General features: G+C 61.3%; 51 protein-coding genes (1 of these 51 cut by a window edge). 39 read left to right on the top strand and 12 right to left on the bottom strand.

Features of this window, described 5'->3' with window-relative positions; genetic code table 11:
• The first annotated feature begins 77 nt into the window (after positions 1-77).
• The 11 genes from ACWGKN_RS19230 to ACWGKN_RS19180 all read left to right on the top strand — a co-directional run bounded on the left by ACWGKN_RS19230 (position 78) and on the right by ACWGKN_RS19180 (position 17462).
• A complete protein-coding gene (locus tag ACWGKN_RS19230; protein WP_452095804.1) occupies positions 78-1088 on the top strand; it encodes a hypothetical protein in 1011 nt (336 codons plus the stop codon).
• Positions 1089-1859: 771 nt separating this feature from the next.
• The gene (locus tag ACWGKN_RS19225) at positions 1860-3716 is read left to right on the top strand and encodes an AMP-dependent synthetase/ligase (protein WP_052160159.1); all 1857 of its coding nucleotides are present in this window, start codon (positions 1860-1862) and stop codon (positions 3714-3716) included.
• Positions 3713-6100, top strand: coding sequence for a 3-hydroxyacyl-CoA dehydrogenase/enoyl-CoA hydratase family protein (locus ACWGKN_RS19220; protein ID WP_035231377.1), 2388 nt, complete (start codon positions 3713-3715; stop codon positions 6098-6100). Before ACWGKN_RS19225 ends, ACWGKN_RS19220 begins: the two co-directional genes overlap by 4 nt.
• A gap of 36 nt (positions 6101-6136) precedes the next feature.
• The gene (locus ACWGKN_RS19215; RefSeq protein WP_424255209.1) at positions 6137-7309 is read left to right on the top strand and encodes a thiolase family protein; all 1173 of its coding nucleotides are present in this window, start codon (positions 6137-6139) and stop codon (positions 7307-7309) included.
• Between the two features lie 25 nt (positions 7310-7334).
• A complete protein-coding gene (locus ACWGKN_RS19210) occupies positions 7335-9113 on the top strand; it encodes an acyl-CoA dehydrogenase family protein (RefSeq protein ID WP_035231373.1) in 1779 nt (592 codons plus the stop codon).
• A 174-nt stretch (positions 9114-9287) separates the two neighbouring features.
• Positions 9288-10232, top strand: a complete 945-nt coding sequence (locus ACWGKN_RS19205; protein ID WP_035231370.1) for an MBL fold metallo-hydrolase — start codon at positions 9288-9290, stop codon at positions 10230-10232.
• A gap of 10 nt (positions 10233-10242) precedes the next feature.
• Positions 10243-12240, top strand: a complete 1998-nt coding sequence (locus ACWGKN_RS19200) for an oxidoreductase (protein WP_452095803.1) — start codon at positions 10243-10245, stop codon at positions 12238-12240.
• Positions 12240-12758, top strand: coding sequence for a DUF4442 domain-containing protein (locus ACWGKN_RS19195; RefSeq protein ID WP_035228830.1), 519 nt, complete (start codon positions 12240-12242; stop codon positions 12756-12758). Before ACWGKN_RS19200 ends, ACWGKN_RS19195 begins: the two co-directional genes overlap by 1 nt.
• A 57-nt stretch (positions 12759-12815) precedes the next feature.
• Positions 12816-14525 carry an acyl-CoA dehydrogenase gene (locus tag ACWGKN_RS19190; RefSeq protein WP_452095802.1) on the top strand — a complete coding sequence of 570 codons (1710 nt, stop codon included), beginning with the start codon at positions 12816-12818 and terminating at the stop codon, positions 14523-14525.
• Between the two features lie 22 nt (positions 14526-14547).
• Positions 14548-15726 (top strand): 4Fe-4S dicluster-binding protein, encoded by a 1179-nt coding sequence (locus ACWGKN_RS19185; protein WP_035228832.1) that lies wholly within the window; start codon positions 14548-14550, stop codon positions 15724-15726.
• Positions 15727-15809: 83 nt separating this feature from the next.
• Entirely contained in the window at positions 15810-17462 is a 1653-nt protein-coding gene (locus ACWGKN_RS19180; protein ID WP_424252681.1) for a fatty acid--CoA ligase, read from the top strand.
• Positions 17463-17528: 66 nt separating this feature from the next.
• Here ACWGKN_RS19180 and ACWGKN_RS19175 read toward each other — a convergent pair whose 3' ends face one another.
• On the bottom strand, positions 17529-17927 hold the full coding sequence (locus ACWGKN_RS19175; protein WP_035228833.1) for a helix-turn-helix domain-containing protein: 399 nt from the start codon (positions 17925-17927) through the stop codon (positions 17529-17531).
• Between the two features lie 476 nt (positions 17928-18403).
• Between ACWGKN_RS19175 and ACWGKN_RS19170 the strand changes: the two genes are divergently transcribed.
• From ACWGKN_RS19170 to ACWGKN_RS19145, 6 genes are all read left to right on the top strand, one after another.
• Positions 18404-20389 (top strand): heterodisulfide reductase-related iron-sulfur binding cluster, encoded by a 1986-nt coding sequence (locus ACWGKN_RS19170; RefSeq protein WP_452095801.1) that lies wholly within the window; start codon positions 18404-18406, stop codon positions 20387-20389.
• A 65-nt stretch (positions 20390-20454) separates the two neighbouring features.
• Positions 20455-21228 carry an electron transfer flavoprotein subunit beta/FixA family protein gene (locus ACWGKN_RS19165; protein WP_035227045.1) on the top strand — a complete coding sequence of 258 codons (774 nt, stop codon included), beginning with the start codon at positions 20455-20457 and terminating at the stop codon, positions 21226-21228.
• Positions 21229-21237: 9 nt separating this feature from the next.
• The gene (locus tag ACWGKN_RS19160) at positions 21238-22155 is read left to right on the top strand and encodes an electron transfer flavoprotein subunit alpha/FixB family protein (RefSeq protein WP_452095800.1); all 918 of its coding nucleotides are present in this window, start codon (positions 21238-21240) and stop codon (positions 22153-22155) included.
• A gap of 11 nt (positions 22156-22166) precedes the next feature.
• Positions 22167-22478, top strand: a complete 312-nt coding sequence (locus ACWGKN_RS19155) for a hypothetical protein (protein WP_035227047.1) — start codon at positions 22167-22169, stop codon at positions 22476-22478.
• Positions 22479-22543: 65 nt separating this feature from the next.
• A complete protein-coding gene (locus ACWGKN_RS19150) occupies positions 22544-22957 on the top strand; it encodes an acyl-CoA thioesterase (protein ID WP_035227048.1) in 414 nt (137 codons plus the stop codon).
• Between the two features lie 289 nt (positions 22958-23246).
• Positions 23247-24461, top strand: a complete 1215-nt coding sequence (locus ACWGKN_RS19145) for an OmpP1/FadL family transporter (protein ID WP_452095799.1) — start codon at positions 23247-23249, stop codon at positions 24459-24461.
• A gap of 76 nt (positions 24462-24537) precedes the next feature.
• On the opposite strand, the gene ACWGKN_RS19140 is transcribed toward ACWGKN_RS19145, so the two are convergent.
• The gene (locus ACWGKN_RS19140; RefSeq protein WP_035227050.1) at positions 24538-25407 is read right to left on the bottom strand and encodes a radical SAM protein; all 870 of its coding nucleotides are present in this window, start codon (positions 25405-25407) and stop codon (positions 24538-24540) included.
• A gap of 103 nt (positions 25408-25510) precedes the next feature.
• Here ACWGKN_RS19140 and ACWGKN_RS19135 point away from each other — a divergent pair, with 103 nt between their 5' ends.
• A complete protein-coding gene (locus tag ACWGKN_RS19135) occupies positions 25511-27535 on the top strand; it encodes an FAD-dependent oxidoreductase (RefSeq protein WP_424252685.1) in 2025 nt (674 codons plus the stop codon).
• 159 nt (positions 27536-27694) lie between these two features.
• Here the strand turns inward: ACWGKN_RS19135 and ACWGKN_RS19130 are convergent, their stop codons facing one another.
• From ACWGKN_RS19130 to ACWGKN_RS19105, 6 genes are all read right to left on the bottom strand, one after another.
• Positions 27695-28192 (bottom strand): hypothetical protein, encoded by a 498-nt coding sequence (locus ACWGKN_RS19130; protein ID WP_035227055.1) that lies wholly within the window; start codon positions 28190-28192, stop codon positions 27695-27697.
• Between the two features lie 57 nt (positions 28193-28249).
• A complete protein-coding gene (locus ACWGKN_RS19125; protein ID WP_035227058.1) occupies positions 28250-28729 on the bottom strand; it encodes a hypothetical protein in 480 nt (159 codons plus the stop codon).
• Between the two features lie 109 nt (positions 28730-28838).
• On the bottom strand, positions 28839-29156 hold the full coding sequence (locus ACWGKN_RS19120; protein ID WP_035227060.1) for a hypothetical protein: 318 nt from the start codon (positions 29154-29156) through the stop codon (positions 28839-28841).
• Complete coding sequence (locus ACWGKN_RS19115; protein WP_035227062.1) at positions 29153-29542, bottom strand: HEAT repeat domain-containing protein; 390 nt, start codon at positions 29540-29542, stop codon at positions 29153-29155. The genes ACWGKN_RS19120 and ACWGKN_RS19115 overlap by 4 nt, the downstream gene beginning before the upstream one ends.
• 139 nt (positions 29543-29681) lie before the next feature.
• Entirely contained in the window at positions 29682-31484 is a 1803-nt protein-coding gene (locus ACWGKN_RS19110) for an ABC transporter ATP-binding protein (RefSeq protein WP_052159693.1), read from the bottom strand.
• Positions 31481-33286, bottom strand: coding sequence for an ABC transporter ATP-binding protein (locus ACWGKN_RS19105; RefSeq protein WP_052159694.1), 1806 nt, complete (start codon positions 33284-33286; stop codon positions 31481-31483). Before ACWGKN_RS19105 ends, ACWGKN_RS19110 begins: the two co-directional genes overlap by 4 nt.
• 255 nt (positions 33287-33541) lie before the next feature.
• On the opposite strand from ACWGKN_RS19105, the gene ACWGKN_RS19100 reads away from it, so the two are divergent.
• The 14 genes from ACWGKN_RS19100 to ACWGKN_RS19035 all read left to right on the top strand — a co-directional run bounded on the left by ACWGKN_RS19100 (position 33542) and on the right by ACWGKN_RS19035 (position 45474).
• Positions 33542-34228, top strand: a complete 687-nt coding sequence (locus ACWGKN_RS19100) for an ABC transporter ATP-binding protein (RefSeq protein WP_035227186.1) — start codon at positions 33542-33544, stop codon at positions 34226-34228.
• Positions 34228-36735 (top strand): FtsX-like permease family protein, encoded by a 2508-nt coding sequence (locus ACWGKN_RS19095; protein WP_052159696.1) that lies wholly within the window; start codon positions 34228-34230, stop codon positions 36733-36735. The genes ACWGKN_RS19100 and ACWGKN_RS19095 overlap by 1 nt, the downstream gene beginning before the upstream one ends.
• Positions 36736-36900: 165 nt before the next feature.
• Positions 36901-37284, top strand: a complete 384-nt coding sequence (gene crcB, locus ACWGKN_RS19090) for a fluoride efflux transporter CrcB (protein ID WP_035227065.1) — start codon at positions 36901-36903, stop codon at positions 37282-37284.
• Between the two features lie 14 nt (positions 37285-37298).
• Positions 37299-37616 carry a DUF190 domain-containing protein gene (locus ACWGKN_RS19085; RefSeq protein ID WP_035227067.1) on the top strand — a complete coding sequence of 106 codons (318 nt, stop codon included), beginning with the start codon at positions 37299-37301 and terminating at the stop codon, positions 37614-37616.
• Complete coding sequence (locus tag ACWGKN_RS19080) at positions 37616-38845, top strand: MFS transporter (RefSeq protein WP_452095798.1); 1230 nt, start codon at positions 37616-37618, stop codon at positions 38843-38845. Before ACWGKN_RS19085 ends, ACWGKN_RS19080 begins: the two co-directional genes overlap by 1 nt.
• 5 nt (positions 38846-38850) lie before the next feature.
• Complete coding sequence (locus tag ACWGKN_RS19075; RefSeq protein WP_035227193.1) at positions 38851-39528, top strand: arylesterase; 678 nt, start codon at positions 38851-38853, stop codon at positions 39526-39528.
• A gap of 12 nt (positions 39529-39540) precedes the next feature.
• Positions 39541-40959: a sigma-54 interaction domain-containing protein gene (locus ACWGKN_RS19070; RefSeq protein ID WP_452095797.1), complete on the top strand. Its 1419-nt coding sequence runs from the start codon at positions 39541-39543 to the stop codon at positions 40957-40959.
• 350 nt (positions 40960-41309) lie between these two features.
• Positions 41310-41567, top strand: coding sequence for a hypothetical protein (locus tag ACWGKN_RS19065; protein ID WP_452095796.1), 258 nt, complete (start codon positions 41310-41312; stop codon positions 41565-41567).
• A gap of 413 nt (positions 41568-41980) precedes the next feature.
• Entirely contained in the window at positions 41981-42394 is a 414-nt protein-coding gene (locus ACWGKN_RS19060; protein WP_052159698.1) for a hypothetical protein, read from the top strand.
• Positions 42391-43254, top strand: coding sequence for an ATP-binding protein (locus ACWGKN_RS19055; RefSeq protein ID WP_452095795.1), 864 nt, complete (start codon positions 42391-42393; stop codon positions 43252-43254). The genes ACWGKN_RS19060 and ACWGKN_RS19055 overlap by 4 nt, the downstream gene beginning before the upstream one ends.
• The gene (locus tag ACWGKN_RS19050; RefSeq protein ID WP_452095794.1) at positions 43251-44141 is read left to right on the top strand and encodes a 4Fe-4S binding protein; all 891 of its coding nucleotides are present in this window, start codon (positions 43251-43253) and stop codon (positions 44139-44141) included. Before ACWGKN_RS19055 ends, ACWGKN_RS19050 begins: the two co-directional genes overlap by 4 nt.
• 34 nt (positions 44142-44175) lie before the next feature.
• Positions 44176-44556, top strand: coding sequence for a NifB/NifX family molybdenum-iron cluster-binding protein (locus ACWGKN_RS19045; RefSeq protein WP_035227079.1), 381 nt, complete (start codon positions 44176-44178; stop codon positions 44554-44556).
• A 24-nt stretch (positions 44557-44580) separates the two neighbouring features.
• The gene (locus tag ACWGKN_RS19040) at positions 44581-44940 is read left to right on the top strand and encodes a NifB/NifX family molybdenum-iron cluster-binding protein (protein WP_035227081.1); all 360 of its coding nucleotides are present in this window, start codon (positions 44581-44583) and stop codon (positions 44938-44940) included.
• A gap of 66 nt (positions 44941-45006) precedes the next feature.
• The gene (locus ACWGKN_RS19035; protein ID WP_424252692.1) at positions 45007-45474 is read left to right on the top strand and encodes an iron-sulfur cluster assembly scaffold protein; all 468 of its coding nucleotides are present in this window, start codon (positions 45007-45009) and stop codon (positions 45472-45474) included.
• Positions 45475-45715: 241 nt separating this feature from the next.
• Here ACWGKN_RS19035 and ACWGKN_RS19030 read toward each other — a convergent pair whose 3' ends face one another.
• Positions 45716-46465, bottom strand: a complete 750-nt coding sequence (locus ACWGKN_RS19030) for a YecA/YgfB family protein (protein WP_452095793.1) — start codon at positions 46463-46465, stop codon at positions 45716-45718.
• Positions 46466-46730: 265 nt separating this feature from the next.
• Between ACWGKN_RS19030 and ACWGKN_RS19025 the strand changes: the two genes are divergently transcribed.
• A complete protein-coding gene (locus ACWGKN_RS19025) occupies positions 46731-48155 on the top strand; it encodes a pyridoxal phosphate-dependent decarboxylase family protein (RefSeq protein WP_035227087.1) in 1425 nt (474 codons plus the stop codon).
• Positions 48156-48183: 28 nt separating this feature from the next.
• On the opposite strand, the gene ACWGKN_RS19020 is transcribed toward ACWGKN_RS19025, so the two are convergent.
• Positions 48184-49611 (bottom strand): sigma-54 dependent transcriptional regulator, encoded by a 1428-nt coding sequence (locus ACWGKN_RS19020; RefSeq protein WP_035227089.1) that lies wholly within the window; start codon positions 49609-49611, stop codon positions 48184-48186.
• A 478-nt stretch (positions 49612-50089) separates the two neighbouring features.
• On the opposite strand from ACWGKN_RS19020, the gene ACWGKN_RS19015 reads away from it, so the two are divergent.
• From ACWGKN_RS19015 to ACWGKN_RS19000, 4 genes are all read left to right on the top strand, one after another.
• Positions 50090-51247 carry a citrate/2-methylcitrate synthase gene (locus ACWGKN_RS19015; protein WP_052159699.1) on the top strand — a complete coding sequence of 386 codons (1158 nt, stop codon included), beginning with the start codon at positions 50090-50092 and terminating at the stop codon, positions 51245-51247.
• A gap of 177 nt (positions 51248-51424) precedes the next feature.
• Positions 51425-51901: an SET domain-containing protein-lysine N-methyltransferase gene (locus ACWGKN_RS19010; RefSeq protein WP_052159700.1), complete on the top strand. Its 477-nt coding sequence runs from the start codon at positions 51425-51427 to the stop codon at positions 51899-51901.
• An 8-nt stretch (positions 51902-51909) separates the two neighbouring features.
• Positions 51910-53106 (top strand): diaminopimelate decarboxylase, encoded by a 1197-nt coding sequence (locus tag ACWGKN_RS19005; RefSeq protein WP_035227095.1) that lies wholly within the window; start codon positions 51910-51912, stop codon positions 53104-53106.
• A 266-nt stretch (positions 53107-53372) separates the two neighbouring features.
• Complete coding sequence (locus ACWGKN_RS19000) at positions 53373-53921, top strand: DUF2058 domain-containing protein (protein ID WP_035227096.1); 549 nt, start codon at positions 53373-53375, stop codon at positions 53919-53921.
• Positions 53922-53930: 9 nt separating this feature from the next.
• Here ACWGKN_RS19000 and ACWGKN_RS18995 read toward each other — a convergent pair whose 3' ends face one another.
• Both ACWGKN_RS18995 and ACWGKN_RS18990 read right to left on the bottom strand, forming a co-directional pair.
• The gene (locus ACWGKN_RS18995) at positions 53931-54533 is read right to left on the bottom strand and encodes a hypothetical protein (RefSeq protein WP_424252694.1); all 603 of its coding nucleotides are present in this window, start codon (positions 54531-54533) and stop codon (positions 53931-53933) included.
• Positions 54439-55443 carry a metal-dependent hydrolase gene (locus ACWGKN_RS18990; protein WP_035227101.1) on the bottom strand — a complete coding sequence of 335 codons (1005 nt, stop codon included), beginning with the start codon at positions 55441-55443 and terminating at the stop codon, positions 54439-54441. The genes ACWGKN_RS18995 and ACWGKN_RS18990 overlap by 95 nt, the downstream gene beginning before the upstream one ends.
• A 132-nt stretch (positions 55444-55575) precedes the next feature.
• On the opposite strand from ACWGKN_RS18990, the gene ACWGKN_RS18985 reads away from it, so the two are divergent.
• Positions 55576-56931 (top strand): DEAD/DEAH box helicase, encoded by a 1356-nt coding sequence (locus ACWGKN_RS18985; protein ID WP_035227105.1) that lies wholly within the window; start codon positions 55576-55578, stop codon positions 56929-56931.
• A 221-nt stretch (positions 56932-57152) separates the two neighbouring features.
• A protein-coding gene (gene typA, locus ACWGKN_RS18980) for a translational GTPase TypA (RefSeq protein WP_035227108.1) crosses the window boundary here: on the top strand, positions 57153-57671 show its 5' end (the start). 1284 nt of this gene lie beyond the right edge of the window; the window shows 519 of its 1803 coding nt (coding positions 1-519); its start codon is at positions 57153-57155; the stop codon falls past the right edge of the window.

The following is a 57671-nucleotide window of genomic DNA, read 5'->3' as shown; positions in this document are numbered from 1 at the left end:
CCATTTTCGCCGTTGGTTCCGGCGGCAGGGCGGTGCGGTCCGTCGCCGCACGAAGCGCATCGTGAGGGAGAGGAGGCATGTATCTTGCAAAAATCCGCCAGGGACAGGAGATGCGGTACCTGCTCCGTAAGTCCATCTTCGATCGGGGCCTGGGCCGCTATCTGTTTCGCCAGGTCTATGATCTGGGTCCGCGACCGGGGGACTTCATCCATCACGGCGAGTACCGGCTGCCGTTCTTCGATGAAGGGTTGGAAGAGGCGGTCGCCCGAGCCGTGGGAAACAGCAATGTGGCTGGTCTGCTGGAAGAACTGCTGTGGGAATTTTTGACCAGCGAGGAGCGGGAACAGCTGGCCCGTACTCGCCGGCGCCAGCCTGTCAAGCTGATGCCCTTCACCCCGGAGGACGAGGAGAGACTGCGGCGGGAAATCCATCTGTTCGATCGCCGGCGGCTCTATTATCTCCGTTACGGGGCAGTGGATCAGAGCCGCATTCATCGTCTGCACAAGAAACTGTGCCGTCCATTGTTTGGCCAGTGCCGGGACGAAAGGGAATATTATATCGCGGAGCAGGAAAAGGTCCTTCATCCTGCCGAGTACCGCACCTATGTCTTCGCCATTTTTGACCTCCAGCGGTTCTTCGGCGAGTCCTTCGCCCGATACATGCCGGAGGCCCTGGACCAGGAGCTGATGGCCGACCGCCTGGTCGAGGAGATATGCCGGTTGAATGGCGATGATGGATTCTGGGAGGAGGTTGAGGGGCAGGGAAGTCTTCGTCCGCACCTGCAGCGCTATCTGGTGATGTTCTTTGATTACGGTTATCCGCCAAGGTCGTTCACATATGATTTCACCCGGGATTTCATCAACCGGCACCGGCAGTTCCGCTGGCCCGAGTGGAAGCCGGATGATGCGACGGAAGTCAATGCCATCTTCGGCCGGACCCTCGAGGAGCTGCGGTCGATGTCGAAACGGGAACTGGCCCGCCTCTTCCGCAAGCGGGCCAAGGAGACGCATCCCGATGCGGGCGGTGATCACGAGCGCTTCGTCCGGCTCAACGAGGTGTATGAACGGGTCAAAAAGCGGTTGGGTTAATGAAGTCGCCAGGCGGGTGGGAACAGCAATCCGCGGTCACCATGACAGCGTCCGAATAGAGCGTAAACAGGTCTGAAATCATACTGGAGGCCAGCAGGATATCGGTCTATTCGCGGGCCGGTATCTCATGGCGGATGTTCCGGGTTGGCATATCCGATCCTCGTGGTCCAATGAAAGTCCATGGTCTGAATCGTTGATCGATGCCGGCGTTTGCCTCGACGGAGAAAGTCCGCCGGCTGGGATTGACGTCGGTGCATCAAATGACATTGATTGTGCTGATAGCACCGATATACAATGGAATATTCTAGTTATCCGGTTGGTCGCCACCGTCTGGCGAAGGGATTTTCCGGCCGGACCCACGAGGTCGGCAGCGATGGACATGGCCTGAATCGTGACCGTTCCTGCCGCTTCAGCGCGGGATTCCAGCAATGTCATGGTTTACGTAATACGTTTTGTGGAACTACGGGGCAAATCTTGATGATGAGGTCAAGCAGTGGCGATAATATCCAGACTGTGGTAACCGTTTCATCGTTCTAACACATGCAAATTCCATGATAAAGAATTTTCATAAGGAATTTAAGGGTCCCTGGCGGTTCATCGGGGAAAGAAAAAATTGGAGGAAGAAAATCTGAATATAAGTTGACTTAAACGTAAGGGTAAGATATAGGGAAAAAAATGCGGACGGATTCTTCGGAAAAATGCGGACGGATTCTTCGGCATTGTTGTGAGGGCAGTAGTCTCAGAGCGTCATTTTCTTTATGGGGAAAAGCCATGGACCTTCTCTCGTATCAATCTATTCCCGTGATTCTCAGGGAAAACGCAGTTAAATTCGGCGATAAAACCGCCATCTCCTTCAAGAAGAATGGCGTTTACACCTCTCTGACCTATGCCCAGTTCTACGAACGGGTACTGCTTCTTGCCCGCGGGCTCGGCAAGGCAGGAGTGAAACGGGGCGACAAGGTGGCGATCTTTTCGGAAAACCGCCTCGGCTGGGCCATCTCCGATTTCGGCATCCAGAGCGCCGGGGCGATCACCGTCCCGATCTACGCCACCAACACCGGCAAGCAGGCGGCCTATGTCATCACTCACAGCGAGGCCAAGGTGGTCTTCGTCTCCACCAAGGCGCAATACGAGAAGCTGCTGTCGGTACGGGAGAAGATACCCAACGTCGAATTGATCGTCTCCTACGAGCGGTACATCGGGGACCGCACCTTCCCCGCCTTCACCCAGAATCAGCTGTCCGAGATCGAGGCGCCGCTGACCCGGGCAGAGCGGGATCGGATCGAACAGCAGATCGATGCCATCCGTCAGGACGACATCATCACCATCATCTACACCTCGGGGACGACCGGGGTTCCGAAGGGGGTTCTCCTGACCCAACGGAATTTTCTGTGTGACTGCGACTACGGGATGCGCCAACTCGGTGGTCTGGGCAGCAATGAGACCTTCCTCAGCTTCCTGCCCCTCAGCCATGTCCTGGAACGGACCGCCGGCTATTACGCCGCCCTGTTGAGCGGTAACCATATTGCCTTTGCCGAGGACGTCAAAAAGGTCATGGAGAACATGGTGGAGATCCGGCCGACGGCGATGGTCAGCGTCCCACGCCTGTTCGAAAAGATCCACTCGCGCATCTACGACAGCGTCCACCAGGCGAGTCCGTTCAAACGCAACCTCTTCCACTACGCGATGAAGATCGGCAGCCGGTATGTCCAAACCAGATATATCGAGAAAAAACCGGTCGGCTTTCTCGGGCTGCAGTACCGCTTTTTCGACCGTCTGGTGTTCAGCAAGATCCGAGACCGGTTCGGCGGTCGCCTGCGGTTCTTTATCAGCGGCGGGGCCCCGCTCGACAAGTCGATCAATGAATTCATGTGGATCCTTGGCATGCCGATCTTTCAAGGCTACGGCCTGACTGAGACCAGCCCGGCGGTCACTCTCTGTTCCATGGATCACATCCGTTTCGATTCGGTCGGCAAGCCGCTCCACCAGGTCGAACTCAAACTGGCCGAGGACGGCGAGCTGCTGATCAAGGGGCCGATGGTCATGCAGGGCTATTACAAGAACGACGAGGCGACGAAGGAAACCTTCGAGGACGGCTGGCTGAAAACCGGTGATATCGCCACGATCGACGCCGACGGATTCGTCTATATCGTCGATCGCAAAAAGGAGCTGATCGTCACCGCCGGCGGCAAGAACATCGCCCCCCAGCCGATCGAGAACGATCTGCGGCTCGACAAGTACATCTCCCAGGCCATCGTCTTCGGCGATCGCCGGCCATATGTGGTGGCAGTCCTGACCCCCGATATCGAGCGGCTTCTCGATTTCGCCAAGGAGAAGAAGATCCAGTATCTCGATATCGATGAACTGGTCAACAACGACAAGGTCAAGCAGCTCTTCAGCGCCCGGGTCGAGGCGATCAACAAGCAGTATCCGCCGTATAAGACGATCAAGCACTTCGCCCTGGTCGCCCGGGACTTCTCGATCGAAGGCGGGGAACTGACGCCGACGTTGAAGCTCAAGCGCAAGGAGATCTTGAAAAAATACGCGGACATTGTTGAGGAACTGTACGCAAAGAATGAGAATGTTCTCGTTTTTCACCCGAAATCAACACATGGAGAAGAACAATGAGGCAGATAAATAGAGCAGCGGTGCTGGGCGCCGGCGTCATGGGCGCCACCATTGCCGCCCATCTGGCCAATGCGGGAGTCGAGGTCCTGATGCTCGACATCGTCCCCAGGGAACTGAACGAGCAGGAGGCGGCCAAAGGGCTGACCCTGGAGAGCCCGGCGGTCCGCAACCGCATCGCCGAGGGCGGCCTCCAGGGATTGATCAAGATGAAACCGGCGCCGTTCTACCTGCCGGAATACATCAACCTGATCCAGGTCGGCAACCTCGAGGATGACCTGGCCAAGTTGGCGACCTGCGACTGGATCGTCGAGGTGGTGGTCGAGTACATGCCGATCAAGCTCGAGCTGCTGAAGAAGATCGCCCCGCACATCTCCGCCACCGCGGTCCTCAGCACCAACACCAGCGGCCTGTCGGTCAACGAGATGGCCCAGGTCCTGCCCGATGACCTCAAACGGCGTTTCCTGGTCACCCATTTCTTCAATCCGCCGCGCTATATGCGGCTGATGGAGATTGTGCCCTGCCGGGAGACCGACCCCGAGGTGGTCAAGGACATGGCCGAATTCCTCAGCAACCGGACCGGCAAGGGCATTGTCTACGGCAAGGATACGGTCAACTTCATCGCCAACCGCATCGGGGTCTATGCGATTTACAAGGGCATCGAGCACATGATGGATCTCGGCATGACCGTCGAGGAGGTTGATTCGATGGCCGGCCCGGTCACTGCCCGGCCGAAGAGCGCCGCCTTCCGTACCGCCGACCTGGTCGGACTCGATACCCTGGCCCATGTCGGCACCAATTCCTACAATCTGCTGCCCGACGACGAGGAACGCGAGGTCTTCAAGCTGCCGCCGTTCATGGCCAAGATGATCGAGAACAAACAGCTCGGCAACAAGACCAGGCAGGGCTTCTACACCAAGAAGACCGTCAACGGCCGCAAGGAGATCCTCTATTTCGATTACACCACCGGCGAATACAGGCCGATCACCAAGCCCAAGTATCCCTCGGCCGCGCTGGTCAAGCAGATCGACGATCCGGGCCAGAAGATCAAAGCCGTCCTCGGGGCCAGGGATACCGGGGCCGAATTCGCCTGGCGCAGCATCCGTGACACCCTGATCTACGCGGTCAACCGGATTCCCGAAATCGCCGATGATGTGGTCAACGTCGACAACGCGATGAAATGGGGTTTCAACTGGGAGATCGGGCCGTTCGAGATGTTCGACGCCATCGGCGTCAAATCGTTCGTCAAGCGGGCCGAGGCCGACGGCGTCAATGTCCCGGAGAAGCTGAAGAAGGTCGAGTCGTTCTATCGCTATGGCGAATCGGGGCGCAGGGAATTCTATGACTTTGCCGCCGAGGGCTATCTGCCGGTGCCGGTAAAACCGGGCCAGATCCGTCTGGAAATCCTCAGGAAGGCCGGCAGGGTGGTCGAGAAGACCGCCAGCTGCTCGGTCCTCGATCTCGGCGACGGCGTCTTCGGCTTCGAGTTCCACTCGAAGATGAACGCCATCACCGGCGACATCCTGGCCATGACCCACAAGGCGATCGGACGGGCCGAACAGGAGGGGGTCGGCCTGGTCATCGCCAACCATGGCGCCAACTTCTCGGTCGGGGCCAACCTGATGATGCTGGCCGTCGCCATTGCTGAAGGGGCCTACGACGACATCAACATGACCATTCGCTCCTTCCAGAAGGCGACGATGGCGGTCAAGTACGCCAAGGTGCCGGTGGTCGCGGCACCGTTCAACATGGCCCTGGGCGGCGGCTGCGAGTTCTGCCTCCATGCCGATGCCGTCAACGCCTACGCCGAGACCTATATGGGGCTGGTCGAAATCGGTGTCGGTCTGCTGCCGGCCGGCGGCGGCACCAAGGAGATGTGTCTGCGGGCGGTGGAGTTGGGGCAGCAGTTCAAAACCGACCCCCAGCCGTTCATAATCAAATATTTCGAGCAGATCGCGACGGCCAAGGTCTCCATGGGGGCCCCCGAGTTGTTCAATATGGGCTATCTGCGGCGGGGCGACAGCATCACCATGGATATCGACCAGCTGATCGCCGACGCCAAACAGAAGGTCCTGGCCCTGGCGGTCAACTACCGGCCAAAGCGGCCGGTCGAGAATATCCCGGCCCCCGGCCGCGGCATCGCCGCCAGCATCAAGAGCCAGCTGTGGAACATGATGATGGGCAAATTCATCACCGAATACGAGCTGGAGATGGGAACCCTGATCGGCCAGATCATCTGCGGCGGCGACGTCACTGCCGGCACCCTGATCACAGAAGACTACCTGCTGCAACTGGAACGGGAAGGCTTCCTCAAGCTCTGCGGCAACAAGAAGACCGTCGAACGGATCCAGCACATGCTGAAGAAGGGCAAGGCCCTCAGGAACTGATTGAGCCGATAACGCATTCCCATAGAGAGGATCAACATGAAGAAAGCATATATTCTGGCAAGTTACCGGACTCCTGGCTGCCGCGCCAACAAAGGCAAATTCAAGGACATGCGGCCTGACGATCTCGCCGCGCTGGCAATCAAGGGGCTGGTCGACCGGACCGGCATTGATCCGGCCACCGTGGATGATGTGTACATCGGTTGTGCCTTCCCCGAGGCCGAGCAGGGAATGAACCTCGGCCGGATCGCGGCGATGAAGGCCGGCCTGCCGGTCGAAGTGCCGGGGCAGACCATCAACCGCTTCTGCTCCTCCGGGCTGCAGACCATCGCCATGGCGGCGGAGCGGGTCATGCTCGGCTTTGCCGACTGCATCATCGCCGGCGGCGCCGAATCGATGTCCAGCGTCCCGATGGGCGGCTTGAAATACGCCGCCAATCCGGGGATGATGGTCGATTGGCCCGAGTCGTATTCATCGATGGGGGTGACCGCTGAACTGGTGGCCGAACAGTATGGCATCGACCGGGCGATGATGGACACCTTCGCTGCCGCCAGCCACCGCAAGGCCGCCGCGGCCATTGCCGAGGGTCGGTTCACCGACGAGATCATCCCGGTGGAGATCGAAAAAGAGTCCCTGGTCGGGGGGAAGATGAAGCGGGTCAAGGAACTGGTCTCCGTCGACGACGGTGTCCGCCCCGGCACCACGGTCGAGACCCTGGCCAAACTGCGGCCGGTGTTCAAGATCGACGGTCCGGTGACTGCCGGTAACTCGTCGCAGACCACCGACGGCGCGGCCTTTACGCTGGTGGTGTCGGAGGAGTATCTGCAACGGATCGGCAGGGATCCGATGGCCCGTTTTATCGCCTTTGCAGTCAAGGGCGTGCCGCCCGAAGTCATGGGCATCGGCCCGATCGCCGCCATTCCGGCAGCGCTGAAGCTGGCCGGCATGAAGCTGGAGGATATCGGCCTGTTCGAGCTCAACGAGGCCTTTGCCGCCCAGGCCCTGGCCTGCATCAATACATTGGGTATCAATACCGAGATCACCAACGTCAACGGCGGGGCCATCGCCTTGGGTCACCCCTTGGGCTGCACCGGCGCCAAATTGACGGCGACCCTGCTGCATGAGATGGGACGGCGCAAGGCCCAATACGGAATAGTTTCGATGTGTATCGGCGGCGGCATGGGTGCGGCCGGAATCTTCGAGAGATTATAAAACCATTTTTACAGGAGTTACCACCATGGCGGCAAATATAGCAAAAGGCGGCGAATACCTGATCGCCGAAACGGACTGCACCGAGGTCTTCACCCCCGAGGATTTCACCGACGAGCAGCGCTCGATGGCTGAGACGACTGAGCAGTTCGTGGCCAACGAGATCATGCCCAACATCGATGAGATCGAGCACCAGAACTTCGATCTCGTCGTCGAGAAGATGAAAAAATGCGGCGAACTCGGCCTGCTGATGATGGATGCGCCGGAAGAGTTCGGCGGGCTCGAGCTCGATAAGGCCTCGACCATGCTTGTCGCTGAAAAAATCTCCTATGCCGGCTCGTTTTCGGTCGCCTTTTCAGCCCATACCGGTATCGGCACCCTGCCGCTGATCTACTACGGCACTCCGGCCCAGAAGGAAAAATACCTGAACAAGATTATCAGCGGCGAGTGGTGCGCCGCCTACTGTCTGACCGAACCGGGTTCGGGCAGCGACGCCCTCGGCGCCCAGGCCACCGCGGTCCTGTCGGCGGACGGCAAACATTATATCCTCAACGGCACCAAGCAGTTCATCACCAACGGCGGCTTCGCCAACCTGTACACGATCTTCGCCAAGATCGACAAGGAGCACTTCACCGCCTTCCTGGTGGAGAAGAGCTTCCCCGGCCTGGTCGTCGGGGCGGAAGAGAAGAAGCTGGGCATCAAGGGATCGTCGACCACCCAGATTATCCTCGACAACTGCCAGGTGCCGGTGGAAAACCTGCTCGGCGAGATCGGCAAGGGCCATAAGATCGCCTTCAACGTCCTCAACGTCGGCCGCTTCAAACTTGGCGCCGCAGTCACCGGTGCGGCCAAGATGGCCCTTGGGGTCGGCATCAAGTATGCCAACGAGCGGACCCAGTTCAAGCGCCGGATCAGCAGCTTCGGCGCCATCGCCGAGAAGATCGCCGATCTCAACGTCGACATCTTTGCCGCCGAATCATTGGTCTATCGCCTGGCCGGACTGCTCGACCGGAAGCTCGAGACCATCGAGAAGGGGGGAGCGAACTATTACGACGAGTACCAGAAGGGCATCGAGGAGTATGCCTCCGAGTGCGGCATCGCCAAGGTCTTCTGCAGCGAGGTCCTGGCCAAGACCGTCGACGAGGTCGTGCAGATCCACGGCGGCTATGGTTTCGTCAGCGACTACCCGGCCGAGCGCTTCTACCGCGACGAGCGGATCAACCGGATCTTCGAGGGCACCAACGAGATCAACCGGCTGCTGATCCCCGGCATGATCCTGCGCAAGGCGATGAAGGGTGAGCTGCCGCTGCAGGCCCATGCGATGAAGGCCTTCGAGTCGCTGATGACCCCGAGTTTCGAGGAGATCGACGAGGACCAGCTTTTCGCCCGGGAAAAGGCGCTGCTGAACAATCTCAAAACCCTGTTCCTGATCCTGTCCGGCATCGGGGTCCAGAAGTATATGGACAAGATCGCCGACGAGCAGGAGATCCTGATCGCCGCCGCCGACATCGCGATCCAGATCTTCGCCCTCGAGAGCGCGGTCCTGCGGGCCGAGAAGATTTATGCCGCATCGACCGGCCGCAAGCAGGAGCTGCTGCAGGCGGCGGTCAAGGCCTTCGCCTTCCAGGCCACCGAAGTGGTGGGCACGGCAGCGAAGAAGGGCGCCTTCTACATCGAAGAGGGCGACACCCTGACCATGGTTCTCTCCGGCATCCGGCGGTTTGCCAAGTATGACGCCACCGGGCTGCTCGCCGCCAAACGGACCTTGGCCAAGGCCGCCTGTGAGGACGAAAAGTACCTTTTCTAGTTTTTGAAAATATGCTCGTCATGGTATTCATCAAGCATCTTTCGTAAAATGGGCTTGTCCCGCTTGTCGGGACAAGCCCCTGCAAGCAGCCCGGGTACCGGTTACTCCTCCACGCGCCGGTCCCGGGCTGTCTTCAGGAATCAGCTCGTACCGCAGTTTCAGCAGCAGGCATCGATGCAGATCATCCAGCACACCATCAACACGCCCTATATGGTCGGGCCGGTCCATTGCTATACCGCGGTACTGGGTGGCGAGCTGGTTCTGTTTGATACCGGCCCTCCCACCGAGGAGGGCCGGCGCTATCTCCAGATGCATATCGACCTCGATCGCCTGCGGCACGTCATCGTCACCCACTGCCACATCGATCACTACGGCCAGTCGTTCTGGCTCTCGGAACAGACCAAGGCGACGATCTATCTGCCCTATCGCGACAGCCTGAAGGTCAGCCACGACAAGCGGCGGATGGAGCGGATGAACGATCTGCTTATGGAAAAGGGCTTCAGTGCGGATTATATCGAGTCGTTGCGGCAATTGTTGCAGCGTAGCGTCCTGTTCCCGCCCTTCCCCGAAAACCATCTGATCGCCGAGCGGGATCTGCCGGAGCATCTCGGCATACAGGTCCTGAGCTGTCCGGGCCATTCGCAGAGCGATCTGGTCTATGTCGGCGACGAGTGGGCGGTCACCGGCGATACGTTGCTGCGCGGCATCTTCCAGTCGCCGCTGCTCGACGTCGATCTTCAGGCCGGCGGTCGCTTCCGAAACTACGAGGCCTACTGCGCAACGCTGCTGAAGCTGGCCGACCTCCGGGGCAAGCGGATCCTGCCGGGGCATCGGCACACGGTCGAGAGCGTCGATGCCATCATCCGCTTCTATGTCGTCAAGATGCTGCAGCGGGTCGAGCAACTGCGGCCCTACCGCCGTGAAGACAACATCGCCGAGATCATTCATCGACTTTTCGGGGGGACGATGACCGAGGTGCTCCATATCTACCTCAAGGCCTCGGAAATCGTATTCATGAAGGATTTTCTCGAACAGCCGGATCAGCTGAGGGGATCGCTCGAAGCGATCGGCCTGTTCGATGACGTGGCCGAGCACTTCTGCCGTGCCGTCGGCCTGTAAGGAGAAACACATGTCCGATTCCCTGTTCACGCCGATCGCCATCGGCGGCCTTACCATCAAGAACCGCATCCTCATGCCGGCCATGCATATGAATATGTGCCGGAATTTCCAGGTCAGCGACCGGCTCATCCGCTTCTACCGCGAACGGGCCGAAGGCGGCGCCGGGGCAATTATCGTCGGCTACGCCACTGTTGATGAATATTCGGGGGGGCCGGGCAATATCGGCTGTCACCACGATGACCACATCCCCGGCCTGATGCGGCTGGCGGCGGTAATCAAGGGGGGCGGGGCCCGGGCGGGGATCCAGTTGAACCATGCCGGCCGCTACAACCCCTCCTTCCATCTCGGGGGCAAGCCGGCAGTGGCACCCTCTGCCGTCCCCTCGCGCCTGACCCGGGAGACACCGCGGGAATTGAATGTCGACGAGATCGCCGCGACGATACGTCGCTTTGCCGAGGCCGCCGGCCGGGCCAGGGAGGCGGGATTCGACCTGGTCGAGATCCTGGCCGGGACCGGCTACCTGATCAGTTCCTTCCTCTCGCCGCTGACCAACAGGCGGGAAGATCGCTACGGCGGCAGCCTGGAGAACCGGATGCGTTTCGGTCTCGAGGTGCTCGCGGCGGTCAAGGCGCGACTATCCGGGGAGATACCGGTCATCGTCCGGGTCAACGGCAACGATTTCATGGAAGGCGGGATCGGCCGGCCCGAGCAGCAGGCCTTTGCCGCCGCCCTGGCCGCCGCCGGCGCCGATGCCGTCAGCATCAACGTCGGTTGGCATGAGGCCCAGGTGCCGCAGATCGTGGCTAAGGTGCCGCGCGGGGTCTTTGCCTACATGGCGCGCGAAATCAAGAAACAGGTGGCGGTTCCAGTCATGGCTGGTCATCGGATCAATGACCCGCAGACCGCGCGGCGCCTCATCGACGAAGGGTTCTGCGACCTGGTCGCGGTCGGCCGGGCCCTTATCGCCGATCCTCGTTTTCCCGAGAAGGCGGCGGCCGGTCACGACGACAGGATCGTCCACTGCGTCGCCTGCGGTCAGGGCTGCTTCGACCATATCTTCAAGAACAAGGCGGTGGAATGCCTGTGCAATCCCCGGGCCGGCCATGAGGAAGAGGAGTTGGAGCCGGCCGCCGTACCGCAAAAGGTCATGGTGGTCGGCGGTGGCCCGGCCGGGATGTTTGCCGCCCTTGCCGCCGCCGAACGGGGACATCGGGTGACCCTGCATGAAGGCGGGCTACGGCTGGGCGGCCAGCTGCATCTGGCCGGCCGCCCTCCCGGGCGGAGTGAATTTCTCGTCCTCGCCGATGACTTGGAGCGGCAACTGGCCGTAAGCGGTGTCGAGATCAGGATGAATTCGACCGTCGATCGCCGGCTGCTGGAACTCGAGCGTCCCGAAGTCCTGATCCTGGCTACCGGCGGGGAACCGATCGTACCGCCGATCCCCGGGGTTGATCTGCCCCTGGTGGTCCAGGCCTGGGATATCCTCGCCGGCAACCGGCAGGCGGGCAGAAAAGTGGCGGTGTTGGGCGGCGGGGCAGTCGGGGTCGAGACCGCCCTTTATCTGGCCGAGGAGGGATCCCTCTCCGGCGATGAATTGAAATTCCTGCTGGTGCACGGCGCCGAACAGCCGGGTGAACTTTACCGCCTGGCCACCGAACACGACCGGGAGATTGCCCTGGTTGAGATGACCGGATCGCTCGGCGCCAATTTCGGCAAGACCACCCGCTGGGGGATGCTCCAGGATGTCGAACGCTATGGCATCAAACCGCTGGTCGGGGCCAGGGTCGTCGAGATCACTCCAGCCGGCCTGCGATTCGAGCGCGGGGGGCAGATCATCGACCTGTCGGTCGACACGGTGGTGCTGGCGGTCGGGACCAGGGCTCGCAATCCTCTCCGCCAGGTGGCCGAGGAACTCGGGCTGCGCTGTGTGGCGGCCGGCGATGCTGTGACCCCCGGAACCGTGTTCGAGGCCAGTCATCAGGGGTGGCAGGCCGGGAGGACCATTTGATGAACGGTTTCGCCCTCCTGCCGAAACTGACCGCCCGGGCCAGGACCTCGCAGAGCTGGCTGCGGCTGCTCAATCTGCTGCTCGGCCGGATCATCCCCTTCAACCGGCCGCACGGCTTCGTCATCGAGGAACTGCGGGACAACTATCTGCGCACCACCGCCCCCTATCGCCGCAGCAACCATAACCACCTGCGCGGCATCCACGCCTGCGCCATCGCCACCATCGCCGAGTTTTCCGGCGGCTACCTGCTGCTCAGCCGCCTCGATCCCCGGCAGTACCGGCTGATCATGTCGCGGATCGAGGTCGACTATGTCTACCAGGCCAAGGACCGGATCGTGTCGGAGAGCGACCTGCCCGAGGAGCGGCTGCAGCTCGAGATCATCGAACCGCTGCGCCAGCAGGAGGCGGTCTCCATCCGGATGGAGAGCCGGATCAGCGATGTCCAGGGCAACCGGATCGCCACCGCCGTTACCATCTGGCAGGTCAAGGGCTGGGACCGGGTGCGGACCAGGATCTGAGGCCAACGGGAAACCGGTGTCCATGCGGTTGAATATGCAACCGAAAGGAGAATAGAGATGTTGTTGCTGAACCCGAACAATTACCACCGTGAACACGCCGATGCACAGTCGCGGCAGCTCGTCGAGAAGACCATCGCCTTCTTCGAAAACAAGGGCCTGCGGCGGATCAAGGAGGACGACCAATCGATGGTCTGGTATGAGGATTTCCTCCAATTCATCAAGGAGGAAGGGGTTTTTGCCGATTTGCTGACCCCGGCCGCCTATGGCGAAGGCCGGCCGGGCCGGCGCTGGGACATGTGGCGGATCAGCGAGTTCAACGAAATCCTCGCCTTTTACGGACTCTGTTACTGGTATGCCTGGCAGGTGACGATCCTCGGCCTCGGGCCGATCTGGATGGGCGACAACGAGGAGGCGAAGCGGCGAACGGCACGCCTGCTGGCCAACGGCGGGGTCTTCGCCTTCGGCCTCTCCGAGCGGGCCCACGGCGCCGACCTCTACTCCACCGAGATGACCCTGACCGCGGCCGGCGACGGCAGTTGGCTGGCCAACGGCTCGAAATACTATATCGGCAACGGCAACTGCGCCGCCCTGGTCTCGACCTTCGGCAGGATCGCCGGTACCGGCGAGTATGTGTTCTTCGTCGTCGACCCGCAGGAGCCGCAATACGAATGCGTCAAGAAGATCGACACCTCGGGGGTCCGCCAGGCCTACGTCGCCGAATACGCCCTGCACGACTACCCGGTGAGCGAGACCGATATCCTGTCGCGCGGCGAACTGGCCTGGAACTCGTCGCTCAACACCATCAACGTCGGCAAGTTCGAGCTCGGCTGCGCCTCGATCGGCATCTGCACCCATGCCTTGTACGAGGCCCTCAACCATGCCGCCGGGCGTAACCTCTACGGCCGTGCCGTCACCGATTTTCCCCACGTCCGGCGCCTCTTCGCCGAGGCCTATGCCCGTCTGACGGCGATGAAGCTCTTTGCCATGCGGGCCGCCGATTACATGCGGGCGGCGGGCGACGACGATCGCCGCTATCTCCTCTTCAACCCGGTGGTCAAGATGAAGGTCACCGGCCAGGGCGAGAAGGTCGTCGCCCTGCTGCACGAGGTCATCGCCGCCCGGGGATTCGAGCAGGACACCTACTTCGAGATGGCCCTGCGCGATATCGGCATGCTGCCCAAGCTCGAGGGCACCGAACATGTCAACATGGCGCTGATCATCAAGTTCGTCAAAAACTACTTCTTTGATCCGCAGGACTATCCGTCCGTCCCGCGGCGGGCCGAGGCCGGCGACGACGGCTATCTCTTCCGCCAGAAGACCGGCGGGCTGGCACAGGTCCGCTTCCCCGACTATCGCCTGGCCTATGACGGCATCGAGTCGCCGAACATCGCCGTCTTCCGCGAGCAGGTCGAGCTGTTCCGCCGTCTGCTGCTGAAGGCGCCGCCGAGCCCTGAACAGGTCGGCAATATCGACTACATGCTGGCTGCGGGCCAGCTCTTCACTCTGGTCGTCTATGCCCAGCTGATCCTTGAAAACGCCAGAATTCACCGGCTCGACGTCGATCTCCGCGAACAGATCTTCGCCTTTCTGATCAGCGATTTTTCAACCTTTGCGCTGCAGATGATCCTTAACCATGAAAATACGGCGGAGCAGGAGGCAATCTACTCCTCAATGATGAAAAAACCTGCTATGAATACGGCAGTAACAGCCCGCGTCTGGGCGGATCAGGTATACGTCCTGCGAGACTGCTATACGATGCAGGATTGATTACAACGTGGAGGGATAAGGCGTGGGTCACCATCATGAAGGCAAGAGCAGTATCGTCCCGCTGATCGACCGGCTCAACAGGTATCCGATAGGGCTGCCGGACAGCGAGACCCTGCGCCGGATCCTGGCCATTCTTTTTTCCGCGGACGAGGCCTTCGTCGCCTCCCGTTTTCCCCTCACCGAGGCGACCCTGGCCGAACTGGTGCGCGCTACCGGCTGGGAGCGGCAGCGGCTGCTCCCCCTGCTTGAAGGGATGGCCGACAAGGGCCTGATCATGGACCTGCAGTACGGCAGCCGCACCTATTATCTGCTGATGCCGGGGTTGATCGGCTTTTTCGAGTTCACCTTCATGAAGCAGCGCCAGGACCTGCCGGTCCAGGAACTGGCCCAGCTGATGCACGAGTATCTCTTCGAGGATCCGGACAACCGGATGGGGCGGGAATTCCTGGGCGGGGCCACCCCGTTGACCCGGGCCCTGCCGTACGAAGAGCATATCCCGGTCGAATCGGTGGTCACCACCTGGGAGAGCGCCCGCGAGATTATCCGCCGGGCCGGCTACGGTGCCGTCGGCATGTGCTACTGCCGGCACAAGAAGGAGCATCTCGGCCGGTCCTGCGACAAGGGGGCCCCGACCAGGGAGATCTGCATCTCCCTCGGCAGCGCCGCCCGCTTCATGGTCCGGCGCGATTTCGCCGAGGAGCGCTCGGTCGAGGAACTGCTGGCGGTGATCGATCGGGCCAGGGACCTGCGGCTGACCCACATCACCGACAATATCCGTCACAAACCTTCCTTTATCTGCAACTGCTGTTCCTGCTGCTGCGAGTTGCTGGGCGGGGTGATGCGGGGGTTCCCGCACGGTATCGCCAAGAGCGGCTACACCATCGCCATCGATCAGCAAAGTTGTCTCGGTTGCGGCCTCTGCGCCAAGGCCTGCAACGTCCAGGCGATGGACCTGGTCGACTGCGACAACGGCGCCCGCAGGAAACGGGTGGAGGTCAAGACCGACCACTGCCTTGGCTGCGGCGCCTGTATTTCGGCCTGCCCGACCGTTTCGCTGACGCTGGTGCCGGCCGGCCGGGCACCGGTCCCGGAAAAGAAGAAGGATCTTTTCGTACAGATACTCAAGGAGAAGAGACGATTTGCCCCCTATGTCGTCGGCAGTATCAAGACCAAGCTTGGGCGATTGTTCGGCTTGGGATGATATTCTGCATCGTCGGAGAATAAACGCGGACACGAGAGCTGGTCTCGCGTCTTGAAGACAATATGGATTCAGAAGAGGATATCATGACAGAGAGAACCTACGCCCCCGGTCAGGCTTACAACTACCCGCTCATCATCAAGAAGCTGCTGCAGACGGCGATGGTCAACGCCACCGACCAGGAGATCGTCTACCGGGATCAGCAGCGCTACTCCTATCGGGATCTCTTCAACCGGATTCATCGCCTGGCCGGCGGTCTGACCTCCCTCGGCCTGAAGCCGGGCGAGGTCGCAGCGGTCTTCGATTATGACAGTCCGCGCTATCTCGAGTGTTTTTTCGCCATCCCGATGATGGGTTCAACACTGCAGACCGTCAACTGGCGGCTGTCAACCGAGCAGATCGTCTATACGATCAACCACGCCGAGGCCTCGGTCATCATCTTCAACAGTGATTTTTTGCCGCTGGTTACGGCGATCAGGCCGATGCTGACCACGGTGCGGAAATATGTGCTGATACGGGAGGGAGAAAGCCAGGCGGACGCCTCCTCCTTCGACGGCGAATACGAGGGGCTGCTCCAGGCGGCCGCCGAACGCTTCGATTTTCCCGATCTGGATGAGAATACCCGGGCCACTACCTTCTACACCACCGGCACCACCGGCGACCCGAAGGGGGTTTACTTCTCCCACCGCCAGTTGGTGCTGCACTCGATGTCGCTGGCGATCGCCGCCGGCAGCTACGACAATCAGGGGCGTTTCCGTTCCAACGATGTCTATATGCCGCTCACGCCGATGTTCCATGTCCATGCCTGGGGTGTGCCCTATGTCGCGACAATGCTCGCCACCAAGCAGGTCTACCCCGGCAGATACGAGCCGAAGAAGATCCTCGAGCTGATCAGGACCGAGAAAATCACCTTCTCCCACTGCGTACCGACGATTTTGCAGATGTTGATGACCGATCCGGACTGCCGCCACACCGATCTGTCGAACTGGAAGGTCATCATCGGCGGCTCCAAGCTCTCAAGGGGGCAGGCCAAGGCCGCCCGCGATCTGGGGATGACCGTGTTCACCGGTTACGGCATGTCCGAGACCTGCCCGATCATCTCGCTCTCCCTGCCGAAACCGCATATGCTCGATTGGGATGAGGATCGGATCCTCGACGTCATCACCAAGACCGGCACACCGATTCCGCTGGTCGAGGTCGAGGTCGTCGACGAGGAGGACCGGCCCAAGCCGCACGACGGGGAGACCACCGGCGAGGTGGTGTTCCGCGCCCCGTGGCTGACCGAGGGTTATCACAAGGCGCCGGAAAAGACCAGAGAACTGTGGCGCAACGGCTATCTGCACTCGGGCGATGTCGGTCATATCGATGGCGATGGCTACCTGCAGGTCACCGACCGGATCAAGGACGTCATCAAGAGCGGGGGGGAGTGGGTCAGTTCACTCGATCTCGAGAATATCCTCAGCCGGCACGAGGCGGTGCTCGAGTCGGCAGCCATCGGTATTCAGGACGCCAAGTGGGGGGAGAGGCCGTTGATGCTGGTGGTGCTGAAGGATATGTTCAAGGGCCAGGTGACCGAGGGGGACCTGAAGGTCTACATGAAGCAGGCGGCGGAAGATGGGCGTCTGCCCCGCTATGGCGTCCCGGACACGATCGTTCTGCTCGATGCCCTGCCGAAGACCAGTGTCGGTAAACTCAACAAGAAGCAGATGCGGCTCGATTTCTCCGGCCCCGTCCTTTAACGGGGAAGATTCCAGGGGAGTTCAAGCCGCAGGCCGGCAAGGGGGGTGCGAACTGACCAGCGGCAGTCAGTTCGTATCACCCTTGGCGAGCAGATCGGTGATGCGAATCCGGTATTCGACGATATCCTGACGTAATGACGAAAGACTGGCGATCTTGTCGTCAACCTTGGAGATGTGCTGATCGAGGATCTCGATCAGCTTGGGGGTGATGGTGTTGAAATTCTGGGCGTTGATATCAAAAATATTGGAGAGTTCCTGGATTTCTTTGAGCGAAATGCCCATATCCTTCAACTTGAGGATAAATTTAAGGCGCAGGATGTCGTCTCGGGTATAGGTTCGCGTCCCGCCTATCAGCCGATTCGATTTGCCCAGAACGCCGATTTCTTCGTAGTAGCGGATGGTACGGGTGGTGATCCCGAGTTTTTTTGCCAGTGCACCGATTTGGACTGATTCTTGGGTGTTCATTCTCTATCCTTTCAGGATTCCACGATCCGGCGTCTCCGTAAGGTATCGTGTCAGCATACCTAAAGAGCCTGTCCCTAATGAAGGCTGCTGTTTTATACAAAGTTTTACCTTTACGTAATCTATGGATTTATCATAGCATGCTTTTTCCTGTTATGTCAATTTTTTATTTTTAAAAAAATATCATTATACCAAAGAGATGGTATGGAGGGGCGAAGAATTGAGGGAAAAATCTTGACCCTTACGTAAACTTTATATATATAGGCAAAATAATAAAAAAGATTAAAATTGGTGGCCCACTGTCATGAGAATGGAAGGCTGAAGGTTGAACACACAGAAGAACAGCGGAAGATGCGAGATGCCAGGATCCCCTCGATCCATGAGGAAACAAGTGAGATCCGGCGCGTGGTGATCGGCACGGCCCTGACCAGCTGAAGGCAGCAATGAGAGGAACGAACGGTTCGACGATGGAGACGACGATGGAATTTACGCGTGAGATTTACTGGAATGTCGGGCACGGGGCGAGCACCCTGGTGCCGATGTACCTGCTGGTGATCATCGCCCTGGCGGTGCTGGTGTACGGTTTCCGGCAGCGGATTACGGTGTACCGGCAGGGCCTGCCGCTGGACCGCACCGACCAGTTGGGAGAGCGGGTGGTCGAGATGCTGAAGAACGTCCTGTTGCAGACGAAGGTCACCCGGGTTGTCTGGCCGGGCCTGCTGCACGGCCTGTTCTTCTGGGGGTTCTTCCTGCTGCTGATCGGCACCACCCTGATCGTCATCCAGGCCGATTTCACCGACCTGCTGTTCGACATCAAGTTCCTTACGGGCACCTTCTACAAGATCTTCTCGATCGTCCTCGACCTCGCCGGCCTGGTGGCCATCGTCATGCTCGGCGGGCTGCTGTTCCGGCGCTATGTCCTGAGGCCGGAGGGGCTGATCACCAAGCCCGACGACGCGATCATGCACGGGCTGATGCTGACCATCCTGATCACCGGCTTCGTCATCGAGGGGGCGCGGATGGCGGTCACCGAGACCGGGACGCCGCTGGCCCCGTGGTCGCCGGTCGGCATGGCCTTTGCCGGGCTGCTGTCGGGGGCCGGGGAGGGGACCCTGCTGGCGATCCACAAGCTGACCTGGTGGTTCCATCTGCTGCTGGTCATGGCCTTCATCGGCCTGATCCCGTTCACCAAGTTCCGCCACATCCTGACGACGAGCGCCAACTACCTCTTCGCCGACCGCGGCCCCAAGGGCAAGCTGGTCAGCCTCGACCTCGAGAACGAGGAGTCCGAGACCTTCGGCGCCACCAGCCTCAAGGAGATGACCTGGAAGGACATCTTCGACGCCGACGCCTGCACCCTGTGCAAGCGCTGCCAGGACCGCTGTCCGGCCTGGGCCACCGGCAAGCCGCTGTCGCCGATGACGGTCGTCAACCAGATCGGCGAGGCGGCCTTCACCGCCCCCGACAGCCAGCTGATCGAGCTGATCGGCCGGGATGTGCTGTGGTCCTGCACGACCTGCCGGGCCTGCCAGGAGATCTGTCCGGCGGCGATCGAGCATGTCGGCAAGATCGTCGAGCTCAGGCGGAGCATGGTGCTGATGGAGGGCGAGTTTCCCGGCGACGAGGTCATGGCGGCGATGGAGGCCACCGAGGTCAACGGCAATCCGCTGGGCATCGGCTACGCCACGCGCGGCGACTGGGCCGAGGGCCTGGGGGTGAAGACCGTGGGCGAGGATGGCGATGTCGACATCCTCTACTTCGTCGGCTGCTACGCCAGCTTCGACAAGCGCAATATCGCCGTCGCCAGAGCCTTCATCCAGCTGTGCCAGGCGGCCGGGATCAGGGTCGGGATCCTCGGCAAGGAGGAGAAGTGCTGCGGCGAGCCGATGCGCAAGATGGGCAACGAGTACCTCTACCAGACCCTGGCCCGGGAGAACATCGAGCTGATCAATGCCGCCGGGGTGCAGAAGATCGTCACCACCTGCCCCCACTGCTACAACACCCTGGCCAAGGATTACCGCGATCTGGGGCTGGAGGTGGCGGTCGAGCCCTATACCGTGTTCCTCGAGGAGCTGATCGGCGACGGCCGGCTGCAGATCAAGGCTGACGATCTGGCCTGCACCTACCACGATTCCTGCTATCTCGGCCGCCACAACGATATCTACGACCCGCCGCGGGCCCTGCTCCGGGCGGCCGGCGGCACCATCACCGAGATGGCGAAGAACCGGGCCGAGGCCTTCTGCTGCAGCGCCGGCGGCGGCCGGATCATGGCCGAGGAAAAGATCGGCGAGCGGATCAATATCCGTCGGGTGCGGATGGCGCAGGCCACCGGGGCCGGGGTGCTGGTGTCGAACTGTCCCTTCTGCCTGACGATGTTCGAGGACGGGGTCAAGGGGGCGGGGGTCGAGGAGTCGCTGCGTCCCCGGGATATTGCCGAGATCCTGGCGGAACGGATCGCCAAATAGGTTGTCGGCTGCGGCCGGCGCCATCACAACCGGGAGCTATCCCGCGAAGAACTGGAGGAGATACGATGAAGATACTGGTGTGCATCAAGCAGGTTCCGGATATGGAATCGAAATTCAAGGTGGCGGCGAGCGGGACGTGGTACGACACCGCCGATCTCGCCTGGCGGATGAACGAGTACGACGAGTATGCGGTGGAGCAGGCGGTGCAGGTCAAGGAGCAGGTGGGGGATGCCGACCTGACCGTGCTGTGCATCGGCGGCGATCAGGTCAAGGAGACGATGAAGAAGGCGCTGGCGATGGGCTGCGATCGCGGGGCCCATGTCGCCGACGACAAGGCGGCGGAGAAGGAACCGTTCGAGATCGCCGGGATCATCGCCGAGTTTGCCCGGGACAAGCAGTTCGACCTGATCTTCACCGGGATGCAGTCGCAGGATCGCGGCAGCGCCCAGGTCGGGGTGCTGGTGGCGGAGATGCTGGGGATCCCGAGCATCTCGACGATCGTCCAGTTCGCCTACGCCGACGGGCGGATCGAGACCCGGCGCGAACTCGAAGGCGGGGTCAAGGCGGTGGTGAAGACCACGGTCCCGGCCCTGGTGACCTGCCAGCTCGGCCTCAACACCCCCCGGTATCCGACCCTGCCCAACATCATGAAGGCGAAGAAGAAGGAGCTGCTGTCGCTGCCGGTGGCCGACCTGCTGAAGGTCGATGCCCGCCAGGCGACGGCGAAGATGTACTTCCCGGCGAAAAAGGGCGGCGGCCTGGTGCTGGAGGGGGAGATCGGGCAGCTGGCCGACCAGCTGATCCAGATTCTGAAGGAAAAAACCGGCGTTCTGGCCTAGGAGGGAACGATGAAGATATTGCTTGTAGCGGAATACAGGGATGGCAAGCTGCTGGGCAGCGTCAACGAACTGATCGCCTTCGCGGCGAAGATGGGCGCCGACAGCGCGATGTTTGTGGTCGGCAGCGAGGCGGCACTGCCGGCCTACGCCGGCAAACTCTATCTGGCCGAGGCCTCGGCCTGCGGCGAGTTCAATCCGGATGTCCACAAACAGCTGCTGCTCGATGTGGTGGCGAAGGAGCAGCCGGAGATGATCGCCTTCTGCCATTCGTCCTACGGCTGGGACCTGGCGCCGCGGCTCGCCTTCGCCCTGAAGGCGGCGCAGGTGTCGGAGGTGGTCGAGGTCGAGGACGGGGCGCTGGTGGTGCCGGCGTGCAACGCCAAGCTGCGTCGAGCCGTCGCCCCGAAGACCAAGCAGATTGTCGTGACCCTGCAGGCCGGGGCCTTCGGGCTGGCCGAGGCGCCGTCCGGCAGCCCGACGGTGGAGAAGATCGGCGGCGGCGGTGGCGGCCGGCTGGAGTTCGGCGGCTATGAGGCGGCCGAGGCGGGCGGGGTCGATCTGACCAAGGCCGAGATCATCGTCAGTGCCGGCCGCGGGATCGGCAAGCCGGAGAACGTGGCGTTGATCGCCGCCCTGGCCAAGGCGTTGAAGGGCGAATACGGGGCGAGCCGGCCGGTGGTCGATTCCGGCTGGGTCGAGCACAAGCGCCAGGTCGGCACCACCGGCCAGACGGTGACGCCGAAGCTCTACCTCGCCTGCGGCATCTCCGGGGCGATCCAGCACCTCGCCGGGATGAAGAAATCGGAGTTCATCATCGCCATCAATACCGACAAGGATGCGCCGATCGGCGATGTCGCCGACGTCCTGGTGGTCGCCGATCTCAAGCAGTTCGTGCCGCTGCTGACCGAGAAGATCATGGCGCTGTAAGGGAGGCCGGGATGCTCGAAGAAATATTCAACCGGCTGCCGGAAGCCTTCGTTCCCGGTGCCGTCGACGCTCCGGTCAGCTTCTATTTTACGCTCGGGGAGACGAAGCGGACGGTTCACGTCTCCCCCGATGCCTGCAAGGTCGAGACGGGAAAGACAGTCGACAATGCCGACTGCGTCTGCAAGACCAGCCCGGAATTCTTCCTGCGTATCTGGCAGGACGACTATCGGCCGGGGATGAAGGATTTTTTCTCCGGAACGATCAAGTCCAACAATCCCGGAGCATTGCAGTCTTTTCTGCGCTGTTTCGGTAAAAAAGCCTGAGGCGGCGGCAGGACGGGGATACCGCCTGCCGCTGTCAACGCAAGGAAAACGGAGGGTTCAGCAGGATGGAATATTTGACCGAAATCAAGGTGAGAGGGTATCACGCCGATTTTTACGGCCACGTCAACAACGCCCGTTATCTCGAATTTTTCGAGGAAGATCGCTGGGCGCATCTGGAATCGACGATCGATCTCCTGGAATGGGCGGCCAAGGGCCTGAGCTTTCTCGTCGTCAACATCAATGTTAATTATCGCAAGGCCGTCGGCGTCGGAGAGATTGTCCATGTTTCGACCGAGATCGAGAAGATCGGCCGCAAGAGCGCGGTGCTGCTGCAGAAAATCATCCTCAAGAGGACAGGGGAGGTTGCCGCTGACGCCAAGATTACCTTCGTTATCGCCGACCGTTCCGGTCGGGCGATGACCCTCGAAGGCGAGGTACGCGGACAGATTGAGAGACTGGGAAGGAGCGTTCCCAACTGAGCGCACGAATTGTAACGATGCACGGGCTGAGCAGTTGCCTGACCATTGATCATATTCCGGACGGATATTGCTGCGGCAAGAGCAATTCTTGTTGACAGTGATCCTGTCGGTATATTACACAAACGTAAAGGTAAACTAGAGCAGCGTAATTTCGTATGATTATGAATTTATGAACGAAATTGTCACCGCAAGGTGATGGGCAAGAGCGAGGAGGAGGCAGTATATCGACAGGGGGTGTTCACCGCTGCAGGTGGACACGTAAAATGAACCCGCTCAAGGGGAGAGAAGCATGAAGAAGACAATTTCTGCACTGGCACTGGTCACATTGTTTACCGCGACTTCCGCATTGGCATCGGGCTACCGGATTCCGGAACAGTCGGTTGATTCGACGGCCAAGGCCGGTGCCAACGTGGCCTCCGCCAGCCGTGCCGATGCGGCCTACTACAATCCGGCCAACATGTCATGGCTCAGCGATGGCTGGCAGGCCCAGGCGGACCTGACCTATATCCACCTGACGTCGATCTCGTACGAGGATTATCGCTCACCGTATTTCGATGCCGAATCAGAGGACGAGAACTTCCTCTTGCCAACCGGTTTTCTGGTCTCCCCCTTTTATGGGGATTTCCGTTTCGGTCTGTCGATCACCGCCCCCTATGGTCTGGCCAAACGCTGGAATGATCCGTACCCACGGGCGACTGCCCAGGAATTCTCTATCACCGTCATGGATTTCAACCCGACCGTCTCCTACAAGATCAACGACATGGTCTCGATCTCCGGCGGACCGCGGTTGGTTTACAGCGAGGCCAGGGTGGAGACCGATGCCAGATATGTGGGAACCCCAGCTGTCATGACAGTGGATGGGGATACCACGGAGTGGGGGTATAATCTGGCCGTCGCCGTCAAACCCTCCGAGGAGCTGAATTTCTCCGCCACCTACCGGTCCAATGTCGACCTCGATTTCGAGGGTGATGTCGACCTCTATCTCGGCAGGACCCTGCCGACCAGAGATGGGGAAGTCTCCATTCCGGCCCCGGCGGTCCTGACCCTTGCCGCCGCCTTCGAGCCGGTCGAGGCCCTGACTGTCGAATTGTCCTGGGACCGGACCTTCTGGTCGGAGTACGAGGAGCTCGATTTCGATTTCTTCCCGGCCGTAGGTTCTCCTTTCGAAACTCCCAAGACGAAAGACTGGGACGACAGCAGCGCCTATCGCATCGGCCTCAGCTATCAACTCGACGAGACCTGGACCCTGATGGGCGGTATCGCCTATGACGAAACCCCGGTGCCGAAGGAGACCATCGGGTTTGAACTCCCTGATTCCGACGCCTGGTTGTTCTCGGTTGGAACCCAGTATAAGGTCAACGAGAAGATGGATGTTGGTATGGCCCTCCTCTATGACTACAAGGAAGAACGTGAAGTCACGGTTACCCCGCTTGGCACCGCTTATGGCGAATTTACCGACGCCTCGGCGATTCTGGTGACCGTTGGCCTGAACTACAAGTTCTGATCTTTTTTCAACGGTAACAAAAAAGCCCTTGCCGCTCTGCGTTGCAAGGGCTTTTTTTGTGCAGGAGGGAGAGGTCTCAGAGACCGCGCATATATTCCGGTTTCAGGCCGATGTTGCCCTGGAGGGCCTGGTCGATCAGGTTCAGTGTCCTGGCCTTGTCGTGCGGCAGATGAGCCTTGATCGGCAGATAGTTGGAGGCGTGGTTGGCGTGGAAATAGCCGTCGCTGAGATTGGTCGCCGCCAGCATCCGCCGCAGTTCGGCCAGCATCCCGTCCGGACCGGGGAGGACGAAGCGGCCCTCCCGCCAGTCGGTGTAGAGAGGCGTTCCCGGGGTCAGCATCAGGCTCAGCACCCCGACATATTCGGGGTCGATCGCCGATAATACCCGGCCGGTCGCCTCGGCATGGGCGGCTGACCGTTTTTCCTGGGCGATACCGAGCATCACGGTGATCGACAGCTTGATCCCGGCGGCACGGATCTTCCGGCCGGTCTCAATCATCCGTGCCGAATCCGCCCCCTTGACGATCGCCCGCAGGGTCACGTCGTCTCCCGATTCGAGGCCCAGGTAGGCGATGGCGAGGCCGAGGTCGCGCAACTCCTCGAGCTGCTCGGGGGTCTTGCCCCGGATGCTCCTGGTGTTGGCATAGGTGCCGACCCGGGTCACCCAGGGGAGTTGTTCGCGAATCGCGGTCAACAGGGAGACGAGGCGCTTCTGGGGCAGGATCGGGGCGTCGCCGTCGCAGAGGAACAGGCGGTTCTGGCGACGGCAGTAGGTCCGGGCGAACTCGATATCGCTCTCGATGGTCGCCTCGTCCTTCAGCGTAAAACGGGTCCCCTTGTACAGGTTGCAGAAGGTGCACTTGTTGTGCGAGCAGCCCCTCGTGACCTGCAGCAGGATGGAATTCGCCTCGCTCGGGGGGCGGAAGATGTTGCCTTGATAGTCCATGTCTGTTCCTCGATGTTGCCCGGAGATCGATGTTCTGCCCGCCCGGCCTGCCGGGTGGCGTGTTGCCGGTGATGGTAGTTTTACAATTGACGGAGACGAGCATATGCATACCACAGATTCAGCATTTCCTCACCTGTTTCGACCTCTTGACCTTGGCTTCATCACCATCCGCAACAGGGTCCTGATGGGATCGATGCATACCGGACTGGAAGAGGAGCCTGACGGCTTCAGGCGGATGGCCGCCTATTTCGGTCTGCGGGCCGAGGGCGGGGCCGGGCTGATCGTCACCGGCGGCGTCGCCCCCAACCGCTCCGGCTGGGTCGCGCCCTTTTCGCTCCGGCTGGCGTCAGCGTCACAGCTCGACGGTCATGAACTCATTACCGAGGCGGTACATGATCAGGGCGGGGCGATCTGCATGCAGATCCTCCATGCCGGCCGCTATGGCTACCATCCGCTCTGTGTCGCACCGTCGAAGCTCAAGGCGCCGATCAATCGCTTTTCGCCCTGGGCCTTGAGCCGGCGCGGGATCAGGAAAACCATCGACGATTTCATCCGCTGCGCGGTCCTGGCGCGCCAGGCCGGCTACGACGGGGTCGAGATCATGGGCTCGGAGGGCTACCTGATCAACGAGTTCATCGCCGCCAGGACCAACAAGCGCAGCGACGAGTGGGGCGGCTCCTTCGCCAACCGCATCCGGTTGCCGGTGGCGATCGTCCACGGTATCCGGGAGAAGGTGGGGGAACGGTTCATCATCATCTACCGCCTGTCGATGCTCGATCTGGTCGACAACGGCAGTTCCTGGGAGGAGGTGGTCGAACTGGCGGCCGCGATCGAGCAGGCCGGGGCCACCATGATCAACACCGGCATCGGCTGGCATGAGGCCCGGGTGCCGACCATTGCGACCATCGTCCCTCGGGCGGCATTCACCTGGGTCACCCGCCGTCTGATGGGGGCGGTCGGGATCCCGCTGATCACCAGCAACCGGATCAACACCCCGGAGGTGGCCGAGCAGGTGCTGGCCGCCGGAGAGGCGGACATGGTCAGCCTGGCCCGACCCTTTCTGGCCGACCCTTTCTGGGTCCGCAAGGCCGGCGACAACCGGGCCGACGAGATCAATACGTGCATTGCCTGCAACCAGGCCTGTCTCGACCATATCTTCACCCGGAAGACGGCCTCGTGCCTCGTCAATCCCCGCGCCTGCCATGAGACGATCAGACCTTTCACCAAGGTCGTTTCATCGAAACGGATCGCCGTGATCGGGGGTGGGCCGGCCGGCCTGTCGTGCGCGGTGACCGCCGCGGCCCGGGGACATCGGGTCACCCTGTTCGAGGCCGCCGGTGAGGTCGGTGGCCAGTTTCTGCTGGCCCGGGCGATACCGGGCAAGGAGGAGTTCGCCGAGACGCTGCGCTATTTCCGGGTGCAACTCGCCAGGTACAATGTTGAAATCCGGTTGTCTTGTCGGGTGACGGTCGACGATGTGCGGGAATACGACGAGATCGTCATCGCCACCGGGGTCAGGCCGCGGCCGGTGGCGATCGAGGGGGCCGACCTGCCCCATGTTCACGGCTATGCCGAGGTGATCGGCGGCCGGGCGACGGTTGGCCGGAGGGTCGCCATCATCGGCGCCGGCGGTATCGGCTTCGATACTGCCGCCTTCCTCCTTGAAAGAGGGGCGGCAGCCTCCGGCATCGATGATTTTCTCGACGCCTGGGGGATCGACCGCCAGTATCGGCAACCAGGGGGGCTGAAAAAGCCGGTGTGGCCCGAGCCGCGCCGGGAAATTCATCTCCTGCAGCGCAAGTCGCGCAAGCCGGGGGAAGGGCTGGGCAAGACCACAGGGTGGATTCACCGCTCGCTGCTGAAGAAGAACGGGGTCAGATTCTGGAGCGGGGTCGAGTACCGGCGCATCGATGGCCAGGGGCTATGGATCCGCCATGCCGGCGAGGAACAGCTGATCGCGGTCGATACGGTGGTGATCTGCGCCGGCCAGGTGTCGGAACGGGGATTGGCCGAGAACATCGCGACCGCCGGCCACAGGTGCCATATCATCGGTGGGGCGCTGGAGGCCGGGGAGCTTGACGCCGAACGGGCGATTCTGCAGGGGATGGAACTGGCCGACCGGCTATAACCCGGATGTGTCGCCACCGCCGGGAGCAGGGCCGTGGCGATGACGATGCGGGGCAGCACCTGAACCCCATGCGATCCCTTCAGCGGCGGCATCGCCGGTGACCGTGCCGAAAGAACGCGGTGCCGGTGCAATCGCCGTTGCGTCGAGGTGGCATAGGTTTCAGAAGTCGACGCTCTCCTGCCGTTCCCGGGCGAGCAGTTGCTGTTCACAGCGTCGGGCATACCGCTTTTCGCCGGCGAGTAGTTCCTGTTCGAGTTCCCGGCACCTCTTTTTCTGGACATCCTTCTTTCGCTTCAGGTCCCTGTCGGGGTCCTTTTCCAGCTCCCGCTTGATTTTTTTCAGTTTCTTCCACTGGTCCCGGTAGTTGTCGTACAGGGCCGACCACCGTTCCTCCTCATCGGCGTCATAGGCAACGACGCCAAGCTGGTCGGCACTATAGGCGACGGAGAGCCTGGTCTCGCAGAACCGGCAGTGCCCTTCCTTGATATAACAGGTATGAGGCTCGTATCGGCCGTCGAAACGCTTTCTGCCGGAAGCGTCGTATTCGAGGCTGTAGGATTTGTCGCAGACGGGACAGAAAAAATAATATGTCGCCATTCCCCAGATCTCGCCTTCGCGTTGTTCGATCGTGTTCCTGCCTTTATCTTTTTTGGCCATGGTGTACCTCCGGGACAGATCCGGTCGGATTGTTGGACGGGAGCACCGCCTCGGGATTCAGAAGGGAATACTGTCCTCCAGTCGACGGGCGGTCATCAGCTGGTGGCATTGTTCGAGATATTGCTCGTTTCTGGTGATCATCTTTATCTCCAGTCGTTCCAGCTTCCGCTTCAGTTTGGACTTCTTCGTCATCAGGTCGACGGTCGGATTTTCCTTGAGCAGCTGTTTGATCTTTTTCATCTGCCGCTGCCGTTTATCATGTCTGGCCGCTAAGCGACGGCGACGTTCCTCGGCCGCTGCATCATAGGCCAGGATACAGAGATGATCGGCATCATAGGCGAGGTAGAGTGCTGTTTCGCAGTACCGGCAGCGCCCTTCCTTGATGAAACAGGTGTATTCGTCGTACTTGCCGTCATAGATCTTTCTGCCGGAGGCATCGTAGCGGATGCGGTACGGTTTGTCGCAGACCGGGCAGGAGAAATGGCAGGTCTCGGGGATGCCGATTTCCTGGTCCAGGTGGGCAGTGTCGTCAATCATCGTGTACCTCCCGGGGTGGTGGATTTGTGGAGTTCTCTATTGTAGCGAAGAAAATGCGCCAAGGTCAATCGGATGTCGGTGGAAAAAACGCTCCCCGGTCGGCATCGGGTCATTGTTTACCGGAGAGATCCCGGTCCGGATCGGCTTCCTCGCTCCGCCCGTCGGTTGCTTGTCCCGGTCTCGTCGGCGGAACCTGATCCTGACCGTCGCGGTCATAGAGTCGGGCCGCGGCGAGGAGCAGGAAGCCAATGGTGAGGATCGGACCAAGGAGGGGTAGGAGACCGCTTATTGCGGGATAACCGGCAGCAACGGCCAGATCGGGGGCGAAATACTTCAGGAAGGCGTAGCTGGCGCCGGCCATCAGCACATAGAACCACCACGGGATCCTGGTGAAGATCGGCGGTCGCCTCCTTGACCGCCCGTTCATAGCTCCTCCAGTACGAGTGCGGCCATCTCCCGGACCTGCGGGCTGGGATCGGTCAGTCTGGCCTGTACCAGCTCGACCGCCTCCGTGGTGCCGATGATGCCGAGGATGCTGACCGCTTCGCCGCGCAGCAGCGGCTCCTCGCTGCGAAGCACCCGGCGCAGGGAAGGGATCGCCTGGGCCAGCCGCTCCGGCTGCAGGCGCTTCAGTTCTTCGAACAGGATCGAGACCCCGAGCCGGACGGCAAAGCGCCGGTCGGCGAGGATCTCGCCGGTCCAGTCGTAGTAGCGCGGATCCCGGCGGAACATGGCGACGATATTGTCGACATGGCCCATGTCGAGGAAATCGGCGATTACCCGCTGCAGTTCTTCATCGCTGACCTGACCCATGCTGCTCCTGCACATTTCTGTTCGTCTCTTCGAGGCCGTTGTCCCCCTCTCCCACTGTGCTGGCAAACATCGGTAAAGGCAAGGGAATTCTGGCGGTTGCGGGCGGCAAGGGGCAAGTGCCCGACGTTTAGGGGCAGCCCTACTCTCCGTTGCCGTTATGGCGGTCCATGGCCACCAGTTCGGCGTAGTAGCCGCCGGCGGCCATCAGTTCCTCGTGGCTGCCCTGTTCGACGATGCGGCCATGCTGCATGGCGACGATATGGTCGGCCCGGCGGATGGTGGAGAGACGGTGGGCGATGACCAGCGAGGTCCGTCCCTTAAAGCTGTCGGCGATCGCCTCCTCGAGGATATTCTCCGATTCGGTGTCGATGGCGGCGGTGGCCTCGTCGAGGACCAGGATGGCGGGGGCGCGACAGAGGACCCGGGCGAAGGCGAGCAGTTGTTTCTCGCCGGAGGACAGCTCATGTCCTCCCTCGCCGATGAGGGTGTCGAGGCCGAGCGGCAGTCGGCCGACAAAGCGTGCCATCCCGGTGCGGGCGAGGATCGCCTCCACCTCCGGCCGGTTGCGGCCGCTGTTCATGACGATGTTGGCGAGCAGGCTGTCCTGCAGGATCAACACGTCCTGGAGGACGACGCCGACGATGGTGCGGAGATCGGCGAGGGCGAAGCGGGCGATGTCGATGCCGTCGATGGTGATCGTCCCGGCCTGCGGTTCATAGAAGCGCAGCAGCAGGTTGACCAGCGTCGTCTTGCCGGAGCCGGTGGTGCCGACAAGGGCGACGGCCTGGCCGGGCCGCAGGGTCAGCGACAGGTCGTGGAGGACGGGCTGGTGCTGGTCGTAGCTGAAGCGGACCTTATCGAAAAGGAGTTCGCCCCGGATAGCCGCCGGTTTGTCGATCGGCCGGTCGGCCTCGGCGATCCGGCTTTCGGTGTCGAGCAGCTGGAAGATCCGTTCGGCCGAGGCCATCGCCGACTGGACAATCGAGTATTTCTGCGACAGCTCCCTGAGCGGCTGGAAAAACAGGCGCATGTAGGAGATGAAGGCCACCAGCTCGCCGAGGGTGAGGCGGGAGCGGAGGATCTCGCCGCCGCCGTACCACAGGATCAGGGCGGTGGCGAGGCTGCTCAAGAACTCGGTGATCGGCATGAAGGTGCCGAAGAGGCGGATCTGGCTCAGGGTCCGCTCGAGATAGCCGTGGCTCAGATCCTCGAATTCCCGGCGGCTCTTGCCCTCCCGGCCGAACAGCTGCAGGATGCTCATGCCGCTGATCGCCTCCTGGAGGAAGCTGTTGAGCCGGACCAGCTGGCGGCGGATCGCCCGGAAACGGGCGCGGGCCAATCGGGCGAAGAGGACGGTGACGAGGGCCGAGAGCGGGACGAAAATGGTCATCAGCAGGGCCAGTTCGACATTCATCAAAAACAGCAGGACGAGGATGCCGACCAGGCGGACCATTTCGTTGAACAGGGTGACCATCACCGAGGTGAACATCTCGTACATGTTCTGGATATCGTTGGTCAGACGGGTGACCAGACGGCCGGTGGGGTGGTCGTTGAAGAACTGCAGGTCGAGGCGGAGGACGTGGGCGAACAGGTCCTGGCGGATGCGGTGCATGATCGACTGGCCGATCCATTCCAGGACGATGGTCTGGACGAAGGTGGTGCCGAAGACGAGGATCACCAGCAGCCCATACCACAGCGAGGTCGTGGCCAGTCCGGCGAGCCGGACGGCACCGTCGAGGTTGGTCGCGGTGATGAAGCCGTCGATGCCGTGCTGGAGCAGGGCGGGCAGGGCCAGGGTGCCGCCGGTGACGAAGAAGGACAGCAGCACCGCGGCGGCAAGGGCCGGCCAGTGGCGGGTGCTGTACCGGAGGATGCGGCCCCAGATGTTGATGTCGCTCAGCGAGCCGGCCCTGCCGCCTTCATCGTAGCCGAAATCCTTCATCCTGCCGCCCCCTCGCCGGCCTGCGGCCGCATCTGTTTGTCGTACATCGAGCGGTAGAGGGAACTGGCGGCGAGGAGCTCGTCGTGGCCGCCGGCGCAGACGATCCGGCCCTCGTCGAGGACGACGATCCGGTCGGTGAGGGACAGCATCTTGATCCGGTTGGAGACGATCAGCACGGTCTTGCCGGCGAACCGCTGCCGCAGGCCGGCGAAGACCTCATGCTCGGTGGCGACGTCGACCGCCGACAGACCGTCGTCGATCACCAGCACCGGCCGGTTGCAGAGCAGGGCGCGGGCCAGGGCCAGGCGCTGGCGCTGGCCGCCGGAGAGCTTGACGCCGCGCTCGCCGATGAGGGTGGCGTAGCCGTCGGGCAACTCGCGGATCTCGTCATCGATCGCGGCGGAGCGGGCCGCCTCGATGATCTCCTCCTGGCTCGCCTCGGGCCGGCCGAGGGCGATATTGGCGGCGACGGTGTCCGAGAACAGGACCGGTTCCTGGCCGACATAGGCGATATGGGAGCGGATGAAGGCCAGCGGCAGGCTGTTGACATCGCGGCCGCCGAACAGGATCCGCCCGTCCGGCACGGGATAGAGGCGGGCCAGGAGGCGACAGAGGGTCGACTTGCCGCTGCCGGTGCGACCGGTGATGCCATGGATGCCGGGACCGATCTCGAGATCGATGTCGCCTAAGGCCGGCGGCATGTCGGGGGCGTACCTGAAGGTCAGGCCCCGCAGAATGAAGGACGGTTGGGCGAGCGGCGGTTCGCCGCTGTCGGCGATATCGGGCAGGGCCGCCTGGCTGGTGAGCAGGTGGTGGATGCGGTTGAGCGAGGTCAGGCCGCGCTGGACGATATTGGCCACCCAGCCGATGGCCATCATCGGCCAGACCAGCATCGCCAGGTAGGAGATGAAGGCGACGAAGTCGCCCATGGTCAGGACCTCGGCGATGACCAGCCGGCCGCCGACAAGGAGGATGATCAGCATGCCGAGGTTGCCCGCCAGGGTAGCGATCGGGCTGATCAGGCCCTGGATGAAGGCGACGGCGATGTTGCTCTTCACATACTTGCGGCCGAGGCGGTCCAGCTGTGCGGCCTGGAATTTCTCCATCGTATAGGCCTTGATCAGGCGGATCGAGACGACGGTGGAGCGGGAGAATTCGGTGAGCAGGGAAAACTGCTCCTGCACCGTGGTGAAGCGATGGTGCAGCCGGCCGGCCAGGCTGCGGGTGAACCAGGCGAGAAAGGGCATCGGCAGCAGGGCCAGGAGGGTGAGCTGGACGTGGATATGGAGCATGAAGACGATGGTCGCCACCGACATCACCAGGGCGTCGGCCGCCGCCACCATGCCCATGCCGCAGGCCATCTGGACGGCGGCGAGGTCGTTGCTCGAGTGGGCCATCAGGTCGCCCGGGGTATGGCGCTCGAAAAATGGGGCGTCCATCCTCAGCAGATGCGAGAAGATCCGGTTGCGCAGCGCCTCCTCGAGCAGGCGGGAAAAGCCGATGATCAGGTAGCGCCAGACAAAGCGGAGGCCGGCGACGGCGATGGCGATCAGGATGACCAGGGCCGCCAGCAGCAGCAGGTCGGTGCGGCTGATGGTGCGCGCGGCGAGGCCGTCGACCCCGTGCTTGATGATCCGCGGGATGACCAGTTGGAGAAAATCGACCACGATCAGGGCGGTGAGGCCGGCCGTCAGGCGCAGCCGGTGCCGGGTGAAGGAGGGCCGGAGCAGCTCGAGAAGCTGGGCGAGGCCGGCCGGATTCGGGCGAGCCGGCTCGGGCCTGTCTGGAGAAGTCGTTTCCACGGAGAACTCCGGGCACCAGGTAGCGGGAGAGGCGGAAAGAATCGAAGGAGACCGTCTCGATGATTCAGCGGGCCATCTCCTCAGCTATAACAGACAATGGTCTGAAACCCAAGGAGAAAGCGCCGCGGCGGGTGGGGGTGTTCGGCAAATGGCCCTTCGCGGCGGCGATGGGGTCGTTTTTTTCGATCAGGATGATTATGCTTTTCAGCACGCGGCGACAGGCGCTGTCAACATCCCGGAAAAGCAGGAGCGGCAATGGCGGAGTTCATCATCGAGACCAGGGAGCTGGAGAAAATATACACTATCGGCGAGCGGCGGGAACATATCCTCAAGGGGGTCAGCCTGCAGATCGAGGCCGGGGCGTTCATCGTCGTCGCCGGTTCGTCCGGCAGCGGCAAGACGACCCTGCTCAGCCTCCTCTCGGGCCTGGATCGGCCGACTTCGGGGACGATCCTGCTGTCCGGCCGCGATATCACCGGGCTGAGCGAGGACGAACTGGCGCCGATCCGCAATGTCGAGACCGGCTTCGTCTTCCAGGCCTTCCATCTCGTGCCGTCGCTGACCGCCATCGAGAATGTCATGTTCCCGGCGGAACTGCGCGGCGACCGGCAGGCCCCGGCCAAGGCCGAGACGCTGTTGCGGCGGGTCGGCCTGTGGGAGCGGCGGGACAATTATCCGCAGCAGCTGTCCGGCGGCGAGAAGCAGCGGGTGGCGATCTGCCGGGCCCTGATCAACCGGCCGAAGATCGTCTTTGCCGACGAGCCCACCGGCAATCTCGATTCCGACAACAGCCGCGGCATCGTCGATCTGCTGGCCGGGCTGCACCGGGAGGAAAACACCACCCTCGTCCTCGCCACCCACAGCCCGGAGATTGCAGCCCGTGCCGACCGGGTCATCGTCCTGCGCGACGGCCGGATCGTCGAGGGTCGGGAGGGGAGCTGATGCTGCATCGCCGCTTCCTCCTCCGCGAGATCTGGCAGGGCCGGAGACAGGCCCTGATCTTCATCTTCTGCGTCGCCCTGTCGCTGGCCACGACCGTCGCCCTGAACGGCTTCCGCCGCGACATCGATCGCAGCATCACCGGTGATGCCCGCGCCCTGCACGGCGGCGACGTCATCCTCCATTCCCACTACGAGCTGTCGCCGGGCCTGCGGCAGGCGCTCGACCGCCTGCAACGGCAAGGGAAGATCGCGGCCGCCGTCGATACCTATGGCTTCTATTCGCTGATCCGCAGTTCCCGGGGCGAGCGGACCCAGTTTGCCAATCTCAAGGTGGTGGGCGAGGGCTACCCGTTCTACGGCCGGGTCAGCCTGCAGTCGGGGCGGCGGCTCGACCAGGTCCTCAAGGCGGGGGAGATCGTCGTCGCCCCCGAGGTCCTCGACCGGCTGCAGGTGCGGATCGGCGACCGGATCCACATCGGCGAGGCCCTGCTGCGGGTAGCCGATGTGGTGACATTTGAGGCGGCACGGCCGGTCGACCTGTTCAGTTTCGGGCCGCGGGTCTTCGTCGCCGCGGCCGACCTGACGGTACTCGATCTGATCAAAAAGGGCAGTCGGGTCAACTACGAAACCCTGGTCAAGGCCAGCCGGGACAGCGAGGTCGAGCCGCTGGCGGCTGAGCTGCGGGCCGGCTCGATCGCCGGTCAGGAGCGGGTCGAGACCTTTCGTACCGCCGGGTCCCGGATCAAGCGCTTCTTCGACAACCTCCTGTTCTTTCTCTCGCTGATCTCGCTCTTCACCCTGCTCCTCGCCGGGATCGGGATGCAGAGTTCGCTCGCCGCCCTGCTGCGGGAAAAGGAGACGACCCTGGCCATCGTCAAGGCCCTGGGGGCGACCACAGGGTTTCTCTACCGCCATTACCTTGTCCTGGCCCTGCTCCTCGGGATCATCGGCAGCCTCGCCGGCAGCGTTGCCGGGATGGTGCTCGAAGGCTTTCTGCCGCGGCTCTTCACCGGCCTGCTGCCCCCCGGCAGCCAGGTCGAGGTCTCCATCCTCGACCTGGTGCAGGGAATGGCGCTCGGTCTCGCAGTCGTCTTCTTCTTCACCTTTCTGCCGCTGTCGCGCCTGAACCGGGTTAAACCGACGGCGATCCTTCGGCGGGAGGAGAACGACGGCAACCGGCGGGTCCTCTATTACCTCACCCGGGCCGTCGGTCTGGTTTTCCTCACGACCCTGGTCGTCCTGCAGCTCCGCGATCTCGAGGTCGGCCTGTGGTTCGTCGGCGGCAGCCTGGCGCTGATCCTGGTGGTGTCATTGCTCACCCGGCTCGTCCTCCGGCTGAGCCGGCGGCTGTCGCCCCGGCCGCTCGCCCTGCGGCTGGCGGTCCGCAGCCTGGTCCGGCCGGGCAACGCCACCCGCGCCATCGTCGTCACCTTGTCCTCGTCGCTGGCGATCCTGCTGGCCATTTTCCTGCTGGAGCGCAACCTGCGCCAGACCTTCATCGACTCCTATCCGGCCGCGGCCCCCAACCTCTTCTGTCTCGATATCCAGAAAGAACAGCGCGACGGCTTCCGCTCCCTGGTCGGCGGCGATGTCGAGCTGTTTCCGGTGGTGCGCGCCCGCCTGACTTCGATCAACGGCCAGCCGGTGGTCCGGGAGAAGGACGAGACGCCGCGCGGCGACAGCCTGACCCGGGAGTTCAACCTGACCTATCGCGACGATCTGCTGCCCGACGAGGAACTGCGGCGCGGGCGCAGCCTCTTCCGCGCCGCCAAGGACGGGCGTATCGGCCTGCAGGTGTCGATTCTCGACACCGTCGCCGAGATGGGCGACATGGAGATCGGCGACGTCCTGCGGTTCAGCATCCAGGGGGTACCGCTGGAGGCCGAGGTGACGAGCATCAGGACCAGGACCAGGTCCAAGCTCTACCCCTTCTTTTACTTCGTCTTCCCGCCGCCGTATCTCGAAAAGGCGCCGCAGACCTATTTCGCCGCCCTCCACCGGGCCAAGACGGAGATCCCCGGGCTGGAGAACCGCATCGTCACCGCCTTCCCCAATGTCAGCGTCATCAACATGGCCGCCAGTGCCGCCGAGCTCGGCGGCCTGATGCACCGGCTGGCCGGCATCATCACCTTTTTCGCCGCCTTCTCCCTGCTGGCCGGGGCCCTGATCCTGGTGAGCTCGATCCTGGCGACGCGGCTGGCCCGGGTGCGGGAGGCGGTGTATTACAAGATCCTCGGCGGCCGCTCCTCCTTCGTCCTGGCGGTGTTTTTTTACGAAAACCTGCTGCTTGGGCTGACCAGCGCCGTTTTTGCCGTCGTCCTCGCCCAGGCGATCAACTGGGCCGTCTGCCGCTTTGTCCTCGAGATCGCCGTCCGGGCCGATTGGATGGCAACGCTGGCGGTGATGACCGGGACAGTCGTGCTGGTGATCCTGCTCGGCGTGCTCAGTTCGGTCTTCATCCTGCGTCAGAAACCCGCCGATTTCCTGCGGCAACAGGGAGGAGAATAGCGGCGATGGGTCCCGGCGGCGACCACGGCCTGCCGGGGAGGCCGCCCTTGATTTCAGCTCGTGCTGCTGCTACAGTCGAAGGGTACCGGACCGGGTTCGGTCCCTCCCCCGGCTCGGTCTTCATTCGGCCGACCGCAACGACCGCAACGAATTTTGAGGACAGCCATGCTCCATCCCATCCTCGCCATCAGCATCGGTGCTTCCGCCGGAGCGGTGCTGCGCTGGCTGCTCGGCCTGACCCTCAATGCCGTGTTCCCGGCCATCCCGCTCGGAACGCTGGCCGCCAACCTGGTCGGCGGCTACCTGATCGGCCTGGCGATGACGGTGTTCGCCAATCTGCCCGGTCTGGCGCCGGAATGGCGGCTCCTGATCATCACCGGTTTTCTCGGCGGGCTGACCACCTTTTCCACCTTCTCCGCCGAGGTCACCGTCCTGCTCCAGCAAGGTCGTTATCTCTGGGCCGGGGTGGCGGTATCGATCCATGTCGCCGGTTCGCTGCTGATGACGATGCTCGGCATCGCCACCGTCGTGCTGGTACAACGTCTTTGATGAGGAGAGAGTGTATGCTTGGATTCCAACTCACCTTCTTTACCCAGCAGGACCGCAGGCACCATGGCGTTTCCCTCGGCCAGTGGCTGCTCGAGGTGGCGCAGGGGCTCGGCATCAACGGGGCGACGCTGATCACGGCGGCGGAAGGATTCGGTCATGACCGCAAGATCCGATCGGCGCATTTCTTCGAACTGACCGAGCAGCCGATCGAGGTGACGATGGCGGTCAGCGGCGAGGAGGCGGATCGTCTGTTTGTCCGGTTGAAGGACGAAGAGATCAATATCTTCTTCATCAAGACCCCGATCGAGTTCGGCATGACCGGAGAACTCTGATGTTCGACATGGTGCGTCGACTGCCCCAGGCGGTGTGGCTTATTGGCCTGATCAGCCTGGTCAACGATGCCGCTTCGGATATGCTGTACCCCTTGATTCCCCTGTATCTCGCCTCGGTGCTGATGGCCGGGCCGCGGACGCTGGGCATCATCGAGGGCATAGCCGAGGCGACCGCCAGCATCCTCAAGCTGTTTTCCGGCGTGATCGTCGATTATACCAGCCGGACCAAGGCCTGGATCGTATTCGGCTATGCCCTGGCCGGCTTCGGCCGACCGTTGATCGCCTTCATCTCCAGTTGGCCGTTTCTGCTCGCCATCCGCTTTGCCGATCGAGTCGGCAAGGGGTTGCGGACCTCCCCGCGCGATGCCCTGCTGGCGGCCAGCGCCGGCCCGGACATGCGCGGCCTGGCCTTCGGCCTGCACCGGGCGATGGATAACGCCGGGGCGGTCCTCGGTCCTGTGGTGGCCTCCCTGCTGCTGGGATTCGGGATGTCGCTTAAGGACATCTTCCTGTGGTCGATTGTCCCGGCAGTCCTCTGCCTGGTCCTGGCCCTGAAAATTCGTGAACCCGACAGGATCATCCGGGGCCCGGCAGTGAAGATATCCTGGCGGCTGCACGACATGCCGCCCGCCTTCCGCCGTTATCTCGTGATCGTCGCGATCTTTACCCTGGGAAATTCGTCGAACATGTTTCTCCTCCTCCGGGCCCAGGAACTCGGGGTGCCGCAGGCCCGGGTACCGCTGTTGTGGGCCGCCGTCTCCGCCGTGGCGATGCTGTTCTCGACGCCGCTGTCGGCGCTGTCGGACCGATGGGGCCGGGTCCGTCTGCTGCTTGTCGGCTACCTGACCTACGGGGTATTTTATCTCGCGATGGGGCTGATGCGCGGCAATGGCCTCGGCCTGTATGCCCTTTTCGGCTTTTACGGTCTGTTCATGGCTGCCACCGAGGGGGTGGAAAAAGCGATGGTGGCCGATCTCGCCCCCGAGGGCCGGAGGGGCACCGCCTTCGGCTGGTTCAACCTGACCGCCGGCCTCATGCTGCTGCCGGCCTCGATCCTGTTCGGCTGGCTGTACGAGCGATTCTCGTCGCTGCCGGCCTTTACCTTCTCCGGCGCCTGCTCGATCATCGCCGCCCTGCTGCTGGTTACATGGTTTCGCCCCGGGAGGCAAGGGAAGCGGGGGGAAGGGCGTGCCCGCAACACGGACGCCGGCACCGGCAAGGGAGGGTAATGCGTATGAAGATGGAGATTTGGCCGATACTGATCGTGGTTCTGGGGGTCCTTGTCGCATCGTGCCGCGACGACCCGGAGCCGCCGGCGGCGCCGGCGGAGCCGGACAAATCCTCCCTGACCATCGTCGCGGTCGGCGACAGCCTGACCGCCGGCTACGGCATTGAGGAAGGCGAGGCCTATCCGGCCTTGGTGGAAAAGGCGCTGCGGGCCGAAGGGATGAAGGTGCAGGTGGTCAACGCCGGGGTGAGCGGCGAGACGTCGAGCGGCACCCTGGCCCGGCTCGACTGGGTGCTGACCCTCGACCCCGACATCGTCATCCTCGAAACCGGTGCCAATGACGGCCTGCGCGGGCTCGACACCGCCATGGTGCGGGACAACCTGGAGCAGATCATCGACCTCCTGCAGCAGAGAGATATCGTCGTCATCCTGGCCGGGATGAAGATGGTGTGGAATCTCGGTCCGGCCTATACCGGCGAGTTCAATCGCATTTTTCCCGACCTGGCGGCGAAAAAGGGGCTGATCTTCATGCCGTTTTTCCTTCAAGGGGTGGCCACCGACCCGGCCCTTAATCGCGATGACGGTATCCACCCCAACCCGGCCGGGCACCGGATCATCGCCGACAATATCCTCCCCTTCGTCAGGGAGGCGATCACCGTCCTCGGCAGCAAGGCATCCAGGTAACGTACCGTGGCCATGAGCAAATCGAAAACACCGGACGACATCACCAGCATCGCCACCGAGGTGATTCTCGAGAGCATATCGGACGGGGTTTTCACCGTCGATCATCAGTGGCGGATCACCTCGTTCAACCGGGCGGCCGAGGAGATAACCGGCGTGCCGCGCGATGAGGCTGTCGGCCGGTACTGCTGGGAGGTCTTCCGGTCGAACATGTGCGAAGGCGACTGTGCCCTCAAACGGACGATGAAGGAGGGTAAGTCCTTTGTCAACTCGTCGACCTATATCATCAACAGCGACAAGCGGCGGATCCCGATTTCGGTTTCGACGTCGCTGCTCAAAAGCGCCGACCGGAATGTGCTCGGCGGGGCCGAGACCTTCCGTGATCTCAGTGTGGTCGAGGAACTGCGGCGGGAACTGAGCGGTTGCGTCCAGCTCGGGGACATGGTCAGCCGCAACCGGACAATGAAGAATATCTTCTCGATCCTCGAGCAGGTTGCCCGCAGTGACAGCACGGTGCTGATCGAAGGGGAGACCGGCACCGGCAAGGAATTGCTGGCCCGGGCCATCCACAATCTCTCGAGCCGCGGCACCAGGCCTTTCGTCGCCATCAACTGCGGCGCCCTGCCCGATACCCTGCTCGAGTCCGAACTGTTCGGCTACAAGGCCGGGGCCTTTACCGGGGCCGATCGGGACAAGCCGGGGCTGTTTGTGGCGGCGGAGGGCGGGACGATCCTGCTCGACGAGATGGGCGATACCAGCCCGGCCTTCCAGGTCAAGCTCCTGCGCGTGCTCGAGGAGCGGGAGTTCCATCCCCTCGGCGGGATTGCCAACGTGCGGACCGATGTCCGGGTCATCGCCGCCACCAACCGCGATCTGTCGCAGATGGCGGGGGACGGCATTTTCCGGCGCGACCTGTTCTATCGTATCAATATCATTCATCTGCACTTGCCGCCGCTGAGGGAACGGCGCGAGGATATCCCCCTGTTGATCGAACGCGTCATCCCCCGGATGAACCGCCTCAAGGGCAAGGCGGTCAGCGGCATCGACAAGGAGGCCCTGGCGCTGCTCATGTCGCATGATTATCCCGGGAATATCCGGGAACTGGAGAATATCATCGAACATGCCTTTGTCCTCTGCGCCGACGGGACGATCGGCGTCCGCCACCTCCCCGCCGGTGTGGTGGCGGTGGGGACCACCCGGAGGGGTGATCGCCCGGCGGTGACCACCGGGGAGATTCCGAGGCTGGCTGAGGCGATTCGCTCGACCGAGGCCGAAATCATCCTCGAGGCCCTGAAGCGCAACGACTACAACCGCCGGGCGACGGCCGAGGAGTTGGGGATGCACAAGACCACCCTGTATCGTCGTCTCCGGAGTCTGGGTATCAGGCTCCCCGACCGTGATGGCCGATCGGTCCGCCAACATCTCGGCATATAGTTGCATACACGCATTCATATGCAACGATATGCATCTACAAGGATTGCATTTCCGCTATTATTTTACCCCGCTGTTTTTCTGTAAATCCACTCCTGCTCCCTATCTAACTCACCATATTTAATCAGAATAATTGTGAATCGAGGTTGGTTTCCGGTTCTGGCACGCCTATTGCTGTGCATATGTTAATTATCTAACGGAGGGGATCGGCCATGCGTGTTGCCATGACAGTCTGGGGAGACCGGGTTTCGCCGGTGTTGGATTGTGCACGGTCTCTGCTCGTCGTGGAGATGGCGGGAAGCAAGGTCGTAGATAAGGCCATAGAATTCGTTGAGGCAGGATATCTTCCCGGGATGATGCGTATTATCAGGAAACACGGGGTACAGGTCCTGATCTGCGGGGCGGTTTCGCAGGAGCTGGCCAATATCATCGAAACCTGTGACGTCGAGTTGATACCTTTTCTTGCCGGTGATGCGGAGACGATCCTCGAGACCTTCGCCCGGGGGCAATCAATCTCCGCCTTTGCCATGCCGGGGTGTCGATGTGCGGGAGGCTGCAGAAGACGCAATGATTGGAGCGCGCTGAAAACATCGGGAAATCGTTCTCGGTGAAGAGTGAATCATGAACCCAGAGGAGGTCGGAACATGCCGGGAATGAATCGCAAAGGGGGGTGGAACGTGCCGGGAGCCAATTTCGAGGAGCGAGAGGGGACAAGACCGATGACCGGCGGCGGGCGCGGAATCTGTCGGAGAAGCGGCGATGCTGCAGCGCAGGGGCGAGGAATGAACCAGGGCGGAAACCGGGGGCAGGGAATCTGCCGGGGCCAGGGAGGTGGTCGGGGGCTCGGGCGGAGTGGCATGATCGGCGGTGCGGCACCTGGTACGGCAGGCTTTACCCCGGGAGGGAATGCGGCCGAAGGTCGACAGCCGTCGGGACAGGGCGCGGCGGGCCAACGGGCACTTGAGGCAATAATGGACGCCGTTCGACAACTGGAAGAAAAAAACCGGAAAAGGGAAGGGTAAGAGTGAAGACGATGCGGCGCGTTGTGCTGGCCAGCTACGAACATGAAGGTTTGGCGAGATTGGTGGCAGGTCTGGCGCAGAACGGGGATGTAGAGATCATTGGGGTCGATACCGCTGCCGCTGCCCTTGATGCCGTGCAAAGAAAAGCGGTGCATCTGGTGGTGGTGGGAGAAGAACTTGCGGATACGGATCCTGTCGATTGTGTCAACAGGCTCATTCGTCTCAATCCGATGATCAATTGCGCGATGGTCAGCGCCTTGGCTGCGGAGGACTTTCATGAGGCGACGGAGGGGCTTGGGGTGTTGATGCAGTTGCCGCCCAATCCTTCCGGCGCCGATGCCGCCGTTCTGATGTCGAAGGTGGAGGCGCTCAGTGCCCTGCTCGACGCGGATACCGTACAGGGGGCGCGGACATGATCATCAGTGTGGCGAGCGGCAAGGGCGGCACCGGCAAGACGACGGTGGCCACCAATATGGCGCTCAGCATGGAAGGTGGGTGCACGCTCCTCGACTGTGATGTCGAAGAGCCCAATGTCCATCTCTTCCTCCACCCGGTCATCGAGCGCCGCGAGACGGTGACGACGTTTATCCCTGCGGTGGACGACAGCCGGTGCACCTGGTGCCGCAAATGCGCCGACATCTGCCGCTTCCGAGCTATTGCGGTGGTAGGGCAAAAAGTCCTTGTCTTCCCGGAGCTCTGTCACAGTTGCGGCGGCTGTCAGGTGATCTGCCCGGAACAGGCGATAGGTGAAGGCTTGCGGGAACTGGGTGTCGTCGAATGGGGAGAAGGCGCGGGGGTGCCGGTGGTCCAAGGCCGGATCAGGGTCGGCGAGGCGATGGCGCCGCCCTTGATCAGGAAAGTACGTGCGGCGGCAAAGAGCGATGGGACCGTCATCATTGACGCCCCCCCGGGGACCTCCTGTCCGGTCATGGCGGCGATGCGCGGAGTCGATTTTGTCCTGCTGGTGACCGAACCGACCCCCTTCGGGCTCCATGATCTCGAACTCGCGGTCGGGGCGGTGCGGCTGCTGGATATTCCCTGCGGCCTGGTCATCAACCGGGCCGACATGGGGGACGATCGGGTTCGGCAGTACGCCCGCCGCGAGCAGCTGCCGGTCCTGCTCGAAATTCCATTTGATCGCCGCATCGCCGAGACTTATTCCCGTGGCCGCATGATTGTCGAGGAACTGCCTGAGTGGAAAGAAAAATTCAGGGATTTGTTTCGGCGGATCGAGGAACGGGTCGAGGCGGCGCCAAAGGGGAGGACGGAGCAATGAAAGAGCTGGTTATCGTCAGCGGCAAGGGCGGCACCGGCAAGACCAGCCTGACCGCCGCTTTTTCCAGCCTGGCCGGCCGCCATATCCTCTGCGACGCCGACGTCGATGCGGCCGACCTGCATCTGCTGCTGGCGCCCGAGGTCAGTGAGCGGCACGAATTCATGGGCGGCGGCAAGGCGGTCATTGACCCCGAACGCTGCAGTCGTTGCGGCCAGTGCCGCGACCTCTGCCGCTTTGCGGCCATAGAAGGGGAGTTCTCCGTCGATCCCATTGCCTGTGAAGGCTGCGGCGTCTGCGTTGATCTCTGTCCGGCCGGGGCCATTGATTTTCCGATCCAGAAATGCGGCGAGTGGTTTGTCTCGGATACCCGCAATGGGTCAATGGTCCATGCCCGGCTCGGGATCGCCGAGGAGAACTCCGGCAAGCTGGTCAGCTGTGTCCGCCGCGAGGCCCGGCGCTTGGCGGAGGAACAGGATCTGGAGATCATCATCACCGATGGCCCCCCCGGCATCGGCTGTCCGGTCATTGCCGCTATCGGCGGCGCAACCGCCCTGGTGCTGGTCGTCGAGCCGACGGTTTCCGGATTGCACGACATGTCCCGGCTGGTCGATCTTGCCCGGCATTTCCGGGTTCCCTGTCTCCTCTGTATCAACAAGTTCGACCTCAACCTGGAGATGACCCGGAGACTGGAAGATGAGGCCAGGGAGCGGAAGATGCAACTCGTCGGCCGCGTCCCGTTCGATCCGCTGTTCACCGAAGCGATGATCGCAGCCCGGACCGTCATTGAATACCAGCAGGATTCCCGGATTGCCGTGGCGGTCCGGGAAATATGGCACGCTATCGTCGCTTCGCCGGCGATGAACAGTTACGGCATACGGACGATGTAATCACATCAACACAACAACAAGGAGAAACAGCAACATGGCACGGGTACGTATAGCAATTCCATCTGAGGGCGAGGGTGGCCTCGACGGCATGCGGTCGGGACATTTCGGACATTGCGATGTCTTCACCTTCGTCGACCTCGAAGACGGGATCATCAAGGAGGTGTCGACCATCCCCAACGTTGATCATACCCAGGGCGGCTGCATGGTTCCGGTCAGCCTGCTGGCCCGGCACAAGGTCAACGCCCTGGTGGTCGGAGGCATCGGCATGCGGCCGCTGATGGGTTTCCGGCAGGTCGGTATCACGGTCTTTCATGAGGACCAGCGGGCGGCGATCAGGCCGGTCGTCGAGGATCTGATCGCCGGCAAGCTCATGGTGATCGAGGACAATCAGGTCTGCGGCGGCGGCAATCGTTAAGCGGACGGGCATGAGGAGAAAGACATGAAAATCGCGGTGACATCGATGGGCCGGGATCTTGCCTCGGCGGTAGATCCCCGCTTTGGTCGCGCTGCCTACATCCTGATTGTCGACACAGACACGAAGGATTGCAAGGTCATTGACAATACGGTCAATGTCAGTGCCTTCAAGGGGGCGGGCATCCAGGCGGCGACGATGATTGCGGAGGAGGGGGCGGAGGTGTTGTTGACCGGATATTGCGGACCGAATGCCTTCCGGATCCTGGAGGCTGCCGGCATCAAGGTCGGCAGCGACATAAGCGGAACGGTGGCGGATGTGGTCGTCGCCTTTGTCGAAGGAAAGATCAACTACATTGAAACTGCCAACGCCGAGGGGCATTGGTAATCTTTGATCCTGCCGGCCTGGCTCGGAGCGCGATGGGGCCGGGCCGGGCAGGGGTGGTGAGTGAACATGGCTATGAACGATGATGAGTTCGAGGCGGCAGTAGCAAAGATTCAGCAGGAGGTCTTGAGCGACGTCCGTCGCGCCTTCGGCGACGTCGGATTCGAGCGCTGGCGCAAGACCCGGTATCACGGCCGGATGAATGATGCCGACAGCTTTGCCCGTATCCGCGGCAGGTGCGGTGATACGATGGAGATCTATTTGAAGTTCAGAGACGGGGTGGTGCAGAAAGCCACCTATTTCACCGACGGTTGCGGATCGAGCGCGCTGTGCGGATCTTTTACGGCAGAGCTGGCCATGGGCAGGAATCCTGATGAGGTCTGCCGCATCACCGGGGCGGATGTGCTGAAAGAACTCGGCACCTTTCCCAAGGATGAGGAGCACTGCGCGGCCCTGGCGGTCGAGACCCTGCAGGAGGCCCTTCATCAATACATGCTCAACGAAACGGGGCAAAGGAGCGAGGGGGCCGCAAAATGACGTTTGGCCCGAAGTCGTTGCGGCTGCTTCCCGGCAGGATCAGCGCTGCCGGTGCCGTTGCAGTTCGCTGATCCTGCTGAAGTCTTCCTCGCCCAAACGGTCGCAATCGACACCGGCACCTGTTCGTCCCCGTGATTTCATCACATCCTGGTGGTTACGCTCGCCGGGTACTGTCAAAAGCCCAAGGTAACGGAGAATGCTGCCGCAGTCTGCCGGCAGGCGGGGAGGGGGCGGTGGCATCCTAGCTGCGCGACCGCGGGAACCGGCCGTGGATGAGCTTGCCCATTGCCGCCGGCGCCGTTGCTTTCCCCTCGGCTGTTCCCGCCTCTTCATTCTTTTTCAATCCCCGCCTCTTCATTTCATTCAGGAAACCGGCATACGTCTGCAGCTGTTCGATCGCCATCGGCAGGGTAAACAGGAGTACAGCCAACTGCCGGTCCGGGGTGTCGCCTTCCGCGGCATCGTCCTCGGTAACGGCCTCCTTCATGATCTCCTGGGGCATACGGTCGAAGACGACGGTCCGGACTTCGGGAGCAAGCAAACCCTCGATCACCATCAGGCTGGAAATGACATCGTGGACCATTGTCTGTGGCAGTGCCGACAATTCTTCCGGTTCCCAGATGTCAGGACGCAGAGATAAAGCCATATCGAAGCCGAAGGTCCAGTCCAGAATTGCATCGAACACTCCATCTCTGGCAGAAAAAATATCGAATGGAAATGCGGGACAGCCGGCATCGAAGGCGGCCTTGATGGTTCTATGGACCTGCCGCAGTCCATCGAACAACTGCCGACCCTGGTCCATTGAGGCGAATTCCGGTGTTTTGCCGGCGAAGATCCGCGGTATCCACTCACTCGGCAGCAGGGTATCCGGGGTAATGGCGAGGCCGTAAAGAAATCCGGTCAACTGGTCATAGGACAAGGTGTTTTCCGGCTCGGGCGCCAGTGCAAGGAATTTCTTGAGTGTTTTCTTCTGCTCCCCAGTGATCATCATGTCTTTTTGCCGATCTTGAGTGAAGGGTATTCAAGCGTCAATACATCATCCGAGCAGGTTTAATGGACAGTGGCGGGAAAGAAAAGGAGAATCCGTCCGGTGTATCCTGGGCGACAGCAGCCTTCACTTGATGGGACGGCGGTGGAAAAGAATTTTCTATCAGCCTCGGCGTTCGGTGAAAAATGCTGGGATTGAGCGGTGGAGGCTGGTAGAATTGCGGTCTTTGCATCCAGCGATGAAGGTATCGCAATCAAGTGAGGTGGCCATGGAAGAGAACGAAGTGTTTTCGCAGCTTCTTGCGATTATTGAACAATATTATAGAGATCAGCGGTCGGGGATTTTCCTTGATTACCATAATCCCGCGGAGCTTGCGGATCTGCTGCAACTCGACGGACCTGAAGGCAGTGAGAATTGGGAGAATCTCTTCGGCTGGGTGGAGAAATACCTCCGCTATGCGGTCAAGACCAACCACCCGGCGTTCGTCAACCGGATGTGGAGCGGCGCGACCCTGCCGACCGTGATCGGCGAGATCGTCACCGCCATTTCCAATACCTCGGCCTGCACCTACGAGAGCGCCCCGGTCTCGACGCTGTTCGAGAACTATATGATCGACCGCCTGCTCGACATCGTTGGTTTTACCGGCGGTCAGGGGCAGATGACCACCGGCTCGAGCAATGCCAACATGATTGCGATGATGTGTGCCCGCAACCTGTACGACCCGGTGATCAAGGAAGAGGGTGTGAGCCGCGGCCGGCTCGTCGCCTTTGTCAGCGCCGATGCCCACTATTCGATGGATCGGGCGGCCAACATCCTCGGCCTCGGGCTGAAACAGCTGGTCCGGGTCCCGGTAGATCGTCGCGGTCGCATGGATGTCGAGATTCTGGCGCAGCGGCTGACTGAGGTCCAGGCCCAGGGGCAACAACCGTTTTTCGTCGCCGCCACCGCCGGGACGACGGTACGGGGGGCCTTCGACCCGATCGAACCGCTCCTCGCATTGCGATCCCGGTTCGGCTTCTGGCTCCATGTCGACGGGGCCTGGGGCGGGGCGACGGTGCTCAGCGAGACTCTGCGCCGCCGGTATCTGCAGGGGTTGGAAAAGGCCGACTCCTTCACCATGGATTTCCACAAGATGCTCGGTTCGTCGCTGATCTGCAATATCCTGATGCTGAACCGGGGGAAGAATACGCTTCGTGCGTCCCTGGCGGCCGGCGATGGCAGCTATCTCTTCAGGGAGGATGGCGAGGACGGGATGTTCGATCTCGGACCTTCGTCGCTGCAGTGCGGTCGCCGGGTCGACAGCCTCAAATGGTTCCTCGATTGGAAGTTTTACGGCCGCGCCGGCCTGGCCGCCCGGGTCGAACGGTTTCTCGAGCTCTGCGGCTATGCCGAACAATGCCTGGGCCGACACCCGGAATTGGAACAGATGGCCCCGCGCGAGTCGTTTAATGTCTGTTTCCGTTACCGCAGGCCCGAGGCCGAGGCCAACCGGTTCAACCTCGCCCTGCGCACCAGGCTGTACCAGCGGGGGATCAGCATGATCGGCTGCGCCTATGTCGAGGGCCGGCTCGTCCTGCGGCTGCTGATCACCAACGTCTCGATCGATGAGGATGATATCGAGAGGTTCTTCGCCGGTATGGTGGACACCGGCCGGGCGCTGGCGACCGAATGGAAGGCGGGGGCGACCGGTTGACGGGCGGTGACCCCGGTGGGGCAGGTATTCAACCGGTTTTTTTCTTGAAGTCCTCCTTGTTCAATCCCAGCCGTCTCATCTTGTTGTAAAGCCCTCGCGGATTCAGTCCGGCGAGTTGGGCAGCCCGGTTGATCCGGCCCTGGCTCTTGGTCAGCACCAACCGGAGATAGAGATCCTCGACCTCATCGGTCACCTCCTGCTGCACCTGGGACAGGGTCTTGCCTTTCCAGTTGCTGGGCGCGGTCTTCTCCCCGTTCGGGTGGGTCAGGGAGAAAAAATCCTCACTGTGAAAGACGCTGGGCAGATCCTGCAACGAGATCTCGTCGGTCTTGCACAGGAGCATCGAGCGCTCGATCACGTTCATCAGCTCGCGGATGTTGCCCGGCCAGTCGTAACGGCACAGGGCCTTCATCGTCGGTTCGGAGATCTGCCGGACGTCCCGGCCGATCTTGTGCTTGTAATGCATCAGAAACCGGCGGGCGAGGGAGGGGATATCCTCCCGGCGGTATCTGAGGGAAGGGATGTGCAGGGTGACCACGGAGAGGCGGTAGAAGAGGTCCTTGCGGAAATTGCCCTTGACGACCTCTTCTTCGAGATCGCGGTTGGTCGCGGCGATGACCCGGACATCGACCCAGGCCGATTTCTCGGCCCCGATCGGTCTGATCTCATAGTCCTGCAAGACCCGCAGCAGCTTGGCCTGCAGATGCAGGGGCATCTCGCCGATCTCGTCGAGGAAGATGGTGCCGCCATGGGCCTGTTCGAAGGCTCCCCGCCGCGAACGGGTGGCGCCGGTGAAGGCCCCCTGTTTGTGGCCGAACAGTTCGCTCTCAAGGAGCTGTTCCGGCAGGGCGGCGGTGTTGACGGCGATGAAGGGGCCGGCAGCCCGCGGGCTTTCGGCGTGGATCACCTTGGCGAGATGTTCCTTGCCGACCCCGGTCTCACCGGTGATCAGGAGCAGGGAATCGCTGGGGGCGACCTGCTGCACCTCGTTCATGAAGATCTGCATGATCTCGCTCTTCGTGTTGAGGTCATTGATCTTCGGTTTGGCCTGGCCCCGGTGATCGAACCGTTCGAGTTGGAAGAACTGGCGCCGGGATTCCAGGGTCGCCTCGATGGCCTCGGTCAGGCTCTTGGGGGAGATGCCGGAGAAGAGCACGGCATCGGCGCCGGCGGCCACCAGCTGGGCCTGTTTTTCGGCCGAGTCGATATCGTGGAGGATCACCGTCGTCGGGTTTTCAGGGAGGTTGTTCAGGGTCGAGATCCCCGACTCGACGGGCTGGGGGATCAGGGCGTCGCTGATGACGATGATATCGCCGCAGCTCTGAACCACCTTCTGCCATGGGTTTTTTTTGTGACCGAAGGATTCGATCTGGACGTCGGCCACCATTGAAATGTTGTTTTCCAGCAGTCTCTGCAATTCGGTGTCCTTCAGGGCAAAAATCAGTCTGGTGAGCATGATATCCTAAAACGGTATTTCAGTTCCTGAAATCGGGAAGTAAACCAGGGTCTCAATAAAAACGGTATGAAGATACCGATAAAATTCGACAGAATCCCTGGCGGAAGGGGGTTTGCATCGCAACAATATTTGTTATTGTATGCTGATGTCGAACCGAAAAAGCCTTTGTATCGTTACGTTGCTGACGCAATCGAGCGTTACAAAATACAGATTATTGGTAAAGAAAACAAGATGGTAAAGTTGAAAAGGAAGCACAGTTCCGAAATTTTTCCGTTGCGAGGCCGGGAGGCTGGGTCTCATGGGATGGAAAAAAGTGAAATCAGGTAGATACGTATGTGTAACGGATCTGGCACCATATATGCTAAAGGCGATCCCGGTGCCAAGATACTATGAACGGGAAAAAGAGAACCCTGGCGGCTGGAAACGATCGCCGGAATGAGTTCCGGCAGGGTGATCAATTGGTTACAGGAATGCTAACATGGCGAAGAACTGCATCAAAGAACCGGAAGTGAGACAGTCGGAAGCGGGGCTTGCCGACGTCGTGGCCTGCCAGTCGGATATCTGTTTTATCGACGGCGACAACTGCCGCCTGGTCTATCGCGGCTATAACGCCCTCGACCTGGCGCTGAACAGCAATTTCGAGGAGGTCGCCTACCTGCTGTGGTACGGCTGCCTGCCGAGGATTACCGAGTACAAGGCCTTCCTTGCCGGTTTCACCGGGTCGATGTCCCTGCCCAGCAATACGGTAATGATCCTGCGGATGTTCCCGAAATCAGTGACGCCGATGGAGGTGCTCCGCACCGCGGTCTCCTCCCTGGGGCATTGGGACCCGGACAGCGGCAATACCGCCCTCGACGCCTGTCTGCGCAAGGCTCAGCGCCTGACCCTGCGCATGCCGCTGCTGATCGCCGCGCACCAGCGCCTTCGCGAGGGCAATGAGCCGATCAACCCGATCCCCGGCCAGGGCATTGCCTACAACTTCCTCTATACCCTGCAGGGCAAGGTTCCTGATCCGAAGATCGTCGAGGCCTTCGATATGGCCCTCATCCTCCATGCCGACCATGAGCTCAATGCCTCCACCTTTGCGGCCCGGGTGACGGCGGCAACCATGGCCGACATCTACTCCTGTGTGACCAGCGCCATCGGGGCCCTGAAGGGACCGCTGCACGGCGGCGCCAACATGGAAGTGATGCAGATGATCGAAGAGATCGGTACGCCGGAGAACGCCGAGCCCTATATTCTCGACAAACTCGAGAACAAGGTGAAGATCCCCGGCTTCGGCCACCGGGTCTACCGTTGCGAGGATCCCCGGGTCACCGTTCTGCGCGACTGCGCCGAATCGATCTCGGAGTTGGCCGGCGAGGGCAAAAATTACGCGATCACCCGGGAGATCGAGCGCGTCGTTCTCGAGAAGACCAAGGTCTATCCCAATGTCGACCTCTATACCGCCTCGCTGTACCATGCGATGGGGATCCCGACGGAGTTGTTCACCCCGATCTTCGCGATCAGCAGGGTGGTCGGCTGGACGTCGCATATCCTCGAACAGTGGTCGAACAACCGTTTGATCAGGCCTCGGGCGGAATATACCGGCCCCCGGGACCTGGTCTACTCGCCGATTGACCAGCGGACGAGGTAGGGCTGGAGTATTGCACGACAGCGATGGGATTGATGGCAGCCGCACCGGGATTGAAAACAATCGGCCAATGAATGTGTGTAGTCAAGCTGCAAGGCCCGGTGGCGTCCACCGGGTTCGAATCGGCAAAGCTGCCTGGCTCTATCCAGGTATTCTCAACAGGGAGAGTAGCGAGAGACAATGTATCCATCGCATTTTGGCAAGAATGTGCTGTTTCCACGCAGTCAGGACTTCGAGGTGGTGGTCAAGGATGAAGTCGTCGGTATGGGGGTCGTTGCCCACAGAGGCTTTACCAAGGGAGAGCTGATTGCCGCCCTGGCCGGCGAACTCATCCATGACATCCGCCAGCACAGCCTGCAGATCAGGCCGGGCGTCCACCTCTACGACATCTATTTTTCCGGATATTTTCTGCACTCCTGTGCGCCGAATGTCTCTCTCGACATGGAGAATCTGGTGGTCCATGCCATCAGGGATATCCGGCCCGGCGATTACCTCTACATGGACTATGCCCAGACCGAGGACGTGCTGTTCAAGCAGTTTCCCTGCAGTTGCGGCTCGGAAAACTGCCGTGGCTGGATTACCGGCAGAAGAGAGCAGATAACCGGGTATATTTCCGATAACCTGACAGATTTCCCTGCCAACAAGATCATCGGGTAAGATTGGCAATGAACGGATGGTGGGAGCGCGATGATCTGCGGTACGCCGATGACCGCCTGATGTTCGCCGGCCGGTCGGCGGCGGATCTGGCGTACCAGTACGGCAGTCCTTCGTTTTTCTACAGTGCCCGCCGGGTGGCGGCGAATCTGACCCGGCTGCACGCGGTTCTCGATACGGCCGGATTCGCCGGTCGGCATCGCCTCAACTATGCGATGAAGGCCAACCGGTTTGCGCCGTTGCTGACCTGGATGAAGACCAGCGGCCTTTGCAGTATCGACGCATGTTCTCCCCAGGAGGTGGAGCATGCCGTCGGTTGCGGCTTTTCACCGGCCGAGATTTCATTCACCGCGACGAGCCTGTCCGACCGGGATTTCGATCGGCTGTCACGGCTCGACGGCCTGGTCATGAACTGCGATTCCCTCCATTCGATCCGGCAATGGGGGGAGCGCCGACCGGGACGGAAGATCGGCATCCGTGTCAATCCGGCAGTCGGCGTCGGCCGGGCCCACAACGAGATGCTGCAGTACAGCGGCGGCCGGACCACCAAATTCGGGATCTACCGGGAACAGTTCGCCGAGGCTGTCGAACTGGCGGCACGGTATGGTCTCACCATCGAGCGAATCCACTTCCATACAGGATGCGGTTATCTGACGCCGCAGTTGAACGCCTGGGAAAGGGTGGTGAAGGAATGCCTGTGGTTCGTCGACCGGATCGACACGGTCACGACCGTCAATGTCGGCGGCGGTCTCGGCGTTCCCCATACCGCCCAGGACCGGCCCCTCGACCTGGCGCAGTGGGCGGCAATCCTGACCCGACATTTCCAGCCGCGCCGGCTGCAGATCGAGGTTGAACCCGGAGATTACCTGGTCAAGGATGGCGGACTGCTGCTCCTCACGGTCAATGCGGTGGAGAAGAAGCAGGACACGGTCTTTGTCGGTGTCGACGCCGGCTTCAACATCGCTGTCGAACCAGCCGTCTATGGCCTCCCTTTCCAGCCGGTGCCGGTGTGTCGCCGGCCGGGCGGGGAGCCGTGCACCCTGGTCGGCAATATCAATGAGGCCCTTGATGTCTGGTACGCCGATGTTCTGTTGCCACCGGTGGCATCAGGGGATTTCCTGGCCCTGATCAACGCCGGGGCCTATTCGGCTTCGATGGCCTCCAATCACTGCATGCGCGGCGAATTCAGGGAATTCCTGCTCCTCTGAGATGCGTCGGCATTGGCCGTGAAGACTCGACGCCTGACGCAAAACGCCGGGCCGATACCGTTGGCCGTTGCCACCCCATGCACAACACCAATACACATCGCCCGAGGCAGGGGCTCGTCTGCAGTCCGGAAATCCGCGTGAGCTGCCTGAATCGTTGCAATTGGTTGATTCTTCACCTAGAATGAATTCCGGAACGGTCGGCGTTGCCCGGGCGCTGTTCCATTGGTAAGATGATGGTCGCAAGGGAATTGAAGGAGATTTGATCGATGGGGAATTCATTTCGGGAACAGTTGCTGAAGCTGGGTCTGGTCGAGAAGAAACAGGTCGATCAGGCGAAGAAGAAGGAATACCTGACCAAGAAGCAGCAGCCGAAGAGCCGGGCCCAGCAAATCGTTGACGAGAACAAGGCCCTGGCCAAGCAGGCCCTGGCGGAGAAGAAGGAAAAGGAGCGGCTGCGCAATCAGCAGCGCGAGGAAGAACTGCGGCGCAAGCAGGAGGCTGAACAGGTCAGGCAATTGATTGCCAGCCACCGCCTGGCCCAGGACAAGCAGGGGACGGCCTTTCGCTTTGCCGACACGGGCAGGATCCAGCGGATCTTCATTGCGGCAGCGATGGTGGATGGCCTCAGCCGGGGGATGCTGGCCATTACCCGCTCCGGTTCCGCCTATGAAGTCATCCCGGCGGCGATCGCCGAAAAAATCGTCCTCCTTGAGCCGGCGGTTATCGTCTTGTGGAACCGGGACCGGAATAACAACGAATCGACCGTCGACGATGCCTACGCCGGCTACGAGATTCCTGACGACCTGATGTGGTAGATCCTTCGCCTATTTCGTGCTGACCTCCGGCAGGAGACTGAACTGCAGCATGTCACGGCGGGCCTCGATATTGACGAACCGCATGGCGATCATCAGTGTCTTGCCGCCGCTTCTGGCGATCAGCGGTTTCATGTCCTGCATCGACACCGGGAACTCCCTGCCGTTGAGGAGCGCCACCAAAGCCTGGCCGAGATCGTCCTGGCCGCCGTTCTGGGTCGCGTTCATCATGTCGACCACGGGCTTGACATAGAGAATCTGGCGTTGCGGATCAAAACGCAGGCGGGCGTTGCAGTTGAAATCGATTTCGACCTCCCCGACCTTGAGATTGATCTGGTGGCCGGCCAGTTCGGAAACGATCCGGAGGTCGCTGCCGGCCACGTGCAGTCGGCAGGAGAGGTACTTGTCGCCGAACTGCAGGTTGTCGATGCCGATGATCCTGATCGTTCCCTGAAGCCCTTCCGATCTGGCGTCGATATCCAGAGGCAGTACCGCTCGGACGGTCCTGGCCATCACGCTTTCAGGGAGATTGAGGGTGATCGTTTCGGTCGTCTGCGCCAGGCTGCTCACCGGGAGGAGAAGGAGGAGAATGATCGCTTTGATCGTCGTCTTCATGAGTGGCGTCCTTTGTCTGGCTGGGGAGGTGAGAATACAACGGTAGTATAATCGTTTGCAATGTCAGAACACAAGCCAGAAAAATTCCCAGCATCGAGGCCGGATCCCTGAACCGGCTGTGCATCCGGTAGTCAGCGACTGCCACATTATCCGGGGAGACGAATCGGCCCCGGATCGAGACTGATCCGGAACTGTCCGGCATCGCTCCCTCCAATCTGATTGTTTCGCCGCTGAAAATGGTGACGGTCGCCGCCGCCCGATCATAGGCGACACGATCGAATTCAATATATTTTCCGGGGCGGGCGGCCTTGTTTTTGAGGGTATGGAGAAAGTGAAAATCGGTTTGTTCGAGAACGTCGAGAAAAAAGAGCGGACCGGTCAGGTAGAGTAAGATACAGATCACAGCGGCGACAATCCGGCCAGGGTTCGTGGTGGCGGCCCAGATCTGCCGGCGCAGGATTGTCGGCCAGGACCACAGGAGAGTGATCAGCCCGGCGATGGTCAGCGGAATCCCGAGGGGATGGTCGATGTCAAACAGGTTAAACTGCCAGGCGGACCAGTCGAACGGGGCCAGAAGATGGACGCCGTTGGCCCATTTGACCTGCGTCGCATCGAGCAGCAGGTGGAGAAGACTGTTGCCGGTGAGGATGGCGAACGTCGCGGCCGGGTGACGGGACAACTGGGCCAGGAAGGCCGAAAAAAGGGCGCAGAAGAGGAGACTGGCCTGGATGGTGGTGTAGAGCCTGACCGTGTATGGCGCCGCCAGATCGAGGGCAAGTGACGTCCGGAGCAGGATCCAGGGGATATCCGGGATGATGCAGCCGGCCACGACCCACGGCAGGACCTTGTCCGAGAATGCGGCCCTGTGCGCCGGCATCTGCAGGGCGATATGGCAGAGTGTGTTTGGCAAGCCTTTGTCCTTCGGGTAAGATGAGCCGATAGCGGCAGCCGCTCTTCCGCGCCGGTACTGGCCGCCAGGTGATAGTAGCCAATTCATCGACGGAGCACAAGCCACCCTTCATCGATCATCGACACCCACTCCATGAACGCGCCGATCCTCACCGTATCTGCTGATTGCCTTCTGACTGGAATCGACGGCGGCGTCGAGCAGGAACTCAAACGACAGCTGACCATCGACAACCCCCGGTATATCGCGGCCAAACGCTATGGTCGGTGGATCGGCAAACGGCTCAAGCCGACACTGGAATACTTTGTCCCGGTTGGGGATGGTCTCCGGTTTCCGCGCGGATTTTCAAACCAGGCGATATTGCTGTGCCGGGAATTGATGGGTCGTTCGCCGGAGATAGTCGACCGCAGGCGCCTGCTGACGGAGATCGATTTCAAATTTACCGGCAGTCTGCGTCCCTATCAGCAGCAGGCGGTTGAGATCGCCCGGAAACGATCCTTTGGCGTCATCGAGGCCGGAACCGGCAGCGGCAAGACGATCATGGCCCTGGCCCTGATCGCCGGAAGAAGGCAGCCGGCCCTGGTGATCGTCCATACCCGGGAACTGCTTTACCAGTGGCGGGATCGGGCTGTGGAATTTCTCGGCTGTCCGGTCGGGCTGGTGGGCGACGGTCATTTCGTCGTCGAGCCGTTCACGGTGGCCATTGTCAATTCGGCGCGTAAACATGTACAGGAACTTGTCCCTCATTTCGGCCACCTCGTGGTCGATGAGTGCCACCGGGTGCCGGCGACACTGTTCACCGATGTCGTCTCGCATTTTGACAGCCATTACCTCCTTGGCCTCTCGGCCACCGCCTTTCGCAGCGATGACGGCCTTACCAGGCTCATCTACTATTTCATGGGCGACAGGATTCACAAGGTCGACCAGGGGGAGTTGGAGGCAACCGGGGCCGTTCTCAAGCCGCGATTGATACAGCGGGAAACAGCGTTCACCTTCAGCTATCGCGGCGACTACCAGGCCCTGATCAGGACCCTGACCAGCCACGAGGGGCGAAATCTCCAGATTATCGAGGACATCTGCAAAACGGTCGAGGAGCCGGATGCCGGGACGGCGCTGGTCGTCTCCGATCGCATCGGCCACTGTGAAATCTTTGCCGATGAACTCCGGCGCCGTGGGATCAGGGTCGAACTGCTGACCGGGCAGATTTCCCAGGAGCGGCGTCATACCGTTGTCGCGGCTGTCCAGAATGGGGATGTCCAGGTCCTGGTTGCTACCCTGCAGCTGATCGGCGAGGGCTTCGATTGTCCCGGTCTCAGCAGCCTGTTCCTGACCACCCCGATCACCTTTGAAGGACGACTGCTGCAGGTCATCGGCCGGATCATGCGTCCAGCCGCCAACAAGGAGGCGAGGGTCTACGATTATGTCGATGGATCAGTCCCGGTGCTGCGACGATCGGCCGTTTCCCGTCGCAACGTCCTGAATCGATTGTAGGCGGACGGAATGGGCGCGCCGATTCAGTATTCATTCGGCTTTTACTTGCCATTGGACAACCATTGGTGTATAATATTTATTTTTTATCAGAAAATCCGATTTGACGGATTTCAATGCCGGCACTCCTGTCCAGGTGAGTGCTTTTTTTGTTGTATCATCTCCGAATACGACCTCGCCGCCGCAGGATGCAGCGGCCTTCGCAACTTCTTCAGGACAGAGAAATGGAACAGGCAAAGATACGCAACGTGGCGATCATCGCCCATGTTGATCATGGAAAAACGACGTTGGTTGACCAATTATTTAAACATTCAGGAATGTTCCGTGACAACCAGCAGGTTTCGGAACGGTTGATGGACTCGATGGATCTCGAGCGGGAGCGCGGGATCACGATCACCGCCAAGAACGGCTCCTACCACTACAAGGATTACTGGATCAACATCATCGATACCCCCGGCCATGCCGATTTCGGCGGTCAGGTCGAGCGGGTGCTGCAGATGGCCGACGGGGCCCTGCTGCTGGTCGATGCCCAGGAGGGGCCGATGCCGCAGACCTATTTCGTCCTCAAGAAGGCGCTGCAGAACCATCTGCCGGTCATCGTCGTCATCAACAAGATCGACAAGCCGGCGGCCCGCTGCAATTGGGTCGTCGACCAGGTCTTCGATCTCTTCGTCAAACTCAACGCCCCCGACCATATTCTCGATTTCGCGGTGGTCTACGCCTCGGCCAAGGGGGGATATTCG

The organism is Desulfoprunum sp. (genome assembly GCF_053613775.1).
Note: the sequence above shows the minus strand (reverse complement) of the source record. Positions and strands in the feature narration are given on the sequence as shown.

Excerpts from the sequence above, each read along its gene's own strand:
- ACWGKN_RS19140 (WP_035227050.1), bottom strand. The coding sequence starts at position 25,407 with ATGGACTATCAAGGCAACATCTTCCGCCCCCCGAGCGAGGCGAATTCC.
- ACWGKN_RS19205 (WP_035231370.1), top strand. The coding sequence starts at position 9,288 with ATGCAGATCATCCAGCACACCATCAACACGCCCTATATGGTCGGGCCG.
- ACWGKN_RS19075 (WP_035227193.1), top strand. The coding sequence starts at position 38,851 with ATGAAGATGGAGATTTGGCCGATACTGATCGTGGTTCTGGGGGTCCTT.
- ACWGKN_RS19115 (WP_035227062.1), bottom strand. The coding sequence starts at position 29,542 with ATGGGTCAGGTCAGCGATGAAGAACTGCAGCGGGTAATCGCCGATTTC.
- ACWGKN_RS19150 (WP_035227048.1), top strand. The coding sequence starts at position 22,544 with ATGGAATATTTGACCGAAATCAAGGTGAGAGGGTATCACGCCGATTTT.
- ACWGKN_RS19230 (WP_452095804.1), top strand. The coding sequence starts at position 78 with ATGTATCTTGCAAAAATCCGCCAGGGACAGGAGATGCGGTACCTGCTC.
- ACWGKN_RS19170 (WP_452095801.1), top strand. The coding sequence starts at position 18,404 with ATGGAATTTACGCGTGAGATTTACTGGAATGTCGGGCACGGGGCGAGC.
- ACWGKN_RS19215 (WP_424255209.1), top strand. The coding sequence starts at position 6,137 with ATGAAGAAAGCATATATTCTGGCAAGTTACCGGACTCCTGGCTGCCGC.
- ACWGKN_RS19085 (WP_035227067.1), top strand. The coding sequence starts at position 37,299 with ATGCTTGGATTCCAACTCACCTTCTTTACCCAGCAGGACCGCAGGCAC.
- ACWGKN_RS19055 (WP_452095795.1), top strand. The coding sequence starts at position 42,391 with ATGATCATCAGTGTGGCGAGCGGCAAGGGCGGCACCGGCAAGACGACG.
- ACWGKN_RS19225 (WP_052160159.1), top strand. The coding sequence starts at position 1,860 with ATGGACCTTCTCTCGTATCAATCTATTCCCGTGATTCTCAGGGAAAAC.
- ACWGKN_RS19080 (WP_452095798.1), top strand. The coding sequence starts at position 37,616 with ATGTTCGACATGGTGCGTCGACTGCCCCAGGCGGTGTGGCTTATTGGC.
- ACWGKN_RS19065 (WP_452095796.1), top strand. The coding sequence starts at position 41,310 with ATGATGCGTATTATCAGGAAACACGGGGTACAGGTCCTGATCTGCGGG.
- ACWGKN_RS19100 (WP_035227186.1), top strand. The coding sequence starts at position 33,542 with ATGGCGGAGTTCATCATCGAGACCAGGGAGCTGGAGAAAATATACACT.
- ACWGKN_RS19155 (WP_035227047.1), top strand. The coding sequence starts at position 22,167 with ATGCTCGAAGAAATATTCAACCGGCTGCCGGAAGCCTTCGTTCCCGGT.
- ACWGKN_RS19070 (WP_452095797.1), top strand. The coding sequence starts at position 39,541 with ATGAGCAAATCGAAAACACCGGACGACATCACCAGCATCGCCACCGAG.
- ACWGKN_RS19120 (WP_035227060.1), bottom strand. The coding sequence starts at position 29,156 with ATGAACGGGCGGTCAAGGAGGCGACCGCCGATCTTCACCAGGATCCCG.
- ACWGKN_RS19000 (WP_035227096.1), top strand. The coding sequence starts at position 53,373 with ATGGGGAATTCATTTCGGGAACAGTTGCTGAAGCTGGGTCTGGTCGAG.
- ACWGKN_RS19135 (WP_424252685.1), top strand. The coding sequence starts at position 25,511 with ATGCATACCACAGATTCAGCATTTCCTCACCTGTTTCGACCTCTTGAC.
- ACWGKN_RS18995 (WP_424252694.1), bottom strand. The coding sequence starts at position 54,533 with ATGAAGACGACGATCAAAGCGATCATTCTCCTCCTTCTCCTCCCGGTG.
- crcB (WP_035227065.1), top strand. The coding sequence starts at position 36,901 with ATGCTCCATCCCATCCTCGCCATCAGCATCGGTGCTTCCGCCGGAGCG.
- ACWGKN_RS19175 (WP_035228833.1), bottom strand. The coding sequence starts at position 17,927 with ATGAACACCCAAGAATCAGTCCAAATCGGTGCACTGGCAAAAAAACTC.
- ACWGKN_RS19045 (WP_035227079.1), top strand. The coding sequence starts at position 44,176 with ATGGCACGGGTACGTATAGCAATTCCATCTGAGGGCGAGGGTGGCCTC.
- ACWGKN_RS19020 (WP_035227089.1), bottom strand. The coding sequence starts at position 49,611 with ATGCTCACCAGACTGATTTTTGCCCTGAAGGACACCGAATTGCAGAGA.
- ACWGKN_RS19165 (WP_035227045.1), top strand. The coding sequence starts at position 20,455 with ATGAAGATACTGGTGTGCATCAAGCAGGTTCCGGATATGGAATCGAAA.
- ACWGKN_RS19220 (WP_035231377.1), top strand. The coding sequence starts at position 3,713 with ATGAGGCAGATAAATAGAGCAGCGGTGCTGGGCGCCGGCGTCATGGGC.
- ACWGKN_RS19095 (WP_052159696.1), top strand. The coding sequence starts at position 34,228 with ATGCTGCATCGCCGCTTCCTCCTCCGCGAGATCTGGCAGGGCCGGAGA.
- ACWGKN_RS19040 (WP_035227081.1), top strand. The coding sequence starts at position 44,581 with ATGAAAATCGCGGTGACATCGATGGGCCGGGATCTTGCCTCGGCGGTA.
- ACWGKN_RS19110 (WP_052159693.1), bottom strand. The coding sequence starts at position 31,484 with ATGAAGGATTTCGGCTACGATGAAGGCGGCAGGGCCGGCTCGCTGAGC.
- ACWGKN_RS19005 (WP_035227095.1), top strand. The coding sequence starts at position 51,910 with ATGAACGGATGGTGGGAGCGCGATGATCTGCGGTACGCCGATGACCGC.
- ACWGKN_RS19035 (WP_424252692.1), top strand. The coding sequence starts at position 45,007 with ATGGCTATGAACGATGATGAGTTCGAGGCGGCAGTAGCAAAGATTCAG.
- ACWGKN_RS19050 (WP_452095794.1), top strand. The coding sequence starts at position 43,251 with ATGAAAGAGCTGGTTATCGTCAGCGGCAAGGGCGGCACCGGCAAGACC.
- ACWGKN_RS19200 (WP_452095803.1), top strand. The coding sequence starts at position 10,243 with ATGTCCGATTCCCTGTTCACGCCGATCGCCATCGGCGGCCTTACCATC.
- ACWGKN_RS19145 (WP_452095799.1), top strand. The coding sequence starts at position 23,247 with ATGAAGAAGACAATTTCTGCACTGGCACTGGTCACATTGTTTACCGCG.
- ACWGKN_RS19015 (WP_052159699.1), top strand. The coding sequence starts at position 50,090 with ATGGCGAAGAACTGCATCAAAGAACCGGAAGTGAGACAGTCGGAAGCG.
- ACWGKN_RS19195 (WP_035228830.1), top strand. The coding sequence starts at position 12,240 with ATGAACGGTTTCGCCCTCCTGCCGAAACTGACCGCCCGGGCCAGGACC.
- ACWGKN_RS19025 (WP_035227087.1), top strand. The coding sequence starts at position 46,731 with ATGGAAGAGAACGAAGTGTTTTCGCAGCTTCTTGCGATTATTGAACAA.
- ACWGKN_RS19180 (WP_424252681.1), top strand. The coding sequence starts at position 15,810 with ATGACAGAGAGAACCTACGCCCCCGGTCAGGCTTACAACTACCCGCTC.
- ACWGKN_RS19190 (WP_452095802.1), top strand. The coding sequence starts at position 12,816 with ATGTTGTTGCTGAACCCGAACAATTACCACCGTGAACACGCCGATGCA.
- ACWGKN_RS19030 (WP_452095793.1), bottom strand. The coding sequence starts at position 46,465 with ATGATGATCACTGGGGAGCAGAAGAAAACACTCAAGAAATTCCTTGCA.
- ACWGKN_RS19160 (WP_452095800.1), top strand. The coding sequence starts at position 21,238 with ATGAAGATATTGCTTGTAGCGGAATACAGGGATGGCAAGCTGCTGGGC.
- ACWGKN_RS19130 (WP_035227055.1), bottom strand. The coding sequence starts at position 28,192 with ATGGCCAAAAAAGATAAAGGCAGGAACACGATCGAACAACGCGAAGGC.
- ACWGKN_RS19125 (WP_035227058.1), bottom strand. The coding sequence starts at position 28,729 with ATGATTGACGACACTGCCCACCTGGACCAGGAAATCGGCATCCCCGAG.
- ACWGKN_RS19010 (WP_052159700.1), top strand. The coding sequence starts at position 51,425 with ATGTATCCATCGCATTTTGGCAAGAATGTGCTGTTTCCACGCAGTCAG.
- ACWGKN_RS18985 (WP_035227105.1), top strand. The coding sequence starts at position 55,576 with ATGAACGCGCCGATCCTCACCGTATCTGCTGATTGCCTTCTGACTGGA.
- ACWGKN_RS19210 (WP_035231373.1), top strand. The coding sequence starts at position 7,335 with ATGGCGGCAAATATAGCAAAAGGCGGCGAATACCTGATCGCCGAAACG.